General features: G+C 42.4%; 53 protein-coding genes and 1 pseudogene (1 of these 54 only partly in view). 24 read left to right on the forward strand and 30 right to left on the reverse strand.

Features of this window, described 5'->3' with window-relative positions; translation table 11 throughout:
- From atpB to mioC, 7 genes are all read right to left on the reverse strand, one after another.
- Positions 1-23: the 5' portion of a F0F1 ATP synthase subunit A gene (gene atpB / locus Q4533_RS08495; RefSeq protein WP_076541877.1), read on the reverse strand. The gene continues 799 nt to the left of window position 1, outside the view; 23 of the gene's 822 nt are visible here — the first part of the coding sequence; its start codon is at positions 21-23; its stop codon lies beyond the left edge, outside the window.
- A gap of 12 nt (positions 24-35) precedes the next feature.
- The gene (locus tag Q4533_RS08500) at positions 36-419 is read right to left on the reverse strand and encodes an ATP synthase subunit I (RefSeq protein ID WP_303413237.1); all 384 of its coding nucleotides are present in this window, start codon (positions 417-419) and stop codon (positions 36-38) included.
- A gap of 226 nt (positions 420-645) precedes the next feature.
- A complete protein-coding gene (locus tag Q4533_RS08505; protein ID WP_303502594.1) occupies positions 646-1,545 on the reverse strand; it encodes a ParB/RepB/Spo0J family partition protein in 900 nt (299 codons plus the stop codon).
- 22 nt (positions 1,546-1,567) lie between these two features.
- Entirely contained in the window at positions 1,568-2,350 is a 783-nt protein-coding gene (locus Q4533_RS08510; RefSeq protein WP_076541796.1) for a ParA family protein, read from the reverse strand.
- A gap of 56 nt (positions 2,351-2,406) precedes the next feature.
- Positions 2,407-3,030: a 16S rRNA (guanine(527)-N(7))-methyltransferase RsmG gene (gene rsmG, locus Q4533_RS08515; protein ID WP_102436392.1), complete on the reverse strand. Its 624-nt coding sequence runs from the start codon at positions 3,028-3,030 to the stop codon at positions 2,407-2,409.
- A 121-nt stretch (positions 3,031-3,151) separates the two neighbouring features.
- A complete protein-coding gene (gene mnmG, locus Q4533_RS08520) occupies positions 3,152-5,041 on the reverse strand; it encodes a tRNA uridine-5-carboxymethylaminomethyl(34) synthesis enzyme MnmG (RefSeq protein ID WP_102436394.1) in 1,890 nt (629 codons plus the stop codon).
- 490 nt (positions 5,042-5,531) lie between these two features.
- The gene (mioC, locus tag Q4533_RS08525) at positions 5,532-5,972 is read right to left on the reverse strand and encodes an FMN-binding protein MioC (RefSeq protein ID WP_303502595.1); all 441 of its coding nucleotides are present in this window, start codon (positions 5,970-5,972) and stop codon (positions 5,532-5,534) included.
- Between the two features lie 180 nt (positions 5,973-6,152).
- Between mioC and Q4533_RS08530 the strand changes: the two genes are divergently transcribed.
- Positions 6,153-7,460, forward strand: coding sequence for a sodium:alanine symporter family protein (locus Q4533_RS08530; RefSeq protein ID WP_303502596.1), 1,308 nt, complete (start codon positions 6,153-6,155; stop codon positions 7,458-7,460).
- 124 nt (positions 7,461-7,584) lie between these two features.
- On the opposite strand, the gene fghA is transcribed toward Q4533_RS08530, so the two are convergent.
- A complete protein-coding gene (gene fghA, locus Q4533_RS08535; RefSeq protein ID WP_303502597.1) occupies positions 7,585-8,427 on the reverse strand; it encodes an S-formylglutathione hydrolase in 843 nt (280 codons plus the stop codon).
- A 77-nt stretch (positions 8,428-8,504) separates the two neighbouring features.
- Entirely contained in the window at positions 8,505-9,635 is a 1,131-nt protein-coding gene (locus tag Q4533_RS08540) for an S-(hydroxymethyl)glutathione dehydrogenase/class III alcohol dehydrogenase (RefSeq protein WP_102520270.1), read from the reverse strand.
- Between the two features lie 142 nt (positions 9,636-9,777).
- On the opposite strand from Q4533_RS08540, the gene Q4533_RS08545 reads away from it, so the two are divergent.
- Positions 9,778-10,647 (forward strand): LysR substrate-binding domain-containing protein, encoded by an 870-nt coding sequence (locus Q4533_RS08545; RefSeq protein ID WP_102520271.1) that lies wholly within the window; start codon positions 9,778-9,780, stop codon positions 10,645-10,647.
- Between the two features lie 42 nt (positions 10,648-10,689).
- Here the strand turns inward: Q4533_RS08545 and Q4533_RS08550 are convergent, their stop codons facing one another.
- The 6 genes from Q4533_RS08550 to rpmH form a co-directional block, all read right to left on the reverse strand.
- Positions 10,690-11,301, reverse strand: coding sequence for a PolC-type DNA polymerase III (locus tag Q4533_RS08550; RefSeq protein ID WP_102436406.1), 612 nt, complete (start codon positions 11,299-11,301; stop codon positions 10,690-10,692).
- Positions 11,302-11,309: 8 nt separating this feature from the next.
- Positions 11,310-12,668: a tRNA uridine-5-carboxymethylaminomethyl(34) synthesis GTPase MnmE gene (gene mnmE / locus Q4533_RS08555; protein WP_303502598.1), complete on the reverse strand. Its 1,359-nt coding sequence runs from the start codon at positions 12,666-12,668 to the stop codon at positions 11,310-11,312.
- Positions 12,669-12,749: 81 nt separating this feature from the next.
- Positions 12,750-14,378: a membrane protein insertase YidC gene (gene yidC, locus Q4533_RS08560; RefSeq protein ID WP_102436410.1), complete on the reverse strand. Its 1,629-nt coding sequence runs from the start codon at positions 14,376-14,378 to the stop codon at positions 12,750-12,752.
- A gap of 3 nt (positions 14,379-14,381) precedes the next feature.
- Positions 14,382-14,636 carry a membrane protein insertion efficiency factor YidD gene (gene yidD / locus Q4533_RS08565; protein WP_076541774.1) on the reverse strand — a complete coding sequence of 85 codons (255 nt, stop codon included), beginning with the start codon at positions 14,634-14,636 and terminating at the stop codon, positions 14,382-14,384.
- Positions 14,603-14,959 carry a ribonuclease P protein component gene (gene rnpA, locus Q4533_RS08570; protein WP_076541772.1) on the reverse strand — a complete coding sequence of 119 codons (357 nt, stop codon included), beginning with the start codon at positions 14,957-14,959 and terminating at the stop codon, positions 14,603-14,605. Before rnpA ends, yidD begins: the two co-directional genes overlap by 34 nt.
- 16 nt (positions 14,960-14,975) lie before the next feature.
- Positions 14,976-15,113, reverse strand: coding sequence for a 50S ribosomal protein L34 (rpmH, locus tag Q4533_RS08575; RefSeq protein WP_011867659.1), 138 nt, complete (start codon positions 15,111-15,113; stop codon positions 14,976-14,978).
- Positions 15,114-15,561: 448 nt separating this feature from the next.
- Here rpmH and dnaA point away from each other — a divergent pair, with 448 nt between their 5' ends.
- From dnaA to Q4533_RS08600, 5 genes are all read left to right on the forward strand, one after another.
- Complete coding sequence (gene dnaA / locus Q4533_RS08580) at positions 15,562-16,950, forward strand: chromosomal replication initiator protein DnaA (protein ID WP_076541770.1); 1,389 nt, start codon at positions 15,562-15,564, stop codon at positions 16,948-16,950.
- Positions 16,951-16,969: 19 nt separating this feature from the next.
- The gene (gene dnaN, locus Q4533_RS08585; RefSeq protein ID WP_102436412.1) at positions 16,970-18,070 is read left to right on the forward strand and encodes a DNA polymerase III subunit beta; all 1,101 of its coding nucleotides are present in this window, start codon (positions 16,970-16,972) and stop codon (positions 18,068-18,070) included.
- Positions 18,071-18,192: 122 nt separating this feature from the next.
- Complete coding sequence (gene recF / locus Q4533_RS08590) at positions 18,193-19,275, forward strand: DNA replication/repair protein RecF (protein WP_102475866.1); 1,083 nt, start codon at positions 18,193-18,195, stop codon at positions 19,273-19,275.
- A gap of 15 nt (positions 19,276-19,290) precedes the next feature.
- Positions 19,291-21,708: a DNA topoisomerase (ATP-hydrolyzing) subunit B gene (gene gyrB, locus Q4533_RS08595; RefSeq protein WP_102436416.1), complete on the forward strand. Its 2,418-nt coding sequence runs from the start codon at positions 19,291-19,293 to the stop codon at positions 21,706-21,708.
- Positions 21,709-21,822: 114 nt separating this feature from the next.
- Positions 21,823-22,926, forward strand: coding sequence for an HDOD domain-containing protein (locus tag Q4533_RS08600; protein WP_102520273.1), 1,104 nt, complete (start codon positions 21,823-21,825; stop codon positions 22,924-22,926).
- A gap of 117 nt (positions 22,927-23,043) precedes the next feature.
- Here the strand turns inward: Q4533_RS08600 and glyS are convergent, their stop codons facing one another.
- Positions 23,044-25,113: a glycine--tRNA ligase subunit beta gene (gene glyS, locus Q4533_RS08605; RefSeq protein WP_303502599.1), complete on the reverse strand. Its 2,070-nt coding sequence runs from the start codon at positions 25,111-25,113 to the stop codon at positions 23,044-23,046.
- 11 nt (positions 25,114-25,124) lie between these two features.
- Positions 25,125-26,030 carry a glycine--tRNA ligase subunit alpha gene (gene glyQ / locus Q4533_RS08610; RefSeq protein ID WP_102436422.1) on the reverse strand — a complete coding sequence of 302 codons (906 nt, stop codon included), beginning with the start codon at positions 26,028-26,030 and terminating at the stop codon, positions 25,125-25,127.
- A 119-nt stretch (positions 26,031-26,149) separates the two neighbouring features.
- Here glyQ and Q4533_RS08615 point away from each other — a divergent pair, with 119 nt between their 5' ends.
- Entirely contained in the window at positions 26,150-26,719 is a 570-nt protein-coding gene (locus Q4533_RS08615) for a DNA-3-methyladenine glycosylase I (RefSeq protein WP_102436424.1), read from the forward strand.
- Positions 26,720-26,819: 100 nt separating this feature from the next.
- Here the strand turns inward: Q4533_RS08615 and Q4533_RS08620 are convergent, their stop codons facing one another.
- From Q4533_RS08620 to fadB, 5 genes are all read right to left on the reverse strand, one after another.
- Complete coding sequence (locus Q4533_RS08620) at positions 26,820-30,017, reverse strand: amidohydrolase family protein (RefSeq protein ID WP_303502600.1); 3,198 nt, start codon at positions 30,015-30,017, stop codon at positions 26,820-26,822.
- Positions 30,018-30,423: 406 nt separating this feature from the next.
- Positions 30,424-30,870, reverse strand: a complete 447-nt coding sequence (locus Q4533_RS08625) for an MOSC domain-containing protein (RefSeq protein WP_102436428.1) — start codon at positions 30,868-30,870, stop codon at positions 30,424-30,426.
- Positions 30,871-30,872: 2 nt separating this feature from the next.
- Positions 30,873-31,118, reverse strand: a complete 246-nt coding sequence (gene tusA / locus Q4533_RS08630; protein WP_102436430.1) for a sulfurtransferase TusA — start codon at positions 31,116-31,118, stop codon at positions 30,873-30,875.
- Between the two features lie 217 nt (positions 31,119-31,335).
- Positions 31,336-32,505, reverse strand: a complete 1,170-nt coding sequence (gene fadA, locus Q4533_RS08635; RefSeq protein WP_102475870.1) for an acetyl-CoA C-acyltransferase FadA — start codon at positions 32,503-32,505, stop codon at positions 31,336-31,338.
- 22 nt (positions 32,506-32,527) lie between these two features.
- Positions 32,528-34,678 carry a fatty acid oxidation complex subunit alpha FadB gene (gene fadB, locus Q4533_RS08640; protein ID WP_102520276.1) on the reverse strand — a complete coding sequence of 717 codons (2,151 nt, stop codon included), beginning with the start codon at positions 34,676-34,678 and terminating at the stop codon, positions 32,528-32,530.
- 247 nt (positions 34,679-34,925) lie between these two features.
- On the opposite strand from fadB, the gene pepQ reads away from it, so the two are divergent.
- The 4 genes from pepQ (at position 34,926) to hemG (Q4533_RS08660) (ending at position 39,099) form a co-directional block, all read left to right on the forward strand.
- Positions 34,926-36,248: a Xaa-Pro dipeptidase gene (gene pepQ / locus Q4533_RS08645; protein WP_102436436.1), complete on the forward strand. Its 1,323-nt coding sequence runs from the start codon at positions 34,926-34,928 to the stop codon at positions 36,246-36,248.
- Positions 36,241-36,855 (forward strand): YigZ family protein, encoded by a 615-nt coding sequence (locus tag Q4533_RS08650; protein WP_303502601.1) that lies wholly within the window; start codon positions 36,241-36,243, stop codon positions 36,853-36,855. Before pepQ ends, Q4533_RS08650 begins: the two co-directional genes overlap by 8 nt.
- Before the next feature lie 183 nt (positions 36,856-37,038).
- Positions 37,039-38,496 (forward strand): TrkH family potassium uptake protein, encoded by a 1,458-nt coding sequence (locus Q4533_RS08655; protein WP_102436440.1) that lies wholly within the window; start codon positions 37,039-37,041, stop codon positions 38,494-38,496.
- A gap of 72 nt (positions 38,497-38,568) precedes the next feature.
- On the forward strand, positions 38,569-39,099 hold the full coding sequence (hemG, locus tag Q4533_RS08660) for a menaquinone-dependent protoporphyrinogen IX dehydrogenase (RefSeq protein ID WP_303502602.1): 531 nt from the start codon (positions 38,569-38,571) through the stop codon (positions 39,097-39,099).
- Positions 39,100-39,110: 11 nt separating this feature from the next.
- Here hemG (Q4533_RS08660) and Q4533_RS08665 read toward each other — a convergent pair whose 3' ends face one another.
- Positions 39,111-39,419, reverse strand: a complete 309-nt coding sequence (locus Q4533_RS08665; protein ID WP_303502603.1) for a metalloregulator ArsR/SmtB family transcription factor — start codon at positions 39,417-39,419, stop codon at positions 39,111-39,113.
- Between the two features lie 172 nt (positions 39,420-39,591).
- Between Q4533_RS08665 and hemG (Q4533_RS08670) the strand changes: the two genes are divergently transcribed.
- Complete coding sequence (gene hemG / locus Q4533_RS08670) at positions 39,592-40,146, forward strand: menaquinone-dependent protoporphyrinogen IX dehydrogenase (protein ID WP_102436444.1); 555 nt, start codon at positions 39,592-39,594, stop codon at positions 40,144-40,146.
- Between the two features lie 48 nt (positions 40,147-40,194).
- Here the strand turns inward: hemG (Q4533_RS08670) and Q4533_RS08675 are convergent, their stop codons facing one another.
- The 5 genes from Q4533_RS08675 to def are packed head-to-tail and all read right to left on the reverse strand — an operon-like array spanning position 40,195 to position 45,889.
- Entirely contained in the window at positions 40,195-41,637 is a 1,443-nt protein-coding gene (locus Q4533_RS08675) for a TrkH family potassium uptake protein (protein ID WP_303502604.1), read from the reverse strand.
- Between the two features lie 19 nt (positions 41,638-41,656).
- A complete protein-coding gene (gene trkA / locus Q4533_RS08680) occupies positions 41,657-43,066 on the reverse strand; it encodes a Trk system potassium transporter TrkA (protein ID WP_303502605.1) in 1,410 nt (469 codons plus the stop codon).
- Between the two features lie 29 nt (positions 43,067-43,095).
- On the reverse strand, positions 43,096-44,379 hold the full coding sequence (gene rsmB, locus Q4533_RS08685) for a 16S rRNA (cytosine(967)-C(5))-methyltransferase RsmB (protein ID WP_303502606.1): 1,284 nt from the start codon (positions 44,377-44,379) through the stop codon (positions 43,096-43,098).
- Positions 44,379-45,368, reverse strand: coding sequence for a methionyl-tRNA formyltransferase (fmt, locus tag Q4533_RS08690; protein ID WP_102475875.1), 990 nt, complete (start codon positions 45,366-45,368; stop codon positions 44,379-44,381). The genes rsmB and fmt overlap by 1 nt, the downstream gene beginning before the upstream one ends.
- A gap of 8 nt (positions 45,369-45,376) precedes the next feature.
- Entirely contained in the window at positions 45,377-45,889 is a 513-nt protein-coding gene (gene def, locus Q4533_RS08695; protein WP_206747599.1) for a peptide deformylase, read from the reverse strand.
- A 135-nt stretch (positions 45,890-46,024) separates the two neighbouring features.
- Between def and Q4533_RS08700 the strand changes: the two genes are divergently transcribed.
- The 7 genes and pseudogenes from Q4533_RS08700 to Q4533_RS08730 form a co-directional block, all read left to right on the forward strand.
- A complete protein-coding gene (locus Q4533_RS08700) occupies positions 46,025-47,128 on the forward strand; it encodes a LysM peptidoglycan-binding domain-containing protein (protein ID WP_198589321.1) in 1,104 nt (367 codons plus the stop codon).
- An 83-nt stretch (positions 47,129-47,211) separates the two neighbouring features.
- Entirely contained in the window at positions 47,212-48,225 is a 1,014-nt protein-coding gene (dprA, locus tag Q4533_RS08705) for a DNA-processing protein DprA (protein ID WP_102436454.1), read from the forward strand.
- Between the two features lie 2 nt (positions 48,226-48,227).
- The gene (locus tag Q4533_RS08710) at positions 48,228-48,701 is read left to right on the forward strand and encodes a DUF494 family protein (RefSeq protein ID WP_076541718.1); all 474 of its coding nucleotides are present in this window, start codon (positions 48,228-48,230) and stop codon (positions 48,699-48,701) included.
- Positions 48,702-48,833: 132 nt separating this feature from the next.
- Positions 48,834-49,397, forward strand: coding sequence for a type I DNA topoisomerase (locus Q4533_RS08715; RefSeq protein ID WP_102436456.1), 564 nt, complete (start codon positions 48,834-48,836; stop codon positions 49,395-49,397).
- Between the two features lie 93 nt (positions 49,398-49,490).
- Positions 49,491-50,057: an L-threonylcarbamoyladenylate synthase gene (locus Q4533_RS08720; protein ID WP_102436458.1), complete on the forward strand. Its 567-nt coding sequence runs from the start codon at positions 49,491-49,493 to the stop codon at positions 50,055-50,057.
- Positions 50,058-50,096: 39 nt separating this feature from the next.
- On the forward strand, positions 50,097-51,017 hold the full coding sequence (hemF, locus tag Q4533_RS08725; RefSeq protein WP_102475877.1) for an oxygen-dependent coproporphyrinogen oxidase: 921 nt from the start codon (positions 50,097-50,099) through the stop codon (positions 51,015-51,017).
- 44 nt (positions 51,018-51,061) lie between these two features.
- Positions 51,062-51,195, forward strand: a pseudogene (locus Q4533_RS08730) (coproporphyrinogen III oxidase); the annotation flags it as partial.
- Here Q4533_RS08730 and Q4533_RS08735 read toward each other — a convergent pair.
- Positions 51,192-51,629 carry a group II truncated hemoglobin gene (locus Q4533_RS08735; protein ID WP_102436288.1) on the reverse strand — a complete coding sequence of 146 codons (438 nt, stop codon included), beginning with the start codon at positions 51,627-51,629 and terminating at the stop codon, positions 51,192-51,194. The pseudogene Q4533_RS08730 and the gene Q4533_RS08735 sit on opposite strands and share 4 nt — an antisense overlap.
- Positions 51,630-51,815: 186 nt before the next feature.
- On the opposite strand from Q4533_RS08735, the gene Q4533_RS08740 reads away from it, so the two are divergent.
- From Q4533_RS08740 to Q4533_RS08755, 4 genes are read left to right on the forward strand one after another with little or no spacing between them, the layout of a single operon-like run.
- Positions 51,816-53,198: an amidohydrolase gene (locus Q4533_RS08740; protein WP_102531182.1), complete on the forward strand. Its 1,383-nt coding sequence runs from the start codon at positions 51,816-51,818 to the stop codon at positions 53,196-53,198.
- 11 nt (positions 53,199-53,209) lie between these two features.
- Positions 53,210-54,478 (forward strand): amidohydrolase family protein, encoded by a 1,269-nt coding sequence (locus Q4533_RS08745; RefSeq protein ID WP_102436284.1) that lies wholly within the window; start codon positions 53,210-53,212, stop codon positions 54,476-54,478.
- A gap of 46 nt (positions 54,479-54,524) precedes the next feature.
- Positions 54,525-55,340, forward strand: a complete 816-nt coding sequence (gene aroE, locus Q4533_RS08750; protein ID WP_102475880.1) for a shikimate dehydrogenase — start codon at positions 54,525-54,527, stop codon at positions 55,338-55,340.
- Between the two features lie 25 nt (positions 55,341-55,365).
- Complete coding sequence (locus Q4533_RS08755) at positions 55,366-55,644, forward strand: DUF1488 domain-containing protein (RefSeq protein WP_102436280.1); 279 nt, start codon at positions 55,366-55,368, stop codon at positions 55,642-55,644.
- Between the two features lie 74 nt (positions 55,645-55,718).
- Here the strand turns inward: Q4533_RS08755 and Q4533_RS08760 are convergent, their stop codons facing one another.
- The gene (locus Q4533_RS08760; RefSeq protein ID WP_102436278.1) at positions 55,719-56,270 is read right to left on the reverse strand and encodes a gamma carbonic anhydrase family protein; all 552 of its coding nucleotides are present in this window, start codon (positions 56,268-56,270) and stop codon (positions 55,719-55,721) included.
- Between the last annotated feature and the right edge of the window lie 207 nt (positions 56,271-56,477).

The following is a 56,477-nucleotide window of genomic DNA, read 5'->3' on the forward strand; positions in this document are numbered from 1 at the left end:
AATGCTTCACCAGTTGTCGCCATGATTAATCTCACTTAATTTTGCTTGAAGTATAAAGGGGCCGTCCAAGGTATTAATAATGCCAACAGATAGCTGATGAATAACGGCATAAATGACGTTTTCAACAGACCAAATGCGATGGAAAACAATACAATGGTTAGCAGCAACTTTACCGCTTCCCCCAAGAAAAAAGACAAAACGACTTTTCTTGATGCTTTAGCTCCCGCATGAGAGAAAGCTAGGGTTGCGAATACAAAATTAGGGAGTACAGCAATGAGACCTCCTGCTAAAGCAGAAAATCCGTACTGAGCTCCCCACAGAGCGAAAAAGAAAATTGAAGTTCCCCCAGCTATCGCCGCCTGTAGCAACACTATCCGATAGGCTGACCAACGGCCACGACGCGCTAAAACCTTACTCAATTTTTTATCTCCGCATTAACGCTTAATTTCCAACTAATTTATTAACGTGTTTATTAATAAATCCGTTGTGAAAAAAAAGCATGCAAAGTATACCTTTTCACACCTTGTTTGCAACTTTGATAAGAGGTTAATCAGTGATATAAGGCGAGATTTAACGTTAAATATTCTAAAAGTTAAAATAACGCCTTGTTACTAAGTTACCTTTGAAATGATTTTGTTGAGGAATTTAGTGAATTTTACTGAGAATACCATCTAATTCAGCAAGATCTTGGTAGTTTATTACAATCTTACCTTTGCCTTTACTGCCATGATTAATGGCAACTTTTGCGCCTAATCGTTCAATTAACTGTTGCTCTAAGCGGCTTACATCATGGTCTTGAGTTACTTTTTCAGGCTCTTTAGCCGGATTTAGCGCTTTATTGACTAATCGTTCAGTTTCACGAACTGTCATTTCTTTAGATGCGACCAATCTAGCTAAGCTAGTTTGCTCCTCACCTTCAATGGCAAGCAAGGCTCTGGCATGACCCATATCAATATCGCCATATTCCAGTAAACGTTTTACAGGCTCATTTAAACTGTTTAAGCGTAATAAATTAGACACACTTGCTCTCGACTTTCCGACGGCATCAGCCGTTTGTTGATGAGTCAGTTCAAACTCTTCGAGTAAACGTTGTAATGCAATGGCTTCTTCCATGGCATTTAAGTCTTCACGTTGAATGTTCTCAATCAAAGCGATGGCAACGGCAGCTTCATCAGTAACCTGTTTAACGATACAAGGTACTTTGTTTAATTGAGCAATTTGAGCGGCTCTCCAGCGGCGTTCACCGGCAATAATCTCATACTTGGTATCATCAACCTTACGCACAACAATCGGTTGAATAACCCCTTGTGAGCGAATCGACTCAGCCAGTTCATCAAGTGCTTCAGGTGACATATCTTTACGAGGTTGATATTTACCTGATTGCAGTAAGTCGAGATCAAGCATCAGTAAACCATCTTCAGTAACCACTTGTGGCTCACTGATTTCAGCTTTGGGTTGTGTAAGTTCAGCTTTGCGACTCGCAGCACTACTGTTACTCAATAATGCATCTAAGCCTTTTCCTAAACCGCGTTTTTTTAACGTCATTTTATTCCCTTACACTTAATACTTACTTAGATTCTGTTTGTTGCTCAGCACGGCGAATGATTTCACCAGCCAGTGCTAAATAAGCTTTCGCCCCTGCACTGGATTTATCGTAATACATTGCTGGCGCCCCAAAACTTGGCGCTTCAGCTAAACGGATATTACGGGGGATCACGGTGCGATACACTTTTTCACCAAAATGTTGTTTTAATTGATCAGACACGTCATTGGATAAACGATTTCGCGGATCGTACATGGTGCGTAAAATCCCTTCGATGCTAAGGCTAGGATTAACCATAGCCCCCAGTTTAGTGATGGTATCAATTAAGGCGGTCAAGCCTTCCAATGCATAATACTCACATTGCATTGGTACCAGTACCGAGTCAGCAGCTGACATAGCATTGACGGTCAACATATTTAATGAAGGCGGGCAATCAATAAAAATGTAATCGTAATCATCTTTAACAGCTGCAATGGCATTTTTTAAACGAATTTCTCGGGCAAAAAACTCCATTAATTTAATTTCGGCAGCAGTAACATCACCATTGGCTGCGATCAGATCGTATTTACCTGAGGTATTTTTGATCACTATGTCATCGAAGGGCTTTTCTTCGACTAATAATTCATAAGCGGTGTTTTCAACGTCGTATTTATCGACGCCACTTCCCATAGTGGCATTACCTTGTGGATCAAGATCAATTAACAACACTTTGCGCTTTGTGGCTGCAAGTGATGCTGCTAAATTTACACAAGTTGTTGTTTTTCCTACGCCACCTTTTTGATTGGCAACGGCAATTACTTTACCCACAAGTTCACCCTAATGACTGATTTACGATGTCCGATAATATAAATTATTAGCTATGGTTATTTTTTATTAACCAGCTTTAATAGATGTCTTTGTTCATCTAACTTTGGCACATTAAGCACTATCGTTTCTGCTATTTCAAAACCCTGAGGAATTGTCGCTAACTCCGTATCACTAAGCTGACCTTTTAGGGCGTAAAAAATACCATCTGCAGCAGGAAGGTGATGGCACCAGCTGAGCATATCTTCGATTGATGCAAAAGCGCGACTGATGACACCATCAAATTTTTGCTCAGGCTCATACGCTTCTACACGACTTTCAATTGAAGTGATGTTATTTATTTTTAATTCAAATTGAACCTGTTTTTGAAAACGGATCCGTTTGCCTAAACTATCGAGTAATACAAACTCTTTATCCGGATTTAAAATGGCTAATGGGATCCCTGGTAAACCAGGTCCAGTTCCGACATCAATAAAGCGTTGCCCCTTAAGATAAGGAGAAACCACCAAACTGTCCATCACATGTCGGATTAACATCTGTTCAGGATCTCTAACCGAGGTCAAGTTATAGGCTTTATTCCACTTATTCAGCATGGCAACAAAATCAACCAGTTGTTTTTGCTGTGTATCTGTGGCTGAAATATTTGTTTCAGCTAAATAGGTTTTAAGTTGAGTTGCTAGCACGCTGGGTGACCTCGAAAAGCAATGGGAATAATAAAATCATCGGGTATTATGAATGGCGAAAATGACTAAGGGAAGCCTCAAAGCTTCCCTTATTGGTCAAAAGACAACTTTTTGCTGGGATTTATGCGCTTTTACGCAATAAACCACGCTTTTTAAGATGAACCAGCAAGATTGAGATCGCTGCCGGCGTCATTCCTGAAATTCTTGATGCTTGACCAATGGTTTCAGGTTTATGCTCATTCATCTTAGCGATCACTTCATTTGAAAGGCCTGGAACTTCTTGATAATCAAGATCAAGCGGCAAGATTGTGGTTTCATTACGAATCGCTTTATCAATTTCACCTTGCTGTCTTTGAATATAACCAGAGTACTTCACTTGAATTTGAACTTGCTCTGCAGCACGTGGATCTTCAATCCCCGGTCCAAAACCTTCTAAACTCATTAATTTCTTATAATCCATTTCTGGACGACGAAGTAGATCTTCAAATGATGCTTCACGAGAAATTGGGGTATTAAGCTCTGGGTTTAATACATCAAGCAAAGGTGAATTATTATGAACCCAATTACTGCGTAAACGTTGCAACTCAGTTTCAATCGATTCCATTTTTTCACTGAATAATGCCCAGCGATGATCATCAACTAAACCTAATTCACGACCTTTTTCTGTCAAGCGCAAATCAGCATTGTCTTCACGTAGTAGCAAACGATATTCAGCACGACTGGTGAACATACGGTATGGCTCTTTGGTACCTAAGGTTGATAAGTCATCAACTAACACCCCTAGGTAAGCTTGATCACGGCGTGGGCACCAAGCCTCTTTGCCTTGAACTTGCAATGACGCATTCATACCAGCTAGCAATCCTTGAGCACCGGCTTCTTCATAACCGGTAGTACCGTTAATTTGTCCAGCAAAGAACAAACCATTGATATTTTTAGTTTCAAGTGAATTTTTTAAATCTCTTGGATCAAAATAATCATATTCAATAGCGTAACCAGGACGAATGATTTCAGCATTTTCCATGCCTTGAATCGATCGCACCAAATTCAATTGCACATCAAATGGCAAACTGGTTGAGATCCCATTTGGATAGATCTCATTGGTGGTTAAGCCTTCAGGCTCAATAAAGATCTGATGCGATGATTTATCTGCAAAGCGATTTATTTTATCTTCGATCGATGGACAATAACGTGGTCCAATACCTTCGATCACCCCTGAATACATTGGGCTACGATCCATACCTCCACGAATAATATCGTGAGTTTTTTCATTGGTATGAGTGATATAACAAGATACTTGCTCAGGGTGTTGACTAACATCACCAATAAACGACATAACTGGCAAAGGTGAATCACCTTTTTGCTCAGCCATCTTGGAAAAATCAATGCTATTAGCGTCAATTCGTGGTGGGGTACCGGTTTTTAAGCGGCCAACACGAATTGGCAATTCTTTTAGTCGATTTGCTAAGGCAATCGCTGGCGGATCACCTGCTCGGCCACCACTGTAATTTTCTAAACCAATATGGATTTTACCACTAAGGAATGTGCCTGTAGTTAACACTACGCTTGGCGCTTCAAAAGCGAGTCCCATCTGAGTGACTACACCAATTACTGTATTATTTTCAACAACTAAGTCATCTACTGCTTGTTGGAAAATGCGTAAATTAGGCTGGTGTTGTAAAATCTGTTGGATTTTTTGACGGTAAAGCGCTCTGTCAGCTTGAGCTCGAGTCGCTCTGACTGCTGGGCCCTTACTGGAATTTAATGTTCGAAATTGGATACCTGCAAAATCTGTTGCAGTAGCCATTGCACCACCAAGAGCATCAATTTCTTTAACTAAATGACCTTTTCCAATACCACCGATGGCAGGGTTACAAGACATTTGACCTAAAGTATCAATGTTATGTGTTAACAATAATGTTTTTGACCCCATTCTTGCGGCTGCTAGGGCAGCTTCAGTTCCGGCATGACCACCACCAACAACAATTACATCAAACCGTTCATGAAAATGCATTTTGTGACCTTGGATAAAAGTAAATTCGATATTGCAAAATTTAACTAGATTTCAAATCTAGGGCTTGCTTGAGCCGAGTATTTTAGCACTTGGTTTGCTTTTCGGGAATGATCAATTTTCTAGTTTCGATCTAACGGGCTTCGCTTAATAGATCTTAAGATCTTTAAATAGATCTTTTTATTACTATTACTATTAGGATCGCACTTTTCTGTGGGTAACTCATTTATTTGTTTATTTTCATAGGTTAACGACAAAACGATCCTGTGATCAATGAAGGATCAAACTCAATATAACTTGGGGATAGATCGGCTAGTTATCCACAGGGGTGATCTTCGAGCAGATCACCTTAAGATCTGTACAGCGTTATGATCGGTAAAAATAATAGCTTATCCACAAAGTTATGATCGTATTTTGCTTTTTGTGGATAAGATAGGTTGTTATTGTGGGTATAAATAAAGATGTTAACCAAGCTCTCTGGCTTTTTGGGGATCTAAATGGAGGATTGCCACTCTGAAAGCCAAGCTAGTGCCGGATCTTCTGGGACAGGATCCTTTTGAACATCAATTTGGATCTTATTCACAAACGGTTTTGCACCGAGCTGATCGAGTCTTGAAATTAATTTTTCAGGCCCAAGACAAAAAGTGTCGTAACTTGAGTCGCCAATTGCGCACAAAGCAAATTTTAACTCGCTTAGATCGCTATTTGAGGTCAATAATTGCTGATAAAAGGGGGCTAAATTGTCTGGAAGATCGCCTGCGCCATGAGTTGAACTGACAATGATCCACAGTGATTTAGGGTCAAGATCATCCAAGTTTGCGGCTAAATGAATGCAGGTTTGGTGGCCTATTTCGTTAAGCTGAGCCGCCATATCGTCGGCCACATATTCGGTTCCGCCTTGAGTTGAGCCCACTAAAATATCTATTTTTGCCATGTTTTATCCTAGATGATTACTGTTAAACACTACTTATAGGGTTAGTTTACGCCTATTTAGCATTGCACAAAGTGGTTTTTATCCGTATTTTCAATAATTACAATTTACAAAAAATTAACTTTTATTATGTCTCTGGTTTCAATTACGGCTCAAATGGCTGATTTAGCATGGGGGCCTCACATGCTGGTTTTACTGGTAGGTGGTGGGCTTTTCTTCCTGATTTATTCACGTTTTATTCCTTTTCGCTACATTGGCCACGCTATAAATATTGTCCGTGGTAAATATCCTGATAAAGGCGCTGTGGGGCATATTAGCCACGCAGGGGCGTTATCCAGTGCCATGGCCGGCACCGTTGGTATGGGTAATATTGGTAGTGTTGCAGTGGCTATTATGGTGGGTGGACCGGGGGCCATCTTTTGGATGTGGATTAGCGCTAATGTGGGAATGGCGACTAAATTTTTCACCTGTACCTTAGCTATTATGTATCGCGGCAAGGATGAAAATGGTGATGTGCAGGGGGGGCCCATGTACATAATCACTCAAGGTTTAAGCAAAAAATGGCACTTTTTAGCGGTATTTTTTTGTGTTGTTGGCCTTGTTGGTAATTTTCCGTTGTTTAATGCCAATCAATTAGTACAGATTATTCGTGAGTGGTTGATTGTTAAACCTGGCTATTTTCCCAGTGATCAATCCACCTTTTGGGTGGATTTAAGCTTAGGGATTGTGGTTATGCTGATCGTTGCCAGCGTGATATTAGGCGGGATTAAACGCATTGCTTCGGTGGCCACTAAAGTCGTGCCGTTAATGATCGTCATTTATATGGGCTGCGCTTTTTATGTTATTGCTGCCAATATTGCTGATATACCGAGTTATTTTAAGCTTATTATCACTGAAGCATTTTCACTTAATTCGGTTGGTGGTGGCATATTGGGCACCATGTTGATCGGTATCCGCCGAGCGGCTTTTTCAAATGAAGCGGGTATTGGCACTGAAGTAATGGCGCATGGTAGTGCCAAAACCAACGAACCAGTAAAAGAAGGCTTAGTGGCCATGCTGGGTCCTGCTATTGATACCTTATTAGTGTGCACTGCCACGGCAATGATCATTTTAATTTCGGGGGTGTGGCAAGGAACTGAAGCTGAGGGGGTTAATTTATCGGCTCAAGCCTTTGAAGTTACTATGCCGGGCGTGGGTCCGTATTTGCTGATCCTTTGCGTGGTATTTTTCAGTATCAGCACCATTTTTACTCAAGCATTTTATGGTGGTCAGTGCTTTGCATTTTTATTTGGTCACAAAAGATTACGCCTTTATAAATTATTTTTCTTGCTGGCGATACTGTTTGCTGCAACAGCAACCATTCAAGAAATCGTTAATATTATTGATGCTGCCTATGCTTTAATGGCGATTCCAACCATGACCTCAGCTATTTTATTAGCCCCTAAAGTTCGAGATGCTTCTAAGAAGTACTTCGCTAAATTGGCGGCTTAAAATTAACTAACAAGTTGAATTAAAAAAATAGATAACAAAAATGGAGTGACTACTGAGAATATAGTCACTCCATTTTTATGTTCGGTCATAATACAAGGTGGCTTATGACCGAATTCAGGTTTTATTACTTTATTAAGTGCTTTGCGTGAAAACGTAAATGATCTTCAATAAAGCTACTGATAAAGAAATAACTGTGATCATAGCCTTCCTGCATGCGTAAGGTCAGCGGGTATTGCTGAGCTTTAGCGGCTTCAATTAAGCTTTCAGGTTTTAGTTGTTCAACTAGAAAGTTATCTTCAGTGCCTTGATCCACCAGCATAGGTACCTTAACCATCGAGTTTTTCATTAACTCGCTGCTGTCGTATTCAGCCCAGCTTGTTTGATCTGATCCTAAATAACCGTTAAAAGCCTTTTGCCCCCAAGGGCAATTTATCGGATTACAGATCGGACTAAAGGCTGAAATAGATTGATATTGCTGCGGATTTTTAAGTCCTATGGTAATGGCGCCATGACCGCCCATAGAGTGGCCACTGATACTGCGCATGCTTGTCACTGGAAAATGCTGCTCAATAAAGGCTGGCAATTCTTTTACCACATAGTCATACATTTGATAGTGGGTATTAAAGGGTGCTTGGGTAGCATTAAGATAAAATCCGGCGCCTAAACCAAAGTCATAAGCGCCATTGGCATCATCTGCGACATTTTCACCGCGCGGGCTGGTATCTGGAGCCACAATAGCAATGCCAAGCTCTGCTGCGACTCGTTGAACGCCTGATTTTTGCATCACGTTTTCGTCGGTGCAGGTGAGGCCTGACAACCAATATAGCACCGGCACTTTTTGTGATGCTGCTTGTGGCGGCAGATAAATGGCAAAGCGCATTTGGCAGTTTAACGTATCAGAGTGATGGCTATATTGTTTTAACCAGCCGCCGAACATTTTATTACTACTGATGTTTTCTAAAGTCATTTGATTGGTCACTTTTTATAAAAATGCCCTTAGCGTAAGGTTAAGGGCATGATATTTATCGAATACGGCAATAAGATTTACTTATCGAAGTGAATGACACTGCGGATACTTTCACCGCTGTGCATCAGATCAAAAGCATCATTAATCCCTTCAAGCCCCATAGTGTGAGTAATGAAATGGTCTAGTTTGAATTCGCCGTTGAGATATTGCTCAACAATACCGGGTAATTGACTGCGCCCTTTAACGCCACCAAATGCACTTCCTTTCCATACTCGACCAGTCACTAGTTGAAATGGTCGAGTAGATATTTCTTGGCCTGCGCCAGCAACACCAATAATCACCGATTCGCCCCAACCTTTATGACAACACTCTAACGCGCTGCGCATAACGTTGACGTTACCGATACATTCAAATGAGAAATCTACGCCGCCATCGGTCATTTCCACAATGACATCCTGAATCGGTTTGTCATAATTTTTTGGATTAATGCAATCAGTCGCACCCAGTTTGGTGGCGAGTTCAAATTTAGATTCATTTAAATCAATGCCGATAATGCGTGATGCTCCGGCCATGGTTGCGCCAATAATGGCTGATAAACCAATGCCGCCTAGACCGAAAATGGCCACAGTATCGCCTTTTTGGACTTTAGCTGTGTTCAATACCGCGCCCATACCGGTTGTTACACCACAACCGAGTAAACACACTTCTTCAAGTGGTGCGTCTTTATTGACTTTCGCTAATGAAATTTCTGGTAATACAGTATATTCAGAGAAGGTTGAACACCCCATGTAATGGAAAATAGGCTGGCCATCTTTATAAAAACGGGTAGTGCCATCAGGCATTAAGCCTTTGCCTTGGGTTTCACGAACTGCACTACAAAGGTTGGTTTTACCTGAAGTGCAGAATTTACATGTACCGCATTCTGCGGTGTATAACGGAATAACATGGTCGCCGACTTTGACACTGGTAACACCTTCACCAACCATCTCTACAATTCCGCCACCTTCATGACCTAAAATAGCCGGGAAAACACCTTCTGGATCATCGCCAGATAAGGTAAATGCATCGGTGTGGCAAACACCAGAAGCGATGATTTTCACCATGACTTCACCCGCTTTTGGATACATCACGTCGACTTCTTCAACCGATAATGGCTGTCCTGGTCCCCATGCAATAGCGGCCTTAGATTTCATAAATTGTGCTGACATTGTGTTTGTCCTTTTAACGTTAACCATAAAAGTGGATCTACTTAGTGTAGATGAGGCTCAGTAGATGATGGATCTATTGTATTTATTTTCTGTCAGTTGATAATGGGCTATAAATACAATTTACTTTTACGAGGTGGTAATAATGTTGCCATGGGAAGGGGTTTACGAATTTGTCGCGGTGGCTGAAACGGATAGCTTTACGGCAGCAGGTAAACGTTTAGCTATTTCGACCGCGCAAGTGAGCCGCCAAATTAGCCAAATTGAAAATAGGTTAAGCACAAAATTGTTTTATCGCACCACCCGTAAAGTGTCGTTAACTGAAGAAGGCCATATATTTTATCGCCATTGCCGCCAAGTTATCGATGGACTTGAAGAAGCTGAGCGGGCTATAAGTAGTTTGCAAAATAAACCCCAAGGGTTAATTAAGCTTACCGCACCAGTGACCTATGGTGAGTCATTTGTGATGCCGATTGTCACTGACTATATGCAGCAGCACCCTGATGTTGAAGTGATTTGTGAGTTAACTAACAGGCAGTTAGATTTAGTGGAAGGCGGCTATGATTTAGCGATTAGGTTAGGGCGTTTACCTGATTCGAGCATGATGGCAAAGCGCTTAACCAGCCGTGAGCAGTTTGTTTGCGCCGCCCCTGATTATATTAATCGTTTCGGCGCGCCTTATTCATTATCAGAATTAAGTCTGCATAATTGTTTAGTGGGCTCACAACCCCACTGGCATTTTAATGAAGGTGGCCAAGCAAGAAGTATTAAAGTGCAAGGGAATTTACAGTGCAGTAGTGGTATTAGCTTACTTAACGCCGCCATTAAAGGTTTGGGGATTGTGCAGCTACCGGGTTATTACGTGGCAGAGGCGATAGCTGCGGGCAAGCTTTCGGTTATTTTAGAATCTTATAAGCAGCAGCAAGAGGGGATTTGGGCTTTGTATCCTCACAATCGGCATTTGTCACCCAAAGTGAGGTTACTGGTGGATAAGCTCGCCGCTGAATTACCTTAACGAGCCGTATCATGGGTTATTTTAGTTGCTATAAGTTAGCCGTTATAAAGATTGTAAGTAACCATTAACTTGGGCTTTAGGGCGCTTTGAAATCTGGTTAATCAGCTCAAAAGTAATCGCTTTATGGGGCAGTTGCTGTTGCAGCAGCTGCAGTTGATGATTCCATAAATGTGCTGTCATGGTGGCATCGGCTAATGCGCGGTGAAACACGCCATCATTAGGCAGCTGATGATATTCAACTAAGGTGCCTAATTTATGGTTTGGCGCATCTTGGCTAATGCGGCGCGACAGTAATAATGAACAGGCAAATTGGCCAGAATATTGTTGCTGACAATGCTCAAACTCGGCATCTAAAAACTTCTTATCAAAGCTGGCGTTGTGGGCCACTAAGTTAAAGTCTTCAATAAAATCGGCAAAGCGAGTCATGACTGCTTCACAAGAATCTGCCTCTTTAAGCATGGCATTGGTGATGCCGGTGTAATTTTCAATAAAACTGTTTACCGATCTACCCGGATTCATTAATTCTTGAAAGCTATCGACGATCACGCCATCAATGAGTTTTACCGCACCAATTTCGATGGCGCGATCTGCATTATTAGGTGATAAGCCTGTGGTTTCGAAATCGAGCACGATAACCTTATTTGCCAATATCATGAGCGATCCTATTTACCAATACAGAATGAGCTAAAGATTTTACCCAGCAGATCATCTGAGGTGAACTTACCGGTAATTTCAGATAGCGCCATTTGGCACATACGTAATTCTTCTGCTAATAACTCGCCGGCTAAATACACTTCTAACTGCTCTTTACCCAGTTGTAAGTGACTGGCAGCTAAATCTAGGGCTTCTAAATGACGACGACGGGCAATAAAACCGCCTTCAAGGTTACTTTGATAACCCATTAATGATTTAAGGTGCTGTTTAAGCTCTTCAACCCCTAAGCCGGTTTTCGCTGAAATGCGATAAACGCTATAGCCGTGCTCATCAGTGGTCATTACTGGCTCACCGGTTAAGTCCGCTTTGTTACGAATAACTGTGACGCCGAGTTTTTTCGGTAAACGGTCAATAAAGTCAGGCCAAATATCGTGAGGATTTACATCGGTGGTAGTGGTGCCATCAACCATAAATAACACTCTATCGGCGGTTGCTATCTCATCCCACGCACGCTCAATACCAATTTTTTCAACGGTATCAGCGGTGTCACGTAAACCGGCGGTATCTATAATATGCAGTGGCATGCCATCAAGGTGAATATGCTCGCGCAGTACATCACGGGTAGTCCCTGCAATTTCAGTGACAATGGCAGACTCTTTACCTGCTAGGGCATTTAATAGGCTTGATTTACCGGCATTAGGACGACCAGCAATTACCACTTTCATGCCTTCACGAATAATTGAGCCTTGCTTGGCACTGGCTTGGACTAAGTCTAATTTGGCGATGATGTTATACAGTGAGTTAGCGATTTTACCGTCAGATAAAAAGTCGACTTCTTCATCAGGGAAATCAATGGCTGCTTCGACGTATAAGCGCAAATTAGTAACTTGCTCGACTAACTGATGTACTTCATCAGAAAACTCGCCCTGAAGTGAGTTTAACGCGCTCTTAGCCGCTTGTTCACTGGTGGCATCAATTAAATCGGCAATGGCTTCTGCTTGGGTTAAATCCAGCTTGTCGTTCATAAAGGCTTGCTCGCTAAATTCACCGGGCTTAGCGATACGAATGCCATCTACTTCCATCACGCGTTTGATCAGCATATCAAGCACAATTTGGCCGCCATGGCCTTGAAGCTCTAATACATCTTCACCGGTAAAGGAGTTTGGTCCTTTAAAAAACAGTGCGATTCCCTGATCAATGACCTCGCCTGACGCGTTTTTAAAATCACAGTAATCGGCATAACGGGTTTTAGGTAAATGGCCTAATACGCTATGTGCGACTTCCGTGGCTTTATCGCCTGAAATACGAATGATACCTACGCCGCCACGACCTGGTGCGGTTGCTTGTGCCACGATAGTGTTTGTCATTGAGGAAAACCTTGTTGAAATAGTAAAGGAAAAGGCGGCTTAATAGCCGCCTTTGTTGATTATATCAGTTTGAGCTATGACTTATTTTAAGCCTTTTTTCTCTAAACCTGCATAAATAATCTTTTGCTGGGTAATAGCGACTAAGTTACCTACTAACCAGTATAGAACTAGACCGGCTGGGAACCATAGGAAGAACACAGTAAAGATAACTGGCATCCACTGCATCATTTTCACTTGCATAGGATCCATAGTCGGTGCCATTGGTTGCATTTTTTGCATTAACCACATAGACACACCCATTAATAATGGTAATACATAGTAAGGATCTTGAACCGACAAATCGGTAATCCAAAGCATGAATGGCGCATGGCGTAATTCATAGCTTTCTAGTAATACCCAATACAAGGCGATGAAAATTGGCATTTGCAGCAAGATAGGAAGACAGCCACCCATAGGGTTAACTTTCTCTTTCTTATACAGCTCCATCATGGCTTGACCCATTTTCTGGCGGTCATCACCTAAGCGTTCTTTCATTTCTGTCAGTTTAGGCTGCAAGTTACGCATTTTAGCCATTGACGAGTATTGTGCTTTGGTTAGCGGGTATAAAAGACCACGCACGGTTAGGGTAATTAAAATAATCGCCACACCCCAGTTACCTACAAAGGATTGATAGAACATCAATAACCAGTGAATTGGGATAGCTAACCACCAAAGGAAACCATAATCTACAACAAGGTTTAATGTTTCAGAAATTTTAGATAAAGCTTCTTGGTTTTTAGGGCCAACATAGAATTGGGCACTAATGGTTTGCTGTGCACCTGGTGCAATATCATGTACCGCGCCGCGGAAACCAACATTGGCTTGGCCGCCAGCACTCATGCTGGTAAAAATAGTATTTGAATCAGCTGCAGGCGGCACCCAAGCTGATACAAAGTAGTGTTGTAGCATTGCTGCCCAACCACCTAGTGTCTGTTGGTTTAGGTTACTTTTTGCAATGTCATCAAAGTCATACTTTTCGTAACGAACATCGCTAGTCGAGTATGCTGCACCACGGTAAGTTGGCATCATCATGCTGCTTTCAGATGCTTGTACAGTTTGTTTTATTTGACCATACATTTGCATTTGCAGCGGTGCTGAAGTGGTGTTGTTTACATTGTAATCAACAGTCACATCAAATTGACCACGGGTGAAGGTAAATACTTTGGTATATGCTGCGCCATTAGCATCAACATAATTAAGCGGTACTGATAAAGAGTCTTGGCCATCGGCTAACACATAATTTTCAGATTCTGCTGAAAATTGAGCGCGACCATGGCGGCTGCTATCAATACCATCGCGGCCAATAAGACCACTTTGTGAGATGTAATTAAATGAACCATTTTGTTCAAGTATTACGAATGGGTCATCACTGTCTATTTCAACTTTATGATCAACTAATGCAGCATAAACAATATCACCGCCTACTGGGCTGATTTTAATGTCTAGTTGATCTGTTTTCACAGTAATTAAATTTTGTGTAGCAGGTAATTGAACAGGCATGCCTGCATCAGCCTCTGGTACATCGCTAACGTTTTGTGACGCAACATTAGTAGTCTGTGACGTTGTTTGGGCCGCTACTGGTTGCGGGGCTTTATCGTCTTGCCATGCTTGCCACATTAAAAAGCTGACAAAAAGCAGAGCGATAAGCATTAAATTACGTTGAGATTCCATAGCCTATTTGTTACACCTGTCGTTTTTAGGGGGGACGGGATCACTTCCGCCGGGATGTAAAGGATGACATTTTAGTATGCGTTTCGCCGCAAGCCAACAACCTTTCGCAGTTCCATGCGTTTTTATTGCATCAATTGCATAATAAGAGCATGTTGGATTGAATCTACAGCGGGGTCCCAGCATAGGGCTGATAAAGAGTTGGTAGCCACGAATAGCCTTTGTGGCTAACCATTGTAACGGCGACTGAGTTTGCGCCATAACTTCTCTATTAATTTATGTAGGTCTGCATTTTCCATATCAACCACGCCATTTCTTACCAAGACAACTATATCAAGGTCTGGAATATCATGCTGGTGTAAACGGAAATTAGTTCTTATCACTCGTTTAATGCGATTTCGGTCACTGGCATTTTTAACAAAACGTTTTGCGACAGTTAATCCAATACGAGGATGTTGCTCTGAATTTGGAATAGCAAGCAGAGTTATTTCAGCAGAAGATGCTTTGATGGGATTTGAAAATACAGATTTAAATTGCGCGGGAGTTAGCAAACGCAACTCCCGCGTAAAAGCATAGCTAGTCACTATGAATATCTACTGATTAAGCAGATAAACGAGCGCGACCTTTTGCACGACGACGTGCAATCACTTTACGGCCGCCTACAGTGGCCATACGTGCGCGGAAGCCGTGAGAACGCTTACGCTTCAGGTTGCTTGGTTGAAAAGTACGTTTACTCATTTTGGCAATCCGTATATTTAGTAGTTAATAAACCTTACATTCTTGAAATAAGACGCAAGGGCAAAAAAGAGGCCGAATTGTAATCACTTTAATCACTACCGTCAACTAGGAAAATGACTATATGAACAATTTTTACCAATTTAACTTTGATAAGTACCCTAAAAATCTACCACAGGATGTGGATAACTCTGTGTACCAACACAATATGTAGTGGATCTAAGATAGTTTTACTAGATCAAAGCCGCGCTATTATAGATCAATGTTGATCGGTTAATAAAGCAGGATCTATGAACAATTCATAATAAATAGATCGATTTTGATCTTCAAAGATCACAGATATCCACATACAATGATCAGCTTGGGGATAAAATTTTTTTTATCGATAGCGATCATTGAGATCTAACGATAGAATACCCCTCCTTCAACAAACGGTATTTAAGGATTTTTAGTGGCGGTTTCACTGTGGCAACAATGTATCGGCAGACTGCAAGACGAATTGTCTGCGCAGCAATTCAGTATGTGGATCCGTCCGCTGCAAGCTGAAATGGATGGTGATACCTTGGTACTTTATGCGCCGAATCGTTTTGTGCTCGATTGGGTTCGTGATAAGTATATCAATATCATTAATCAATTTTTCACTGAACAGTTAGGTGGCAATGCGCCTAAGCTGCGTTTTGATATTGGTAGTCGTCCGTCTGCAGCTAAACCTGCAGCACCAGTGATTGCTGAAATAAAGAAACCTCAGAATACCCATACTAAAGCGCGCGTTAGTACTTCGTTTAATACTCAAGCTGAACCGGTTGAGCATGCTAACCACCGCAGTAACATTAATCCGACTTACCAGTTTGATAATTTTGTTGAAGGTAAATCAAACCAACTGGGTAAAGCGGCTGCACTTCAAGTGGCTGAAAATCCAGGTGGCGCCTATAACCCACTATTTTTATATGGTGGTACTGGTTTAGGTAAAACCCATTTATTACACGCTGTTGGCAATGGGATCATCAAAAATAATCCCAATGCCAAAGTGGTTTACATGCATTCTGAGCGCTTTGTTCAGGACATGGTTAAAGCACTGCAAAATAACGCCATTGAAGATTTCAAACGTTACTACCGCAGTGTTGATGCATTATTTATTGATGACATTCAATTTTTTGCCAATAAAGATCGTTCTCAAGAAGAATTCTTCCATACCTTTAACGCATTACTTGAAGGTAACCATCAAGTCATTTTAACTTCGGATAAATATCCCAAGGAAATCGATGGTGTTGAAGATCGCTTAAAATCTCGCTTTGGTTGGGGCCTAACCGTTGCCATTGAACCGCCAGAACTTGAAACCCGTGTGGCGATCTTAATGCGTAAAGCACAAGAGAGCGGCATTAATCTGCCTGATGAAGTGGCATTTTTTATTGCTAAGCGTTTGCGCTCAAATGTGCGTGAATTAGAAGGCGCATTAAATCGCGTTATTGCTAATGCTAATTTTACCGGACGTCCAATTACCATTGATTTTGTCCGTGAAGCATTACGTGATTTACTGGCGTTACAAGAAAAGTTAGTCACCATTGATAATATTCAGAAAACCGTTGCTGAATATTACAAAATTAAAATGGCTGACATGTTATCTAAGCGCCGTTCGCGCAGTGTTGCCAGACCACGTCAAGTGGCAATGGCATTATCAAAAGAGTTAACTAACCAAAGCTTGCCTGAAATTGGTGACGCATTTGGTGGTCGTGATCATACTACTGTATTACATGCATGCAGAAAAATTGCTCAGTTACGTGAAGAAAGTCATGACATTAAAGAAGATTATGCTAACTTGATACGTACCTTATCTTCTTAATATCGGGAAATTGAGACGAATGAAATTTTCAATTGATAGGGATGCCCTATTAAAACCACTTCAGTTGGTTTGTGGCGCAGTAGAAAGACGCCATAACTTGCCAATTTTATCTAATCTACTTGTTGAAGTTAGTGAGGGCTCACTTAAGCTTACAGGTACGGACTTAGAGGTTGAGCTTGTCGGTCAAGCTCCCATCCAAGGTGAAGTTGAAGTGGGACGCACCACAGTTCCGGCTAAAAAATTATTAGATATTGTTAAATCTCTTCCTGAGCAAGTTGAAATTAAAATTGAGCAGCAAGAGAACAAATGGTTATTACGCTCAGGCCGTAGTCGTTTTTCACTGGCGACCTTGCCAGCATCAGATTATCCCAATGTTGAAGCGTTTGAAGCTGAAATTGAATTTAGCTTAAAGCAGGGCACTTTGAAGTCGATTATTGACTCGACACAATTTTCAATGGCAAACCAAGATGTGCGTTATTATCTAAATGGCTTGTTATTTGAAACCGCAGGTAACACCTTAAAGGCCATTGCCACAGACGGTCATCGCTTAGCATTAAGTCATCGTCAAATAGAAACCAGCTTACCTGAGAAGCAAGTGATTGTGCCGCGTAAAGGCGTGGTTGAAATGGCGCGTTTACTTGAAAGTGAAGACAGTGATATTACCATTGCGATTGGTGATAGTGCGATTCGTGCGATTACTGCCAATGCGGTATTCACCAGTAAATTAGTCGATGGTCGTTTCCCTGATTATCGCCGCGTATTACCTAAAGGCGGCACCAAAATTGTGGTGGCTAGCCGTAATCAATTAAAACAAGCGTTAACCCGTGCTTCTATTTTGTCGAATGAGAAGTTCAGAGGTGTGCGTATTCAGCTTGAGCCGGGATTATTGCGCATTACCGCCAATAACCCGGAGCAAGAAGAAGCAGAAGAGATTATCGATGTTGAATACAACTCAGATAACCTAGAAATTGGCTTTAACGTCAGCTATCTATTGGACGTATTAAATAATTTAGCCAGTGATGATGTTAGAATTACCTTAATAGACGGTAACTCAAGCGCACTAATTGAAAACCACGCAGAAGAAGACTCTATGTACGTGGTTATGCCAATGCGCTTATAAGTAAATAGTCGCTTAAACTTGATTAAGCGCCGTTTAACTATAACGTTTTACCCCAAGAAGGTGCTACATTAAGGCACCTTCTTTCGTTTCACTCTTTTTAAATTAGGGTCTGTTTATTTTCCATGAGTTTAACCCGCCTCAATATCGAACATTTCCGAAATATTTTGTCAGCGACATTAGCGCCAAGTGATGGGCTTAATTTAATTTATGGTGAAAATGGCAGTGGTAAAACCAGCATTTTAGAAGCCATTTATTTTCTCGGTATGGGGCGTTCGTTTCGTAGCCATCTGTCCCAGCGGGTTATCAATATTGAGCAAGATCAACTGACCTTGTTTGCCAAGCTCGAAATGCCTAATGGCGAAGCTAAATTAGGCCTTAGACGGTTCCGCAATGGCGACATTGATGTTAAATTTAATGGCGATAACGTGAAGCGATTATCGGTATTAGCTGAGACGTTACCTATTCAAGTTATCACCCCTGAAAGTTTTTCTTTACTATTTGAAGGCCCAAAAGCACGCCGGCAGTTTATCGACTGGGGAGCTTTTCATGCTGACAGTCATTTTTATACGGCATGGGTGAATACCAGAAGAATTTTAAAGCAAAGAAATCAGCTTCTTAGAGATGGAGCCTCTTACACCAATATACAATTTTGGGATAAGGAATTGGTGCGTTATGCTGAGCAGGTTACTTCGATACGAAATCAATATGTGGACTCGTTAAATGAGCTACTTAAGGGTATAATCGAAGAGTTTTTACCACGGGTTGATATTAAGGTTTCCTTTACCCGTGGCTGGGATAGCAAAACGGAATTTGCCGAGTTACTTAAAACTCAATATCACCGAGATTTAGCATCGGGAAATACCGGCAGTGGACCACATAAAGCGGATTTACGATTACGCGTTGGCAGCTTACCGGTACAGGATGCGTTATCCCGAGGACAGTTAAAATTATTAGTCTGTGCACTGCGCCTTGCACAGGGTAAATTGCTTCAAAAACAGCAAAACAAGCATAGTATTTACCTAGTGGATGATCTTCCATCTGAGTTAGATGCTCAGCATAGGCAACTATTACTAAAACAGTTAACCGAAACCGGTGCACAAATTTTTGTCACAGCGATTGATCCTGTTGCAATAGTCGATTCGCTGGCTAGCCCACCAAGTAAGATGTTTCATGTGGAACATGGGCAAGTCACGGTAGTTGAATAAAAACGAGAGAGAAATATGTCAGAGAATAGTTATGATTCTTCGAGTATTAAGGTTTTAAAAGGCCTTGATGCTGTTCGTAAGAGACCAGGGATGTACATCGGCGATACTGACGATGGTACAGGTCTTCATCACATGGTATTCGAAGTGGTCGATAACTCTATCGATGAAGCCTTAGCAGGCCACTGTAGTGACATTACTATCACCATTCATTCAGATGGCTCGGTATCAGTACAAGATGATGGCCGTGGTATTCCTGTAGAGGTTCATGAAGAAGAAGGTGTGTCCGCTGCCGAAGTTATTATGACGGTACTTCATGCCGGTGGTAAGTTTGATGATAACTCTTATAAAGTATCAGGTGGCTTACACGGTGTTGGTGTTTCGGTTGTAAACGCATTATCTGAAAAACTGCAAATGACCATTCGTCGTAACGGTAAAGTTTACGAGCAGTTTTATTCAATGGGTGTACCTGATACGCCAATCACCCCAGTGGGTGAATCAGAAAAAACCGGTACTTCAATCCGTTTCTGGCCAAGCAGTGAAACATTCTCAGATGTGCTATTCCACTTTGACATCTTGGCTAAACGTGTTCGTGAATTATCATTCTTGAACTCAGGTGTGGGTATCCGTTTAGTTGATGAACGTGATGGCCGTGATGAATTCTTTAAATACGAAGGCGGCATCAGTGCTTTCGTTGATTACCTTAACCTCAATAAAACGCCGGTGAATAAAGAGGTTTTCCACTTTACTCAAGAGCGTGAAGACGGCATTACCGTTGAAGTGGCAATGCAGTGGAATGACGGTTATCAAGAAAAGATATTCTGTTTTACCAATAACATCCCACAACGTGATGGCGGTACTCACTTAGCGGGTTTCCGGGGTGCATTAACCCGTAACTTAAATAACTATATGGAGCGTGAAGGTTTCAATAAAAAAGGTAAAACCAATGCAACGGGTGATGATGCTCGTGAAGGGTTAACCGCGGTTATTTCAGTAAAAGTGCCAGATCCTAAATTCAGTTCACAAACTAAAGACAAGTTAGTGTCGAGTGAAGTGAAAGGTGCGGTTGAACAAACAATGGGTGAGCAATTAAATGATTACCTATTAGAAAACCCAACGTATGCAAAATTAATTGTTGGTAAAATCGTTGATGCGGCACGTGCTCGTGAAGCGGCGCGTAAAGCCCGTGAAATGACCCGTCGTAAAGGCGCATTAGATTTAGGTGGTTTGCCAGGTAAGCTTGCTGATTGCCAAGAGAAAGACCCTGGGCTTTCTGAAATATACATAGTGGAAGGGGACTCTGCTGGCGGATCAGCCAAGCAGGGACGTAACCGTAAAAACCAAGCTATTCTTCCGCTAAAAGGTAAAATTCTTAACGTTGAAAAAGCACGTTTCGATAAAATGTTATCTTCTCAAGAGGTCGCGACGCTGATCACTGCATTAGGTTGTGGTATTGGCCGTGATGATTATGATCCTGAGAAAACCCGTTATCACAACATCATCATCATGACCGATGCTGACGTCGATGGCTCGCACATTCGTACGCTGCTGTTGACTTTCTTCTTCCGTCAAATGCCAGAGTTGATTGAACGTGGTTACATCTATATTGCTCAACCACCTTTATTTAAAGTTAAAAAAGGTAAGCAAGAGCAGTACCTAAAAGATGAGCCAGCACTAACGGAATACTTAACCACTCAAGCGTTAGATGGTACTCATATTTACCCTTCTGCGGGTGCACCAGGTATGACAGGTGAGCCACTAGAGCGTTTAGTGAGCCAGTATCGTGAGGTTGAAGCGGTTATTGAGCGTTTAACTAAGCGTTACCCAACGGTTATTTGTAACCGTATGCTTTACCACCCAGCACTGAACAATGAAATGCTGGCTGACGAAGCACAAATGAAGCAGTGGTGTGATGCCTTTGTCGCTGACCTTATTGAGATTGAAACTGACGGCGTTATTTATAACATTGAACCACAATTAGATCCTGAGCGTCAGGTATACCTACCAAGCCTAACAATCCGTAAGCATGGTATTGATACTAACTACGTATTTAGTTACGACTTCTTCCAATCAAATGATTACCAACGTATTGCTAAGTTAGGCTCAGCATTAGACGGTATGATTGAAGAAGGCGGCTATGTTAAACGTGGCGAGCGTATGAAAGAAGTTGATAGCTTCTTAGAGGCGCTTGATTGGACTATGTCTGAAGCTAAACGTGGTTTGTACATCCAACGTTATAAAGGATTGGGTGAAATGAACCCTGAGCAATTGTGGGAAACTACAATGGATCCTGAAACTCGTCGTATGCTACAAGTCACCATTGAAGATGCCGTAGGCGCTGATCAATTGTTTACTTGTTTGATGGGCGATCAAGTTGAACCGCGTCGTGACTTCATTGAAACTAACGCGCTAAACGTTGCTAACTTAGACGTGTAGTCGAGTTTAAAATACATTAAATGGGTGCCTTAAGGCGCCCATTTTTTTATCGGTAATCTCTACAAACTCATCTTGTCACTGTTGTATATTTACCTGAAGTGTAGGTAATTTATTGTGTTTAAAAAGCTATTCAATAAGATTTTTAATTTAAGACCGGCCGTTGAGGTCAAACAAGCCAAAGCATTAAATGAGCAGCATTCATTGCTATCGGCTAACACCCAAGAGTCAAGCGCTACAGACTCGAAACTGTGCTCTAGTAACTCATATGTAAGGCAAACTAAATCATACTTAAGCAACTCAAGTGAAACACCAGAAGAGGCGCAACAAATAGATTTGTCGGCGCTGTTTTATAGTCTACTTTTTCCTATGAGTAGCCATAAAACTGGTGGCATGGCTAATAATCTTGAACGTAGCATATTAGCCGAAATCGACATCGCTTTTAGTGCACCTCAAGATATTGCTGCCAAGGTGTTAAAACTGCCAAGGCGCATAACCGAGCTTGACCATAAACTATCCCAAGATGAGATTGAAACCAAACAAGTACTGCAGTTAATTGAGCAAGATCCGGTACTGAGCGTCGAAGTATTAAAGTTATGCAACTCAAGTGCTTTTAAGCGTTCAGGCAAAGATATTACTAATCTACACCAAGCTATTGTGCAGTTAGGGCGAGCGCAATTACGTCAGTTTGTTCGCAGTTGTTTAGTGAAAGAAATGATTGATATTAAGCCGATTTACTTTAGGCGTTTTGGCGCTGAAATTTGGCGTCATTCAATGCAAGTGGCTTTTATTGCCAGTGACTTAGCTGAAGAAGATGCTGATACGGTGTTTTTACTGGGATTACTTCATGATGTTGGCAAAATCGCCATTTTCAAAATGCTGCTGGATGCCTTTGAAAAAGCCGAGCCGGGTGAACAGCCAAGTTCGGCATTGTTTAAGCAAGTGATGACCACTAAGTCGTTAGGGCTAAGTGCGTTACTGGCGAAGCATTGGCAGCTGCCAGCACAGTTTGAGTTTCAGCTAGCACAATTAGCTAATTCTGATTATCGTCCAACAGACATGATGGCATTGGCTGTATGGCGGGCAAATATCATCAGTGAGTGTTCTATGTTGCGGCAAAAAGATAAACTTGAACAAGATGATTTACAGCAGCTATTGCAGCAAGTCGGTTTGAATCAATCTGAGTTTGATGTTTTCCATCAAAAACTGATTAGCTTTTAATATTTGATTCGAAGTCTTCATTTAAAATTAATCATGAGGCTTTAAAAATCAGCCAATAAAAAACGCGCTTAACTGATGTTAAAGCGCGTTTTTTTTACAACTTAATAGGGTTAACTATTATTGTAGTAGTGAGATATCTGCAGCATGTAAGAATTGCTCACGCAGGCTATTTAGTAATGCTAAGCGGTTATTCTTAAGGGCTTCATCATCAGCCATTACCATGACACCTTCAAAGAAGGCATCAACGCTTTCACGCAGGTTCGCCAGTAATGCTAACGCTTCTTGGTAGTTTGCCGCAGCAAATAATGGCGCAAGCTGTGGTTGCAGTTCAGCTAACTTTTCAGCTAATGCTTTCTCAGCAGGTTCAACCAATAAACTGGCATCAATGCTAGTGGCAGTCTCGCCTTCAACTTTGGCTAGAATGTTAGAAACACGCTTGTTAGCTGCAGCTAAAGCAGCGGCTTGCTCTAACGTTCTGAAGTGCGCCACAGCTTTAATACGGCTTTCAAAGTCAGCCGGTGCAGTAGGCTTACGTGCCAGCACTGCAAGAATAACGTCAACGCTGACGCCTTGATCTTGATACCAAGAGCGGAAACGACCCATGAAGAATTCAAGCACTTGCTCAGACACATTGTCGTTAGTGAGGTTTTCACCGTGTAATTGTTTTGCTTTATCAATTAAATCAACTAAGTCTAATGGCAAGTTGTTTTCTAAACAAATACGTAAAATACCAATCGCTGCACGACGCAGTGCGAATGGATCTGCAGCACCCTTAGGGGCTTGGCCAATACCGAAAATACCCACTAAGGTATCAAGCTTTTCAGCTAGCGCGACACAGATTGAAATAGGTGCAGTAGGCACGGTATCGCCAGAGAACTTTGGCTTGTATTGTTCAGCTAAAGCAACTGCGACAGCTTCAGTTTCACCATTTAAGCGTGCATAGTGCATGCCCATAGTGCCTTGAAGATCAGTAAACTCCATCACCATATTGGTCATTAAGTCTGACTTAGACAGTAAACCTGCACGGCTCGCTTCTTCGCTGTTGGCATCAATGCTGGTGGCAATAAAACCGGCTATTGCAGAGATACGTTCAACACGTTGTTTAATCGTGCCTAATTGCTTTTGGAATACAACCGTTTCTAAGCTAGCAAGGCGCGCTTCTAATGACTCTTTCTTATCTGTTTCAAAGAAGAACTCAGCATCAGCTAAACGAGGACGAACTACTTTTTCGTTACCTGAAATAATCTGCTGTGGATCTTTAGATTCGATATTAGTCACGAAGATAAAGTTTGGTAGCAACTGGCCGGCTTTATCAAATACAGGGAAGTATTTCTGATCGCCTTTCATGGTGTAAACCAAGGCTTCAGCCGGTACGTCTAAAAACTTTTCTTCAAAGTTAGCGGTGAGTACCACAGGCCACTCAACCAAAGAGGTGACTTCTTCAAGTAAGTCATCTTCAAGTTCTGCAACACCGCCAATGTCTTTGGCTGCAGCTTCAGCGTTAGTCTTGATAATATCTTTACGACGTTGGTAATCAGCTAAAACCTTACCTTGCTGCTCAAGAGCGGCTAAGTAGTTGTCAGCATGATCTAACTCGAAGGTATCAACGCCCATAAAGCGGTGACCACGAATAGTACGTGCTGATTTGATACCTAACAATTCACCATCAACTAACTCATCACCTAATAGCATAGTAACGGTATGAACCGGACGGATAAATTGTGTGGTGTTACTTCCCCAGCGCATTGGCTTAGGAATTGGTAACTTATCTAATGCTTTTTGCGCCATGGCTGCGATCAGTGATTTAGTTTCTACGCCAACCACTTTAGCTTGGTGTAATAACCATTCGCCTTTATCTGTTTTCAAGCGCTCAGCTTGTTCCACAGTGATGCCGTTACCACGAGCCCAGCCCATAGCTGCTTTCGTTGGGTTGCCATCAGCATCAAATGCTTGGGCAACAGCAGGGCCACGTTTTTCAACGACTTTGTCAGCTTGAGCTACAGCAAGTTGTTCAATGCTAATAGCTAAACGGCGCGGCGCAGCGTACCAAGTGGCTTTTTCAAAGGCCAACTCAGCTTTGGTTAGCTCTTCGCTGAAGTTAGCTAAAAATGATTCAGCTAATTTACGTAATGCTTTTGGCGGTAATTCTTCAGTACCCACTTCAATGAGTAAGTTTTCAACATTCATTCTATTTACCTCTACTTACACATTGGGAAACCAAGCGCTTCACGGGCTTGGTAGTAAGACTCTGCAACACCTTTGGCCATAGTACGTACACGTAAAATATAACGTTGACGTTCAGTAACCGAAATCGCGTGGCGAGCATCAAGTAAGTTAAAGGCATGAGATGCTTTCATTACTTGTTCGTATGCAGGAAGAGGCAATGGCTTTTCAAGGTCAAGTAAATGCTGACAAGCGACTTCACAATCATCAAACTGCTTGAATAGTACTTCTACATTGGCGTGTTCAAAGTTATAGGTTGATTGCTCAACTTCGTTCTGATGGAAAATATCACCATACATCACTTTACCCATTGGACCGTCTGTCCATACTAGGTCATATACGCTATCAACTTCTTGGATATACATCGCAAGACGTTCAAGGCCGTAAGTGATTTCACCAGTTACAGGCTTACACTCTAAACCGCCCACTTGTTGGAAGTAGGTAAATTGCGATACTTCCATACCGTTTAACCAAACTTCCCAACCTAGACCCCAAGCACCTAATGTAGGTGATTCCCAGTTGTCTTCTACGAAGCGAACATCATGGACGCCCATATCTACGCCTAGTGCTTCTAAAGAGCCAAGGTATAGCTCTTGAATATTGCTAGGAGAAGGCTTAAGCACTACTTGAAATTGATAGTAGTGTTGTAGACGGTTAGGGTTTTCACCGTAACGGCCATCGGTAGGGCGACGACATGGCTGAACATAAGCACTACTCATAGGCTCTGGGCCTAATGAGCGCAAGAATGTCATTGGGTGGAATGTACCAGCGCCAACTTCCATGTCTAATGGTTGAACTATTGCGCAACCTTGCTGCGCCCAGAATTCCTGCAGGGTCATAATAAAGCCCTGGAATGTTTTTACGTCGTGTTTCGTCGTCATGTCCGCTTATCTACTGGTTAGGCTATAAATAGAAAATGGTTTTGATTATACCTTGTAGATAAAGGCTTATGTAGGTTATTTTTTAACGTAGAGATTAAAAATAGTAAAGGACTCAATAAATGGTTCAACAACGTTGTGGTTGGGTCAGTGATGACCCTATTTATCAAGACTATCATGATAATGTTTGGGGGCGGCCTGTTTATGATCCCATCGAGTTATTTGAAAAGCTTTGCTTGGATGGTCAGCAAGCAGGATTATCTTGGATCACCATTTTAAAGAAGCAACACAATTACCAAGCTTTGTTTGCCAATTTTGATCCAAAAGTGATTGCCACATTCGATGATGCCAAAGTCGAAGAATTACTATTAAACCCTGGAATTATCAGGAACCGTCTAAAGGTTAATTCTATTATTCGAAATGCCAAAGCCTATTTAGCCTTTGTTGAGCAGGGTAATGATTTTTCTGAATTTCTTTGGCAGTTTGTTGGCGGTAAGCCTGTCGTAAATCATTATTTAACTTCGGCGGATTTACCTGCTCAAACAGCAGAATCTGAGGCCATGTCTAAAGCACTTAAAAAGCTTGGGTTTAACTTTGTAGGGCCAACTATTTGTTATGCTTTTATGCAAGCGGTAGGTATGGTTAATGACCATACAACAGATTGTTTTTGTTATGGAAGCGATTTTGTTTAACGCAGTTTTTTAGCAAATAAAAAAAGGATGTTCCACGTGGAACATCCTTTTCTTTTTTTGCTAAATCATTTTCGATTAGCCTAAGCTTGTTGCCTCAGTATTAATCTTTTTTCTCAAAGAAAAATGGTTTACGGCTAACTTCTTCGCCATTCAATTGATTCATGGTTTCTGAATCAAATAACTTACCATTGACCATGGTGTAAGACACTTTATCAGTCACACGAATATCAGTTAATGGGTCGCCGTCAATCACAATAATATCAGCTAGTTTACCGGCTTTAATTGAGCCTATTTGATGATCCATACCGAAGGTGGTTGCAGGGTTTATGGTTGCTGTTTTCAGCACATCCATATTGCTCATACCACCTTGAGCAAACATCCACATTTCCCAGTGCGCCGCTAAACCTTCACGTTGACCATGAGCACCAATATTGGGTTTGATGCCAATATCATTTAGCTCATTGGCAACCCGTGCCACATTGAAGTGATTGTAATGTTCATCCGGTGCAGTTGTTCTTCTCATTGAGCGGGCATTAAGAATATCAGACGGAACATACATGCTTAAGCGAGGGTGTGCCCAAACATCAGTTTTATCGTACCAGTAATGCTCGCCAGAAATACCGCCATATGCGACAACCAGTGTTGGGGTATAACCGACTTTGGTTTGACTCCAGAACTGTTTAATATCGCTATAGATAGAACCAACGGGTAATGAGTGTTCGACAGTGGTATGGCCATCAGCAATCATCGACAAGTTATGCTGCAGCAAACTACCACCTTCAGGAACCACCATCATTTCTAATTCACGGGCAGCCTGAATCACTTGTTGGCGTTGGTTACGACGTGGTTGGTTGTAACTTTTCACGCTGAAAGCGCCTACCTTTTTAAGACGCTCTAAATGGAATTTTGCATCATCCAGTGAATCTACATGGGATGTGTAACCTGGTGCATTAGCGCCGTATAAAATAGTTCCGGTTGAGAATATGCGCGGACCCACAATATTACCGGCTTTTTGTTGCTCTGATGCTGCAAAAATCTCAGTGGTGTCATTTGACGGATCATGTATTGCAGTCACGCCCAATGACAGTGCTGAGTATAATTGCCAGTTTTGCTGTGGCGTGATTTCATCATCTGCTTGGCTACCATGAGCATGGGCATCAAATAAACCTGGCATTAAAGTTTTACTTTTAATGTCGATGACTTGTGCATCAGTTGGAATGGTTAAGTTAGCATCGCCAACATTGACAATTTTATTATCTTTAACGATGACAACACCATTATCAATAACTTGGTCATTTTCCATGGTAATGATTTTGCCACCAACAAATGCGATTGTTCCACGTGGAACATCTGCTTTTTTAGTGAAACCAATAGCAGTAACTTCAGGCTTAGCTTCCTCATCGCTGTTGTAGTCAGTATCCACTTTGGCTTGATAAAGGTCTGGGCCTAAAGTCCAATAAATTTCTTCATTGTTACTGTTCCAGCTAATGCTTTCACCTGCGCGGGCACTTAATTGCATTACTGGTAAGTTTTTCGCTTTCGGGCTGATTTTGATGGTTTCGCCATGCTTGGCAAAAGGGGTGACATAAACTCTAAAGCGTTCAGCAAAGGCAAGGTGCTCACCATTTGGCGATACTCTAAATTCGGTAGCATGTTCGCTAGTGTAGTGAGTGCGTTTTTCAAAGCCGTCTAAACTGATTGATGCCAGTTCTGGGGTTTTACCGTGATCCATAAAAAAGACACGATTATTATCAGCGCCAAATTGTGGCTGATAACCGCTAGCTGAAACTTTGATATTTTGCTTATTCTTTAGATCAACTTTATATAAACCCGGTTCTTGGGACCAAGTTCTAGGAGTGACATATCCGCCTTTCGCTTTACGGTAGACAACGGTTTTACCATCTGGTGAAAAGGTTGGTTCGACATATTTACCTGGCAGTGATGTCAGTTGTTTACTGCGACCACCTTTGCTACTCACAATACTGACGGTGCCTTGGTCTTGATCATTCCAAGTGGTAAAGACGATATTCTTGCCGTCCCGTGACCATTGCGGGAATAGTTCATTAACGTCATCATCAAGTCTAGTTAAACGCTTTTGTTTACCATCTTCAATATCACGGATCCAAAGTTTGCCTAATGCTTCAAAAACCACTTTTTCACCGTTAGGTGAGACTTGTGCCATACGCAGCATTTTTACGTCGAAATTATCCTTATCTAGATTTTGAGTGAAGCGTACTGATGGTTGCACCTCTAATTCAGTTTTAACGCTGAAAGGAATATTCTCAACAGACTTGTCTTCAAGGGTTAATTTATTAATTTTACCTTTGGCCCAAAAAACAATTTGTTCATTGTCTTGGGTCCAAGACATGGTCGGATACACACCATGAATTGCCCATGTTTCTTGCATATCACGATCTAAATCACCATAAAGCTTAGTTTGCGCCCCTGATTTTAAATCGAGTAAATACAGCGAAGATTGGAAGCCATCACGTTTGATATAAGCTAACTTGGTGCCATCAGGGCTAGGTGTTGGGCGAATGGCGCCGCCAGTGCCTTCAAGTAATACTTCTATATCACCAGACTGAGTATCGTAGCGCTTAATTTTATAAATACCTTTTACTGAATCTTTTGAGTAGTGAAAGGTTTTGCCTGGGGTAGCATCTTGGCTGAAATAAATATATCTGCCATCAGGTGAATAGGCAGGCTCGCCTAAATCTTTTTGTTCGTTCGGACGCTCAGTTAATTTTACCCCTTCGCCGCCAGCGACGTGATACATCCACACTTCACCAGCACCTAAACTGCGACTACCGGTAAAATGTTTGCGGGCCACTAAGTATTGTGAGTCAGGGCTCCAAGCTGGGCTATTGAGCAAGCGGAAGGTTTCACTGGTTACAGGATGTGGGTTCGAACCGTCAGCATTCATTACCCAAATATTATCACCGCCATCTTCATCTGAGGTGAAGGCAATATATTTGCCATCTGGGCTATATACCGGCTGCATTTGCCAAGCGATGCCAGAAGCGAGTTTTTTTGCCTCGCCACCTTTTATTGGCATTTGATAAATATCACCGAGTAAGTCAAACACTATGGTCTTACCGTCAGGGGAAATGCTGACATTCATCCATGTGCCTTCGGTGACATCAATAGAGAGTTTTTCTAGCGGCGCGTTCGCAGGCGCATTAACTTGCCATTTTTCTGTTTCTTTAGAAGCATCATCAGAGGCATTAGCAGCAAGAGAAACACTTGCTAAGCTTAACGCTATCGCAGTGTAGAGAGGTTTTATTTTTGAAGTTAGCATGCACAGTCCATTTGTTGTCATTATTGTTATAGGTCGCGTTAACACTTTTATGTTTCTTAGTGTTATTGGCGAGTTACAAATCTGATGACATTTATCGCATATATTAGCCAATAACTAAATAGATATTCTGTTTCAAATAATGACAGCTATCGGGTGACTGCTAGGCTGTAGAATAATTCTTTGCAGCTCAGCGATATGAAGCTGGGTGTTTAGCTATTTCAATCTGATAAATTGCTGTATGTTGGTTAAATTGTGGGGGGCTTTGAGCTGAGTTTTAATTAAGTCGTATAAAAATACGTGAGTATGTATCTAATTTTGCAAGTTTGTTTAGTGTAATAAAGCACTGAATAGTTATTCATTTTTGCTCAGTGCAACTGTCATTAAAGATAAAACTCAATAGGCACACTTATATGGTTATTATTGAAACCTGATCATCAATTTGGATCAGGCCTTCAGTTATCACTTTACAGGTTACGCCACCACGCCAATCTGGGGTGAGGGCTTTTTCAAGACCTTGCTGTGACTGCTCCATTTTTTTACATGGGTCGGTTTCACCGGTAATCAGTAAGCTAACATCATTACCAAGTTTAATGACTTTACCAACATCTGCGGCGCTAAACTTATAGCCATCAATTAATATATTGGCTCTTCGGGTTAACCAGTCTAAATCGGCATTAATTTCATTACAGGCTAATTGCCACTGTTGCTGCGACATGACGGTCACTTGCCGTTTTCCGGGTTTTCCAAAAATATCGTTTTCAACGCCTTTTAATAAACTTACCTTGGCACAAAATACTGGCTTCATCGGCCCTTTTTTAGCAGTTTTGTAAGCAATAGCGTGTAACGAAATCATGATTAGAGGCCTTTTTTAATCAGGTATTTATATGGTGTTTGGTTAGTATCACTTGCTAGAAGAGTATGATCCATAAACTCACAAAAGCTTGGAATATCACGGGTGGTTGCTGGATCATCAGCAGTAATTAATAGGCTTTCACCTTCTGCCATTTTACGCACAGTTTTACGGATCATCATTACAGGTTCTGGGCAACGTAAACCAAGCGCATCTAAGTGGTGGTCTGCGGCAGTAAAATCTTTAGTCATATCAATTCTTCTTACTCAACAATTGCGCTAATTTTACTCTGGTTAAAGTTTGATGCAACACTGATGCTAGCTTTATTAGTAAAGCGTGATGTTATGCTCACCGAAATATGATGTTCCACGTGAAACATTGCTTTAAAAGCAGGGATAAAAAAACCGAGCTAGATAGCTCGGTTTTTAATTTTGATGCTACTAATGTAGCTGTAATAGTAAATTAGATTTAGCTATCAACGCGCTCAAAGATAGTTGCAATGCCTTGGCCTAAACCAATACACATAGTGGCTAAACCATATTTAGCATCTTTTGCTTCCATCAAGTTAATCAGTGTTGTTGAGATACGCGTACCTGAACAACCTAATGGATGACCTAATGCAATCGCGCCACCATTTAAGTTAACTTTTTCGTCAACAACATCAGTTAAACCAAGATCTTTAACACATGGTAATGATTGCGCAGCGAATGCTTCATTCAATTCAATCACGTCCATATCATCTATGTTTAATCCAGCGCGAGCTAAGGCTTTGTTAGTTGCAGGAACTGGGCCGTAACCCATAATTGCTGCATCACAACCAGCAACCGCCATAGAGCGGATACGAGCACGAATCGGTAAACCTAATTCGCGAGCCTTTTCTTCTTCCATCACTAACATAGCTGAAGCGCCGTCAGAAAGTGCAGAAGAGGTACCCGCTGTTACTGTGCCGTTAGCTGGGTCAAACGCTGGGCGTAGACCTGATAAAGACTCTAATGACGTCTCTGGACGAATAACTTCATCGTGAGTCACTTTAATTAACGCGCCGTTTGCATCGTGTCCTTCGATAGGAACGATTTCATTATCAAAACGACCTTCAACAGTAGCAGCATGAGCGCGTTGATGAGAACGTACAGCAAAAGCGTCTTGTTGTTCACGAGTAATACCGTGCATTTTGCCTAGCATTTCAGCGGTTAAGCCCATCATGCCAGATGCTTTTGCCACGTTAGCAGCAAGACCTGGGTGGAAGTCTACACCATGGTTCATTGGTACATGACCCATGTGCTCAACACCACCAACGATAAAGGTATCGCCTTGGCCAGTCATAATTGCGCGGGCTGCTTGATGCAAGGCATCCATTGATGAACCACATAAGCGGTTAACCGTTACGGCGCCAGCTGATTTTGGAATGCCAGCTAAAAGCGCCGCGTTACGAGCAATGTTGAAACCTTGCTCAAGAGTTTGTTGCACACAACCCCAGATAACATCTTCGATATCTGTTGGATTAAGTTTTGGATTACGTGCTAATAATGATTTCATTAGCTCTGCAGATAAAGTTTCTGCACGTACATTTCTAAATACTCCAGCCTTAGAGCGGCCCATCGGAGTACGAATGCAGTCGACGATTACAGCGTTTTTCATGATGTTATTCCTTTACTGCTAATTAGGCTGGGTAGTAAGTACCGTTATTGGCTGCAAGCTCACGCATTGCATCTGTCACTTGATATAAACCACCTAAGTGAGCAAACTTGTCAGCAAGTGCAACAAAGTTAGCAACACCCATGGTATCTAGGTAACGGAATACACCGCCTCTAAATGGTGGAAAACCAATACCGTAAACCAGACCCATATCGCCTTCAGCAGGAGAAGCAATAATGCCTTCTTCTAAACAACGAACCGTTTCGATAATCATTGGGATCATACAACGAGCGATAACTTCATCTGCTTCGAATTCTTTTAGCTCACCAAATTCTTTACCTAACAATTCATAGCTTGTTGGATCTAAATCTTTCTTTGGCTTACCGCGACGGTCAACAGAGTAAGAGTAGAACCCTTTAGTATTCTTCTGACCAAAGCGCTCACTTTCAAACATGATGTCGATAGCATCTTTGCCATTTTTACCCATGCGGTCAGGGAAACCTTCAGCCATAACTGCTTGTGCATGATGACCTGTATCTAGACCAACAACGTCAAGTAAGTATGCTGGGCCCATTGGCCAACCGAATTGCTTTTCCATTACTTTATCGATTTTGGCAAAATCAGCACCGTCAGCCAGTAAACCACTGAAGCCGGCAAAGTAAGGGAACAATACGCGGTTAACAAAGAAACCTGGGCAATCGTTAACAACGATAGGAGTTTTACCCATTTTGCTGGCGTATGCCACAACAGAAGCAATCGTTTCTTCTGAGCTGTTTTCGCCACGAATGACTTCAACTAATGGCATTTTATGTACTGGGTTAAAGAAGTGCATGCCGCAGAAGCGCTCTGGCTTCTTCATGCTCTTCGCTAATAAGTTGATTGAGATAGTAGAGGTGTTTGATGCAATGATGGCATCATCTGCAACATAACCTTCAACTTCAGCTAATACAGACGCTTTAACTTTAGGATGCTCAACTACAGCTTCAACGATAACGTCAGCATCTTTAATGGGGGCATAATCTAACGCTGGAGTGATGTTGTTTAAAACTGCTGCCATTTTAGCTGGGGTAGAACGGCCACGCTTAACTTGCGCTGTCAGTAATTTAGCCGCTTCGCCTAAACCTAAATCTAATGCAGGTTGGGCGATGTCTTTCATGACAATCGGTGTACCTTTACTTGCACTTTGGTAAGCGATACCGCCACCCATGATGCCAGCGCCTAATACTGCAGCGCTGTTTACTTTCTTAGCCAGTTTACCGGCTTTCTTAGCTTTACCTTTAACGAACTGGTCGTTTAAGAAAATGCCAATTAATGCCGTGGCAACTTCAGTTTTCGCTAATTTGATGAAAGCTTTATTTTCTACTTTTAGCGCTTCTGCGCGATCAAGTGTTGCAGCTTGTTCAATAACGTTAACTGCCATCATAGGTGCAGGGTAATGTTTACCTGCAACTTTAAAGACCATGCCTTTAGCCGTTGCAAACGACATCATGGCTTCAAGCTTTGGCAATGTAAGTGGTTTAAGTTTACGTGCGCGGCGAGACTGCCAATCTAACTTTTCGTTGATGGCATCTTTTAGCATTTGTAGAGCAGCAGCTTCTAAATTTTCAGGTGCAACAACCGCATCAATAGCGCCAACTTTTAAAGCAGCCTCTGGGCGTTGATCTTTACCTGTGGTGATCCATTCTAGTGCGTTGTCAGCACCAATCACACGAGGTAAGCGCACTGTACCACCAAAACCTGGGATTAAACCAAGCTTGGTTTCTGGCAAGCCTATACGGGCGTTGGTGTCAGCGATGCGTAAGTCAGTCGCAAGGATAGCTTCACAACCGCCACCTAATGCAAAACCATTTACAGCAGAAGCTGTTGGGAATGGTAAGTCTTCAAGTTTATCAAATACTGCGCTGGCTTGTTCGACCCAAGATAATAAGGTGGCATCATCTTGCTCAAATAAACCTAAAAATTCTGTGATATCAGCGCCAACGATAAAGGTACTTTTACCAGAGGTAACCAGTAGGCCTTGTATGTTGGTGTTTTGCTTGATGCTTTCTAATGCAGCATCTAATGAAGAAAGAGTTTCTTTATCGAATTTATTTACCGAACCTGGTGCGTTAAAGCACAGCTTGGCAATATTATCCTCTAATAACTCAACTTGAATCGTAGGACTTTGGTAGATCATTGCTTGCTTCCTTTTTGCTAAAAGCGACTTCTACATCACAATCACTGTGTTGTTATCTAGCTTTGTTTTCACAGCAGCGACGGCCATCATTTGACCAGTTGCCAAACAGTGTGCGACGAAATGAAATAAAATACAACACCCAATTTAAACGTCCGTTTAAATAATTGGCAGCTAGAGTCAATTTTGCCCTTTGTGATACACTTCACAAGTTCTTTCATAACAAAAAATCATTACAGGGACTGAAATAATGGATCAGCTTGCTCATTTTTATCATGCACACATTGCAGAACTAAATCGCCGTGTTGCCGAAATAACACAAAGTGAACAGCTTGATGGGTTAGTTATTCATTCAGGCCAGGCTCATCGCCAGTTTCTTGATGATTTAAGTTACCCATTTAAAGTTAATCCACAGTTTAAAGCCTGGTTACCTGTGCTTGATAACCCCAATTGTTGGGTTGTCGCTAACGGAGTTGATAAACCGCAGCTGATATTTTATCGCCCGGTGGATTTTTGGCATAAAGTCAGTGATGAGCCCAATGATTTTTGGGCTGAACATTTTGAGATTAAATTGCTGACTAAAGCAGACCAAGTGGCGCAATTATTACCGGCTGATTTATCGCACTGGGCATATATTGGTGAGCATATTGATGTGGCTGAAGTGCTCGGCATCAGTTGCTGTAATCCTGATGCGGTAATGAATTACCTGCATTATCACCGCGCCGATAAAACCCAGTACGAACTGGAATGTTTGCGCCGCGCTAACCAAACTGCAATAAAAGGCCACTTAGCGGCTAAGAATGCTTTTTATAATGGTGGCAGCGAGTTTGAAATTCAGCAGCAGTATTTATCCGCCATTGGCCAAACTGAAAACGAAGTACCCTATGGCAATATTGTTGCCCTTAACCAAAATGCGGCGATATTGCATTACACCGTATTAGAGCATCAAATCCCGTCACCACGGTTATCATTCTTAATCGATGCGGGCGCTAACTATAATGGTTATGCATCTGACATTACCCGTACTTACTCTTTTGAGAAAAATAGTTTCTACGAGTTGATTGTGGAGATGAACAAGTTGCAGTTGTCACTAGTCGATATGATGAAGCCTGGGGTTAAATACCCTGATTTACACTTACGTTTTCATGCAAAACTGGCTAATTTGATGTTGGACTTTAATTTGGCAACAGGTGATGCTCAAGGCTTGGTCGAGCAGGGGATTACCAGTGTTTTCTGCCCCCATGGTTTAGGCCACATGCTGGGGTTACAAGTACACGATATGGGCGGCTTTTTAGGTGATGAAGCAGGCACCCATATTCCGACACCAGCTGGGCATCCATTTTTACGTTGCACCCGTGAAATCGCCGCTAACCAAGTTTTTACTATTGAACCGGGGATATATATTATCGACTCATTACTGGCAGGACTAAAAGCCGATCGGCGACAATCGCAAATAAATTGGGATAAGGTCGATGAATTAAGACCTTTTGGCGGCATTCGAATTGAAGATAATGTTATTGTGCACCAAGATAGAAATGAAAATATGACCCGAGAACTAGGCCTCATTGACTGAACAATATCAAATACCCAATCAAACACTCACGATTGAAGAAGAAATTAAGCATAGTCGTTTTACGACTGTGCTTTTTCATTGTGCTAGTGAGTTAGAGCTTAAGTGTGCACTTACTAACATAAAGGTCGAATACCCAGGCGCTAACCATTATTGTTATGCTTTTGTGGCGTCCGATCCTCAAAATAGCATTGCCATTGGTAGCAGTGATGATGGTGAACCAGCTGGCAGTGCTGGTCGGCCGATGTTAGCAACGTTACAAGGTTCAAATATTGGTGAGATTGGCGCTATTGTAGTGCGCTACTTTGGCGGCACTAAGTTAGGCGTGGGTGGCTTAGTGCGGGCTTACTCATCGGGGATCAAGTCTGGTTTAACCGAACTTGAGACCAAAACTAAATATATTCGCTATAGTACCAAGCTGAGTTGCAGTTACCCGCAACTTAATCAAATTGAATATTTGGTTAATCAATTTGATGGTGTTATCAGCAATAAAGTCTTTACTGATGTTATCGAAATTGAATTTGAAATTGCCAAAGCATTTCATGATGACTTTAATCGTGAGCTGGCCACCCAAACCCAAGGTCAGCTTAAGGCAAAGTTTAACGTTTGATGAGTGTAAAAAGTATGCCAAAATACAAAGTCATAACGATAATAAGCTCAATTGTTAATCGCTGATCTTTAAAGATGTGATTAGCTGAGGTGTTATGGCTTATTAGCGCGCCCGAGTCTTGGGCGGCATTAACAACGATGCTCTCAAATTAGTGCAAAATAAAACCTATGCGATATAAACACAGTGCAATATAAAACAATTATTAGAATCACTGGCCTGCTGATGGGATTATTTTCTATCACTATGCTGCCACCTGCATTAGTCGCCATTTTTTATAAAGATGGCGGCGGTACTGCATTTATACAGGCGTTTTGCGTCAGTTTATTTTTAGGTTTTTTACTTTGGTATCCAAACCGGGCTCAAAAAGGCGATTTGCGCACCCGCGAAGGCTTTTTGATTGTGGTGATGTTTTGGACGGTACTGGGCTCCATCGGGGCACTACCATTTATCTTTTCTACCGAGCCCGACTTAAGTTGGACAGACAGCTTCTTTGAATCCTTTTCAGCGTTGACTACCACAGGGGCCACCGTGATTGTCGGCCTCGATGATTTACCCAAAGCGATATTGTTTTATCGACATCTGCTGCAGTGGATGGGTGGCATGGGGATCATTGTGCTCGCGGTAGCCATTTTGCCGCTGTTAGGTATTGGTGGTATGCAGCTCTATAAAGCTGAAATACCCGGGCCGGTAAAAGACAGTAAGATGAAACCGCGAATTGCCGAGACCGCCAAGGCGCTTTGGTATATCTACTTATTATTAACTGTGGCTTGTGCGACAGCATTTTATTTTGCTGGCATGAGCGCCTTTGATGCTATTTGTCATTCATTCTCGACCATTGCTATTGGTGGTTTCTCAACTCATGATGCCAGTATTGGCTATTTTAATAGCCCGCTGATCAATGTTATTTGTGCGGTGTTTTTACTGATTGCGGCTGTTAACTTTAGCCTGCATTTCGCCGCGTTCAGTTGGCGGGGGATTAATTTTAAAGTCTATTTTCGTGATGCTGAATTTAAAGCCTTAATTGGTATTCAATTGGTATTAACCGCTATTTGTTTCGCGACTTTATATAATGCTGGCATATATGATTCGCCAGAGCAGACCTTAGATTATGCTTTTTTCCAGGTGGTGTCGATATCCACTACGGCTGGTTTTGGCACCGAAAGTTTTAACTCTTGGCCATTGTTTTTGCCTATATTATTAATCTTTTCTAGTTTTATTGGTGGTTGTGCTGGCTCTACCGGGGGCGGCATGAAAGTGATCCGCTTTGTGCTCTTGTTGCTACAAGGCTCTCGTGAAATGAAGCGTTTAATACACCCTAAGGCCATGTATTCGATTCGAATTGGTAAGTCTGCTTTGCCTGATCGTGTCATTGATGCGGTATGGGGATTTTTCTCTGCGTATGCCTTAGTGTTTGTCATTTGTATGGTGCTATTAATGGCAATGGAAATGGACGCCATTACCGCCTTTAGTGCAACAGCTGCCAGTATTAATAATCTAGGCCCAGGCTTAGGAGAGGTGGCCAGTAACTATGCCAGCGTGACTGATGGGGCTAAATGGGTGTTGGTACTGGCCATGCTATTTGGCCGTTTAGAGGTGTTTACCTTGTTAGTGTTATTTACGCCGACTTTTTGGAAAAACTAATGAGCTAGCTATTTTCAATGGGTATTTAGCGCTTATTACTGTTGAGGAAATCGTCGATTAAAAGGAAGAGATATGCTTAAAAGCATCATGATATATTCGACAGTCGATGGACAAACTTTGTCTATTTGTAACAAGCTTAAGTTGATGCTAGAAGAGGCTGGCGAACAGGTGACTTTGGTTTCTCTTGTTGAAGCAAAGTCGTTACCACTCACGGACTTTGACAAGGTACTCATAGGCGCCAGCATTCGTTATGGCAAACATCGACCTGAGCTTTATGAGTTCATACAGGCAAACCTGAGCAGCTTGTCCTCAATGAAAAGCGCATTTTTTACGGTAAATGTTGTTGCTCGAAAGCCCCTTAAAAATACCCCTGAAACCAATCCTTATATGCAAAAGTTTTTGCAGCTTTCTCAGTGGCACCCTAAACTGCTGGGCGTGTTTGCGGGCAAAATTGATTACCCTAAATATAGCACCATGGATAGAGTGATGATCCGCTTTATCATGTGGATGACCAAAGGGCCAACAGATATCACAGGTACTTATGAGTTTACCGACTGGCATAAAGTCGATGAGTTTGCCAACGAATTTAGTCAGCTTAAGTGAGCCTAGGGAATCTAGTTAGCACAATATAAACGATGCAATATCGAGATGACTTCAGTCACTTCTGCATTTTTTAGGGTGTAATACACGTTCTGCGAACTTTTACGGGTATTCACTAAATCTTGGGCGCGGATCACCGCCAGATGCTGAGATAATGCAGATTGGCTTAACGGGATCGTTTCATTTAACTCAGTGACACTGCGTTCTTTTTCCAGCAGTAAACACAAAATCATCAATCGATAAGGGTTAGCAATCGCTTTTAGCCATTTGGCAGCCATCTCGGCATTGCCTAGCATCGATTCAACATCAATATTTTCCGACATCTATTTACCTATTACTGATTAAAGACTCTTTCTCATCATACTGCTGGCTTACTAAGATCTCAATTTTATCATCTAATTATATGAGTCATTTCTAATTTGTGATCAAAGAGCGCGATTATAATAGCCTTTTTTGTAACAATGGCTGCTTATTCAAGCAACAATCGGTGTTGAAATGGCAAAAACTTTAGTTATTTATTATTCAAGAGGTGGGCATACTGCACAAATTAGTCGTGCAATTGCAGAGCAGATTGTCCATAACGGTCATCAGTGTGATGTGGTCAATATTCTTGATAATAACCATGCTGACATTGATTGGGCAAGCTATGATGTTATTGCGTTAGGGGCTTGTGTTTTATATGGTTCTTATCATAAGTCGGTATTTGAATTTGTTAATCGTTACCAACAACAGCTGAGCAGCAAGCCCAATAGCTTTTTCTGTGTCAACGTTGTGGCACGTAAGCCTGAAAAACGCATTCCAGAAAATAATAAATACCTACAAAAGTTTATTGAGCTTTCACCTTGGCAGCCACAAGATGTCAAAATCATTGCAGGTAAAGTGAATTACCCATCGTGGACTTGGTATGACAGCTTGGCGATTCGCTTAATTATGAAAATGACTGACGGCCCGACTGATCCTAAGAGCGTGATTGATTACACTGATTGGGAAGATGTGAAAGTGTATGCCGATCATGTAGTCAGCCTTGGGGTTACAGCGGTCGCGAGCTAGCTCTTTGAGTTAGCTTGTTACGTTAGTACTTCAAGCTAGTGCGTCTAATTAGTACTTCCAAAATTTGGGGGCGAACAGTACCGCCACGGTAATGATTTCTAATCGCCCCAATAACATTCCAAAAGCCAGCGCCCATTTAGCGGTATCCGGTAAGCTGGCAAAATTACCCGCAGGCCCAATAACAGGCCCAAGACCTGGGCCGACATTAGTTACCGCAGTAATGGCGCCTGAAATACTGGTTACAGGATCTAAGCCTGTGAGCACCAAGGTCACCGCAAGTAATATAATCACAATCAAAAACAGCATGATAAAGGCCATAATTGAGCGAATAATATCATTATCAATGACGCGATGATTATAGCGCTTACTGACTACAGCTTGAGGATGGACTTGTTGAGTTAATTGCTGGAGCATGACTTTAAGTGAAATCTGAAAGCGAAATATTTTAATCCCACCAGAGGTCGAGCCGGAGCAGCTACCAGCAAACATCAGAAATAAAAAACTGATACTGGCAAAAGCGCCCCATGCCTGATAATCGGTTAAGCCATAGCCAGTCGTTGTAACCACTGAGATGACGTTAAACCCAGATAGGCGCATGGCGTCGAGCAGTGCCATATCTGATTTGAACCAAAGCCAAAAGCCAAGGGTTACCGACACCAAGATGATAAATTTTATAAAGCCTTTAACTTGTTCGTCATTCCATATCTTTAAGGTTTTTTGCTGAATGCTTTGTACAAACATCAGCAGCGGCAAGCCTCCTGCAGCCATAAACACAATTGCGACCCAATGGGCTGCTGGAGTAAAAGCTGACATTGAGCTATCAGACGTTGAATAGCCGCCAGTAGACAGTGTGGTCATGGCATGATTAATGGCTTCAAACCAATGCATCCCCGACAAGTGGTAGGCCAAGGCACATAACACGGTAAGCACAACATAGACCTCAAAAAGGTATTTGGCCATGTGTTGGGTCCGTGGAGTGGTTTTGTCGCTCCAGTCTGACGACTCGGTGCGAAACAGGCGCATACCACCGACATTGAGAAAAGGCAGAATGGCTACCGCCATGACAATAAAACCGATCCCACCAAGCCATTGTAATAGGGATCGCCAAATTAAAATGCTGTGGTCCATGTCGTCTAAGCCTGACAGCACAGTTGAGCCTGTGGTGGTGATGCCGGACATGGTTTCGAAAAAGGCGTCGGTATAATTGATACCGTGGTAAAGGGTGAAAGGTAAGGCGGCAAATACACTGACCACTAACCAGGTAATGCTGGTGAGAAAGAACATATCGCGAATATTGAGGTTAACGTCGGTGTTGCGGCCTGCTTGAATACATAAAATCGCAACGAGGCCGCTAAACAACCCGGACATCATAAATGCGCCGATAGTTTCTTCATGATAAAACAGCGCAAAAGCCATTGGCACCAGCATGAAGCCAGTGAGAATAGATAAAAAAGCGCCAATGACAAACAGTAGCGGCTTTAAATTCAGCATAGTGCCATTAATGGTGACGCTAGAAGAAAAACGCGCTCGGTTGGAACAGCTTCTCTACATCGCCAATGAACTTTTTATTTACTAAAAATAGAATCACATGATCTCCTTCTTCGATGACGGTTTTATCATGACCCATAATCACTTCATCATTTCTAACGATAGCGCCAATGGTCGTTCCTGGGGGTAATTTTATTTCGCTGATTTGCTTGCCAACCACTTTTGAGGTGGAAGAGCTACCATGGGCTATGGCTTCGATAGCTTCGGCTGCGCCGCGACGTAATGAATAAACGTTACAAATATCGCCTTGGCGGATATGGGTCAATAAAGCTGAAATGGTGGTTTGCTGTGGTGAAATAGCAATATCAATATTCGCCTCTTGAACAATATCGACATAGGCTTCACGCTGAATCAGCACCATCACTTTCTTGGCGCCCATTCTTTTTGCAAGCAATGCCGACATAATGTTCGCTTCGTCATCATTGGTGACAGCAATAAACACATCTGTTTGGTCAATGTGTTCTTCTAGCAGTAATTCTTGATCCGATGCATCACCATTAAAGACTGTGCAGTTTTCTAGCTTTTCAGACAGGCTTTCAGCCCGCTCTAAGCTGTGTTCAATTAATTTTACCGAGTGCTTTTTTTGTAATCTTTTTGCTAAGCCATAACCAATATTACCGCCACCGGCGATCATGATATTACGGTAAGAATTATCCAGCTTTTGCATTTCACTCATCACCGCTCGCACATGGCGGGTATCGGCAACGAAAAACACTTCATCATCGGCTTCGATAATGGTGGTACCGCGGGGCATAATCGCTTTGCCTTTACGGAAAATAGCCGCAACCCGGGTATCAATATTCGGCATATGTTCACGCAGCGTTGCCAGCGCGTTACCCACTAATGGCCCACCATAATAAGCCTTAATGGCCACTAGGCTTAATTTGCCTTTAGCAAACTCGAGTACTTGCAGTGCGCCAGGGTATTGCACTAAACGTTCAATATAGGCGGTAACAAGTTGCTCTGGGGCAATCAATTCATCAATAACAAAGCCACCACGTAATTTGGTGTCACTGTTTTTAACTTCGGTATTGATGAACAATTTGTCGCGCTGCTCAAGGTAAGCTTCTGAGCGGATCCGGGCTATTTTGGTTGGGGTGCCAAATAAGCTGTATGCAATATGGCATGCAGCCATATTGCATTCATCACTATTGGTGACTGCAATTAGCATATCGGCATCTTCTGCGCCGGCCCTTTTTAAGGTGCTCGGGTGAGCACCATGGCCGATGACGGTTTGCAAATCGAATTTATCTTGTAAGTATTTAACTCTGGCGCGGTTATTATCCACTAAGGTGATGTCGTTATTTTCACCGACGAGGTTTTCAGCCAGTGTGCCGCCAACTTGGCCTGCGCCCAAAATAATAATTTTCATTGCTGTGCGGGTATCCCTACTAAACGAGCTTAAAGCGCTTTAACTAAACGTGCGTAGTAAAAGCCATCACAATTGTTTTGGCCTGGTAGCAATTGCCAACCAATATCATCAGCAGATGATTGTTGGGCGATTGGTACTAATGTCGCATCGCTTGTTCTTTGTAAAAATTGCTCTATTTGCTGGCTGTTTTCTTCTGGCAAAATTGAGCAAGTGGCATAAAGGATGGTGCCGCCGGGTTTCAGCCATTTCCAGCAATGATCAATGATTTGTTGTTGCAGTAAAGCCAGTTCATCAATATCACTGTTTTTACGTAGCCACTTAATGTCAGGGTGGCGACGAATGACACCGGTTGCAGAGCAAGGGGCATCTAATAAGATCCTGTCAAACTTTTCACCTTGCCACCAAGTATCAATATTGGCTGCATCACCATGAATAACTTGCGCTTTTAATTGTAATCTGTCCAGATTTTGTTGCACACGCTCTAAGCGTTTTTCATCAAAATCTACCGCGACTAGACTAATGTTTGGCGCAGTTTCTATTAGATGGCAGGTTTTTCCGCCGGGTGCAGCACAGGCATCAAGAACCAGTTCATTAGTTTCTGGTGCTAATAGCGTTGCTGCCCACTGCGCGGCCCCATCTTGTACTGAGGCTGAGCCTTCAGCAAAACCGGGTAATCGCATTACATCTGTTGGACTAGCAAGTAAAATCGCATCATCACTCGCACCGGCACTGGCTTCTACTTCTTGTTCAGCAAGTAGCGCTAAGTATTGCTCACGGGTTTGTGATAGCTGATTGTTGCGCAGCCACATTGGTGGGCGTTGATGGCTTTGCTCAATAACTTGTTGCCATTGATCTGGGTAGGCCGATTTTAGGCGTTTAATAAACCAAGCAGGAGTATTGTATTTCAGGGTGTCGTTGTCAGTATTTAGTGGTGCTTCTTTACGTTGAATATTACGAAGAACACCATTAACCACTTTAACTAAACCATCAAATTTCATTTGGCGGCAGGCTTCAGCGGTTTCTGAAATGGCCGCATGAGCAGGAATTCGAGTGAAGTAAAGCTGATAACAACCCACCAATAATAATTGGTGCAATATACGCTGCTTACCTTTAAAGGGTTTGCTTAAGCAGTCACTGACACATTTATCCAGTTGTGGCAGTTGACGCATTACGCCATAACAAAGTTCTGCTAATAGGGCTTTGTCTTTACTATTTTCGAGATGTTGTTGTTGATCTGGCAAGGCCACCGATAGTGAAATGCCTTTCTCAAGTACATTGAAAATGGCTTTGGCTGCGAGCGCTCTAACATTCATTATGGCTGTGCCTCATTGTCTTCTTTCGCGACTGGGTTAAAGTTTACCCCTGGGGCAAACCAGTCTGCGCGTGAGTTAAGAATATCTGCGACAGGCATTTGCTTTTTACCCGGTAATTGCATGACTTGTAGCTGCAAAGAGCCTTCGCCTGTAGCGACGGTGACACCTTGCTTATTGCTGTCTAGTACGGTACCAGGTGTGGCATTAGTGCCATTACTATCAACAGCATTATTGTAACTCGCTTGCCATACCTTGATGGTATTGCCTTGGTGGCTAAAATGACTAGCTGGCCAAGGGTTAAAGGCGCGAATTTCTTGCCATAATTGTTTCGCAGGCTTAGTCCAATCTATTTGAGCTTCTTCTTTAGATAACTTTTCAGCATAGTTAGCTAAAGATTCATCTTGTTGTTCAGCAACGAGGGTGCCTTTGCTTAAACCTTCAAGCGCTTCTATTAACGCTGGCGGTCCTTGTTCGGCTAATTTGCTATACAAGGTTGCAGAAGTGTCGGTGTCTTCAATTTTAAGCGACGTTTTAAGTAACATGTCACCAGTATCTAAACCGATATCCATTTGCATAATCGTGACGCCAGTTTCGCTGTCACCAGCCCAAAGCGCGCGCTGGATTGGCGCGGCGCCACGCCAGCGAGGCAATATAGAACCGTGTACATTAATACAACCCAGTTTTGGCGTATCTAATACTATCTTTGGCAGGATTAATCCGTATGCAACGACGACCATAATGTCAGCGTTTAAGGCAGCAAGCTCTGCTTGGGCATCCTCTTTGCGTAATGATGGCGGCTGATATACAGGGATATCGTTGGCAACAGCAAGCTGCTTTACCGGGCTTGCTTGCAGTTTTTTGCCACGGCCCGCAGGTCTATCTGGCTGCGAATACACCGCAATCACATTGTGGTCGGAATTAATAAGTGCCTGCAAATGTAAAGCGGCAAAGTCTGGCGTGCCAGCAAAGATAATATTTAACGGTTTCAAATGGAGTCCTATGCTTCTTTTGCTTCTAAACGGGCTTCTTTCTCAAGTTTAGTCTTGATACGGTCACGTTTCATTTTTGACAAGTAATCGACGAACAACTTGCCTTTTAAATGATCCATTTCGTGCTGTAGACAGATGGCAAATAGCTCATCCGCTTCAACCGTAAACTCTTTACCGTGACGATCTTGGGCTTTTAAGGTAACAAATTCAGCACGATCAACTTTAGCGTAAATGCCCGGAACCGAAAGACAGCCTTCTTCATTAGTGAACTCGCCGCTTTTGCTGACAATCTCAGGATTAATGAAAATGGTCGGACGCTCAACTTCATCCTGCAGGTCCATCACAATTAATTGTTGATGGAAATCTACCTGAGTAGCCGCAAGTCCAATGCCTTTTTCCTCGTACATTGTTTCAAGCATGTTATCTATTTGGGTTTGCAAAACCTCACCAAAATCGGTGACAGGCTTAGCAACTGTGCGTAATCTTTCATCTGGAAAACGTAAAACTTTTAATAATGGCATATATAAACTCTTAACAAGTCTGTCAAATTTCAGCCAGTTAGCTATACTGGCTTGGTTAATGGGTTAATTTTAATCCTTACTGACTATCAATAACAGCAAAAGCTCTAATAAAGAGCTAAACACATGGAATGAACCATGAAACGGATATTTTTACTCGCGTTTTTGACACTAAGTACCATAGCCTCAACCTTGGTTTTGGCTGATAAATTAACATTAAAGTCTGGTCACCCCGATTCATATATCGTTAAAAAAGGCGATACGCTGTGGGATATATCAGCCTTTTTCTTAGACGATCCTTGGCGTTGGCCTAAATTATGGGGCGCAAATCCACAGATTGCGAACCCGCATTTAATTTATCCTGGCGATCGACTCACCTTAGTGTTTATCGATGGACAACCACGGTTAGTATTAAAGCAGCATATCAAAAAAGGCCCTGAAGGGCGCATTAGCGACAAAGGTGGTCCAATCCCTGCTATTGATTTATCACTGATCCAGCCTTATTTGGTGCAAAACCGAATCGTAGACCCAGAATGGCTTGATGGCTTGCCAATGATCCTTGCTGGTGAAAGTCCATCTCGTCATCATACAGTAGGAGATGTGGTTTATATTAATGCCAATTTACCTGTTGGTGAAAAGCTGGCGGTATACCAAGAAGGTAGAGAGTTTTTTGATAAAGAAAATAGCGAGTTACTAGGGCAAGAAATTATTTTGACTGCCAGTGGTCGAGTGATTGAATCTGGCGACATTTCAAAAGTGCAATTACTGAGTAACTTACGCGAATCGAAAGCCGGTTTTAAAGTTGCACCGGTAGAAGATGAAGCGCTGATGTCAGCTTACTTTATTCCTAAAGCGGCGCCAGAGTCTGTGCCTGCTAACGTGTTAGCCATTGAGAAAGATATTCGTGAAGTTGGCAAGCTAGATATCGTTTATCTTGATAAAGGGGCTGTTGATGGTATCGACACCGGTCATGTGTTTGGTATTTATCGCAATGGTGAAACCATTGTCATCAATAGTGACGGCATGCCGGTATCAACCATTGATCGTAGTGCTTACGACAACTTAAAAGCCAAAATATCTGACGATAATGCTATTACCATGCCTGATATTTTCCATGGCAAGTTAATGGTGTTTAAAGTTTTCGAAAAGACCAGTATGGCGATTATTATTGCCAATGAACGTCCTGTGCGAGTTGACGATAAGTTAGTCACCCCTAAGACGACTGAGTTAAAAGGCGAGTAATCGATAATAAACTGGTCGACTGGCTAGTTGTTTGTGCAGTATCCGGGCTAGGACCCGCCCGGATTCAACAATTATTAACTCAAATGGATGTTGAGGAATTACGGCAACGTTTAGAGTTTGAAAAGCAGTCTTTGCCATTATCGGCAAAGCTGCTGTCTCAATGCCAAATTGATTTTGATAAAGTTGATTTGGCCATTGAGTGGCTTAATCTATCCCCGCAACATCACATTGTTACTTTGTCAGACCCTGACTATCCCGCATTACTGCAACAAATATCAGATCCTCCCGGAGTGTTATTTATTAAAGGCCAACTCGAAGCCTTGCTACGACCTTCAATTGGCATGGTGGGGAGTCGCAATGCATCCGTTGGTGGTTTGAATATGGCAAAGGCGTTAGCCACAGAGATGGTTCAGATGGGCTTTTCAATAACCAGCGGTATGGCGGCTGGGATTGATGGTGCAGCCCATAAAGGAGCAGTAGACAGTAATGGCGTAACCCTTGCGGTATTAGGTACTGGTGTTGAATGTATTTACCCTAAACGCCATAGCAATTTGTATCACCAAATCCAGCATCAAGGTTGTGTACTGAGTGAGTTTTGGCCGCAGGTTGGCCCCTATGCAGGTAACTTTCCTCGGCGAAATCGCATTATTAGTGGTTTATCACTGGGCACGATTGTTGTGGAGGCAACGCGCAAAAGTGGCTCGTTGATCAGTGCGCGCTTGGCGATGGAGCAAAATCGAGAAGTGTTTGCAGTGCCCGGCTCGGTGCTCGGTGGCTATAACCAAGGTTGCCATGACTTGTTAAAAAATGGCGCTAAATTGGTAGAATGTGCAACAGATGTTGTTGAAGAATTGTCCGCATTGACGCAGTTTCACCTTGAAAATGTCGCTAATCGTCACCATATAGCAGATAATACAACAAATTTGCCATTTTCTGCGCTGTTAGCTAGTGTAGGTTATGAGGCTACTAGTTTAGATGCAGTAGTCGAGCATAGTGGAAAGTCGATAGATCTGGTGTTAGTTGAAATGCTTGAACTTGAATTACAGGGCCAGGTGGCACAAGTGCCTGGTGGTTACGTCAGATTAGAGAGGAGATAACCATGTTTGATATCCTCATGTACCTTTTTGAAAACTATGTTCATAGCGAAGTAGAGCTATTAGTTGACGAAGATGAGCTTACCAAAGAGTTAACCCGAGCAGGTTTTCATCAAGCAGATATTTTGAAAGCCCTGTCTTGGCTAGAAAGATTGGCTGATTTACAAGAAGGTGATAAACCTTACTTGTGCAATCATGCCCAGCAGTCATTCCGTATTTATACCAAAGATGAAATGGATAAATTGGATGTTGAGTGCCGTGGGTTTTTATTGTTTCTTGAACAAATCCAAGTGCTCAGTGTTGAAACCCGTGAAATGGTCATCGAACGGGTGATGGCGCTAGATGAAACCACCCTAATCTTGGAAGATTTAAAGTGGGTGGTGTTGATGGTGTTATTTAATGTACCAGGCAACGAGTCTGCTTATGAGCAAATGGAAGATCTTATTTTTGAACAGCCTGATGGGCGGTTACATTCTTAAGTCTTTAAACCTATTGTCATGAGTTAACTAAATAAGGAGGCTAGGCCTCCTTTTTTGATCGTCAGCTTGGCTATTTTGTCATCCCTGTGTAACCTGAATAGGGTGACACCTTTATGTAATATTGAGAGTAAAATGTCTAAAATCGATCAGCAATTGTTTACTGTGCACGAGCATGCTTTGGAGAAAGAGTTTGAACTCTGCCCAAAGTGTGGCTGTGAGTTGTCAGTTAAAAATAGTAAACATGGTGGATTCATAGGCTGTAATAATTATCCTACTTGTGACTTTACGCGGCCTCTAGTTCAACATGAGTCCATTGAAACTCAAGTGATAGAAGGCTCTGAATGCCCAGAGTGTGGCAATGAGCTGGCAGTTAAGTCTGGCCGTTTTGGTATTTTTATTGGCTGTACTCACTATCCTGAATGTACTCACATTGAAAAACACGATCACGATGAAAATGCAGAGGTTATCAACTGCCCCCATTGTAAAAAAGGCCATTTAGAATCTCGTACCAGTCGCTTTGGTAAAACCTTTTTTGCCTGTAATACTTACCCTAAATGTAAGTACTTAGTGAATTTTCCGCCCCATAATGAATCTTGCCCTGAATGTAATTTTGGTATTTTAGTTGAGCGTAAGGGCGCAGCTGGAAGCCGTTTAGAATGCCCGCAGAAATCATGTAAATATAAGCGTCCAATATAACTTTTTTGACTCTATTCGCCTTATATCAGTATTTGTTCATATCCTTATTGTCTGTATAATTTATCGATAATTTATAAGATTAAAGGGTATTTCATGCAATTGTTGCATCCAACAGATGTTACTGAAGTGTTTGAGCAAGGAGAGGTGTTTGCTTATCCCACTGAAGCCGTTTATGGCCTTGGCTGCGATCCTGATAACCTATCAGCTATTCAAAAGTTACTTGAAATCAAACAACGTCCTTGGCAAAAGGGCGTTATCCTAGTTGCCAGCGACTATAAACAACTGCAGCCCTATATTGATGAATCACAACTCACAGAGGCACAACTTGCCTTTGCCTTTAGTAAGTGGCCTGGGCCTTTTACCTTTGTGATGCCAATTAAGTCAGAGGTTAGCCAATTATTATGTGGCGAGTTTGATTCCATTGCGGTGCGAGTTTCGGCTCATCCAGTGGTAAAAGCATTATGTGACGCCACTAATAAAGCCATTGTTTCAACTAGTGCTAATTTAGCCGGTCATGCGCCCGCACTGACCATAGCAGAAATTCAAGATACTTTTTCCACTACTGTTGCGGCTGTGATAACTGGTGATCTTGGTGCTCAGCGCCAGCCTTCAACCATTATCGATGCTCGTAGCGGCAAAATATTACGTAACGGACAGTAATTTAATAAAAATAATCGAATAAACAATAAGGAATTTGATATGGCAATGCCTGATGCCGCAGTCGTAAAGCAGTACCTGTTATCCCTACAAGCCAATATCTGTGCTGGTTTAGAAGCATTAGATGGAAAGGCCAGCTTTCAAGCGGAATCGTGGGAGCGCGCCGAAGGTGGTGGTGGCACCAGCAAGGTGATGACCGCAGGCCATGTATTTGAACAAGCTGGTGTTAACTTCTCCCATGTGATGGGCGCAGCAATGCCGGCATCAGCCACCGCGCATCGTCCAGAGCTAGCTGGACGTAGCTTTGAAGCTATGGGCGTGTCATTGGTTATCCATCCTAAAAATCCTTTTATTCCTACAACTCATGCGAATGTGCGCTTTTTTATTGCCCATAAAGATGGCGCTGATCCCGTATGGTGGTTTGGTGGCGGGTTTGATTTAACTCCTTACTATCCATTTGAAGAAGATGTGGTTTCATGGCATCAAACCTCGGCCGATATTTGCGCCCCATTTGGTGATGAGGTTTATCCCAAATATAAAAAGTGGTGTGATGAATACTTCTTTTTGCCTCATCGTAATGAAACCCGTGGGGTCGGTGGATTATTCTTTGATGATCTCAATGAGCCTGGTTTTGATAAGAGTTTTGAGTTTATGCAAGCCGTGGGTAATGGTTTCTTAACGGCTTATTCGCCGATTGTTGAGCGTAATAAAGATCTTGAATATAACGATGATGAGCGCCAGTTCCAACTGTACCGTCGAGGCCGTTATGTTGAGTTTAATTTGGTTTATGACCGTGGCACTTTATTTGGCTTACAAACCGGTGGTCGCACTGAGTCTATTTTGATGTCTATGCCGCCCTTGGTTCGCTGGGAGTATGGCTTTACCCCAGAAGAAGGCTCCCAAGAGGCGGAGCTATACGAGCGCTACCTTAAACCACAAGATTGGTTGAAGCTGGAAAGCTAGCTTTAAATGAGTCGGTATAATTTAGTCGACAGATTGGTGGGGCGGAATCGATTCTAATGTCTATGCTTCATCATTAGTTCGCTGGGAATATGGCTTTACCCCAGAAGAAGGCTCCCAAGAGGCGGAGCTATACGAGCGCTACCTTAAACCACAAGATTGGTTGAAGCTCGAAAGCTAATCTTTATTACGCATATTATTGGCAAGCTGCGAAATGGCCTGAAATATCACTTGTTGATGTTCAGGCTTTTTTATTGCCTCAGCAATGGCTTGCTCCATACAGGTTAACCATTGATCAACCATCGTTTGGTCAATATCAAACGGCATATGCCGTGCCCGTAATGCCGGGTGGCCATACTTTTGCTGATAAAGCTGTGGGCCACCTAACCAGCCACTTAAAAACTCAAATAACTTTTGTTGTGAATCTTTAATTGGAGCGCGATGAATAGCTAGTAGCGGCTGTGTGTCTTCACGGCTTTGCATCTGCTGGTAAAAGTTTTGGGCAATTAAGCGAATGGTCTTCTCGCCACCAATTAAATCATAGGCATTGGACTGATTTGGATCTCGGTCATCAGGTTGCGCCTTATTGCTAAAAAGTTTTTTTAACCAATTCATGGTATCGACACTGAGTACAAGTAATGAAAGTGGCTTGATTATAACGATTAATCCCGTTTATATCTCTCGCTTTACTAAGCCATAAACATATTTTGTTAATGTTTTGCTAAATTTATCTGTTGTGATGTCAGATGCTTATCGGATAACTTAGGCGTTCTAATAACAATAATAACGAGGACCGAGATCATGGCCAAGATGGCACCAAGATTAATTGTAATTGCGATTTCAACAGCCCTGCTTGGCTGTAACTCAGCCCAGCAAGACCCTAAAGTTAGTATTAATAAAAATCCCTACCCAAGTACTTACCAAGTGATGCCAAGAACATCGACCTTGCTGATTAACGCTACTGTGCTAACAGGTACAGGTGAAAGAATCGACGGCGCTGATGTCCTAATGATGGATGGCAAAATTAATGCGGTTGGCAGGCAATTAAGTCAAGACAATGTCACTGTGATTGATGCTAGCGGTAAATGGATAACCCCAGGTATTGTAGATGTTCACTCCCACCTTGGCGTGTATCCAAGCCCTAGCGCAGATGCCCATGGCGATGGCAACGAAGTGACCTCTCCCAATACCGCTGAAGTGTGGGCAGAGCATAGCGTATGGCCGCAAGATCCGGGGTTTAATCGTGCCCGTGAAGGTGGTATCACCACTTTACAAATCTTACCTGGCTCTGCCAATTTAATTGGTGGTCGCGGGGTGACCTTAAAAAACATCCCAGCAACCACCATGCAAGGCATGAAGTTCCCCCAAGCCCCTTATGGATTGAAAATGGCCTGTGGTGAAAACCCTAAAGGTGCCTATGGCAGAAAGCGTAAAGAAGCGCCCATGACCCGAATGGGTAATATGGCGGGTTATCGTCAAGCTTTCATTGAGGCCACTGAGTACAAGCGAGCTTGGGATAAATATGATGCGGATTATGCTGCTGGTTTAAACCCATCAGCGCCAGAGCGAGATCTTACCAAAGACACTTTACGCGGCGTGTTAGAGGGTGACATTTTAATTCATAACCATTGTTATAAAGCGGAAGAAATGGCGATGATGGTGGATTTAGGCAAAGAGTTTAACTATCACTCCGGTACATTCCACCATGCAATTGAAGGTTATAAAATAGCTGAGTTGTTAGCTGAAAATGGTAACTGCGCCGCAATGTGGCCTGATTGGTGGGGCTTTAAAATGGAAGCCTATGACATGGTGGTTGAAAATGCAGCCATCGTAGATGCGGTTAACAACTCCTGCGCTGTGGTGCATTCCGACTCTAGCGTGACCATTCAGCGCCTTAACCAAGAAACCGCCAAAATTATGCATAGTGCTAATCAAAACGGTTTTGATCTAAAAGAAGAACACGTTATTGGTTGGATCACCTCGAATGCGGCCAAGTCATTAGGTATTGCAGATAAAACCGGTTCCCTTGAAGTGGGTAAAAACGCCGATGTGGTAATTTGGAATAGCAATCCATTTAGTGTGTATGCCAAAGCTGAGCAAGTGTTTATCGATGGCGCCAAAGTGTTTGATCATCAAGACGATGCTTACCGCGCTAAAAGTGATTTCATGCTAGGTCAACAATAAGGAGCAATACAATGAAAAAGTTTAACCAATCACTGGTCGTTGGCGCTATGCTCGCGAGTTTGACCCCAATCATCGCGTCTGCTGCAACCACGGCAATTACTAATGTTAAGGTATATACCTCAACTGAACAGGGCGTACTTGATAGTGCTACGGTTGTCATTGAAGATGGCCACATCATCGCTGTAAATGCCAAGCAATCAAATGACTCAGCAGTTATTGCGGATAATATTATTGATGCAAAAGGCAGTGTATTAACCCCAGGCTTTATTGGCTCAATGAACTACTTAGGTTTGGTGGAAATCGGTCAAGAAAAAATAACCCGTGATGTTAATGCTAAAGACGCTGATATCAGCTTCGACCCAAGCTTAGCCTTTAACCCTAAAAGTAGCGCAATTGCCTTTGCCCGCAAAGGCGGCATTAGCCGCAATATCGTGGTACCAGGTGGTGGAGAATCAATTTTTTCAGGCCAAGCTATTGAAGTCGAGCTAACAGGACACTGGGATAGTGTGGTCGCAACTGAAAAAGCCGTATTGGTGCAGTTAGGCGCAGTGCATGAAGGCTCACGTATTATCGGTATGCAACAACTGATTAATAAACTTGAAGCAAGACAAACAGCTTTAGCTGCGGATAAACAAGCTGATGCTAAAAAAGCCGATGCGACAAAACCGCCAAGCAAAGAAGAGTTACTACTGAATGCTGTACTTGCAGGTGATATCACTATGGTGGTTGATGTCGACAGAGCCAGTGACATCTTGCAACTAATTAACTTAAAAGCTCGCTTTAACCTCGATTTGGTATTACTTAAAGCTGCCGATGCTATTGTGGTTGCAGAGCAATTGGCCGCCGCAAACATACCTGTGGTGATGGACGCGATGCGCAATTTACCTGAAAGTTTTGACTCTTTACATAATTCACTGGATAACGCCGGAAAATTAAGTAAAGCTGGGGTCAAAGTGATACTGGCGACACCGGGTGATGCCCATGGCATTTATGGTTTACGTTACGCAGCAGGTAATGCGGTTGCCAATGGCATGGATTATAATCAAGCCATGGCGTCAATAACCGCTAATGTTGCTGATATCTTCCATCTAGATGCTGGTCGCATTGCCACAGGAAAACCTGCAGATATGGTGCTTTGGAGCGGTGATCCATTTGAGTACAGTAGTGCGATTCAAACAATGTGGATTAACGGTGAAGTGCAAAACATGCAAAGTCGCCAAGATGAACTACGCGACCGCTATATTCAGAAGTCGACTATGCCACAAGCTTATACTCAATAAGCCATGCTCATAAGTTGAATTAATAATTAGGGAATAGAGAAAGTTAATGACCGATAAGTATGCAGTATTTGGCAATCCAATTGCACAAAGTAAATCGCCATTCATTCATACTGAGTTTGCGCGTCAAACTGGACAGGACATTAGCTATCAAGCAATTCTTGCACCTGTGGATCAGTTTTCTCAGTCCCTAATGGCTTTTTTCAATGACGGTGGCAAAGGCGCCAATGTAACCGCGCCTTTTAAAGAGCAAGCTTATGCCATATGTGATGAGTTAAGTGATCTTGCAAAACTGGCAGGAGCCGTGAATACCCTTATCTATTTAACTGATGGACGCATTCGTGGTGACAATACCGATGGTATTGGCTTAGTAAACGATGTCATGCAGCACTTTGGTGCTTTAAAGGGTAAACGCGTATTGTTAATCGGAGCGGGTGGCGCAGCACGGGGTTGCCTTAAACCATTACTAGAATCACAGGCTCAAGTAACCATATGTAATCGCACCTATGCTAAAGCGCAAACCTTGCAAGCTATTTTCGCTGAGTATGGACGTGTGCAGGCAACTCCCATCGATGAGCTCAATAACAGCTTTGATATTGTGATTAATTCGACTTCAGCCGGATTAGCTGGTGAGTTGATTAAATTACCTGAACAGATCATAGCAAGTCACACCAACTGCTATGACATGTCATATGGTGCTGAGACTACCTTATTTAACCAATGGGCATTAGCAAACGGCGCGCAATCCGTTGCCGATGGTTTGGGAATGCTGGTGGGACAAGCTGCACAAAGCTTTTATATTTGGCGCGGTGTTAAACCGGCTACTCAGGCTATTCATCAAACGCTAAGAGCACAACTTAAATAAACCAATAAAACACCGAGTACTCAAGATGAACCAAAGTGTAATATTTACCGATCTCGTTGAATGGAATACTCAACAACAAACAATGCTGTTTAGTGCTCAAGTGCAAGGCATGAATATCAATTGCATTGTTAGCAAGGAAAAGTTGTTACAGCTAATAAGCAGTGAACAAACTGCAGCTGAACAACCTATGCAAGCAGAACAGGCATTAGCAATATTCGAACGAGTACGTTTTGATCTAGAAGATATAGCCGAAGAGATGATAGAAGCAGAAGAATTTGATCCGCAGGGAAACATTACTATATAAGAGTCTTATCGCTTTACACAATCAATTATAGCCCTACTAGCTATTTCTATCATAACAGTAGGGCACAATTATAATTATCTTGTAGTCTGCAGATCTACTAAGTATTCATTTTTCAATCTGACATAGTTATCAGCTGATTGTGGTAAGAAAGCTATTTCATTATCAGTTAAGGGGCGAACCTGTTTACAAGGGCTTCCTACATAAAGAAAACCACTTTGCAGTACTTTCCCTGGTGGCACTAAAGAACCTGCGCCGATAATCACATCATCCTCAACAATTGCGCCATCCAATAAAATGGCTCCCATGCCAACCAAGACCCGATTACCAACCGTGCAACCGTGCAGCATAGCTTTATGACCAATAGTGACATCATCACCAATGATCAGCGGATTACCCTCAGGCTTTGATGGAGACTTGCGGGTCACATGAAGAACTGAACCATCCTGCACATTACTGCGCTTGCCAATACGAATAATGTTCACGTCACCACGGGCAGCGACCATAGGCCAAATACTCGCATCATGGTCTAGGGCGATATCACCCACTAAAACAGCTGTACTATCTACATAGACATTATCTGCCAATTGAGGATGAATACCTTGATAACAACGAATAGAGCTAAACATATAAAATCCCTGATTTGTTTAATTGCACCCAGTATAAAGCCAAAAAGTCGCTGTTGGGGGCTAAAAATGCATAAAAACTAGCTGATTAGTTTAAAATCCCAGCAAGCAAACAGGTAAAGGCATTTTTATGCATAAAAGCCCTTGCGCTAAATCTTAACTTGCCTATAATGCGCATCCACTGACACGGCGACAGGCCAATAGCCTCAA

It is taken from the genome of Shewanella sp. 6_MG-2023 (assembly GCF_030547195.1).
Classification (GTDB): domain Bacteria; phylum Pseudomonadota; class Gammaproteobacteria; order Enterobacterales; family Shewanellaceae; genus Shewanella.

Coding starts and splice junctions, on each gene's coding strand:
- Q4533_RS08505 (WP_303502594.1), bottom strand. CDS start 1,545: ATGACGTTAAAAAAACGCGGTTTAGGAAAAGGCTTAGATGCATTATTG.
- mnmG (WP_102436394.1), bottom strand. CDS start 5,041: ATGCATTTTCATGAACGGTTTGATGTAATTGTTGTTGGTGGTGGTCAT.
- mioC (WP_303502595.1), bottom strand. CDS start 5,972: ATGGCAAAAATAGATATTTTAGTGGGCTCAACTCAAGGCGGAACCGAA.
- Q4533_RS08530 (WP_303502596.1), top strand. CDS start 6,153: ATGCTGGTTTTACTGGTAGGTGGTGGGCTTTTCTTCCTGATTTATTCA.
- fghA (WP_303502597.1), bottom strand. CDS start 8,427: ATGACTTTAGAAAACATCAGTAGTAATAAAATGTTCGGCGGCTGGTTA.
- Q4533_RS08540 (WP_102520270.1), bottom strand. CDS start 9,635: ATGTCAGCACAATTTATGAAATCTAAGGCCGCTATTGCATGGGGACCA.
- Q4533_RS08545 (WP_102520271.1), top strand. CDS start 9,778: ATGTTGCCATGGGAAGGGGTTTACGAATTTGTCGCGGTGGCTGAAACG.
- Q4533_RS08550 (WP_102436406.1), bottom strand. CDS start 11,301: ATGATATTGGCAAATAAGGTTATCGTGCTCGATTTCGAAACCACAGGC.
- mnmE (WP_303502598.1), bottom strand. CDS start 12,668: ATGACAAACACTATCGTGGCACAAGCAACCGCACCAGGTCGTGGCGGC.
- yidC (WP_102436410.1), bottom strand. CDS start 14,378: ATGGAATCTCAACGTAATTTAATGCTTATCGCTCTGCTTTTTGTCAGC.
- yidD (WP_076541774.1), bottom strand. CDS start 14,636: ATGGCGCAAACTCAGTCGCCGTTACAATGGTTAGCCACAAAGGCTATT.
- rpmH (WP_011867659.1), bottom strand. CDS start 15,113: ATGAGTAAACGTACTTTTCAACCAAGCAACCTGAAGCGTAAGCGTTCT.
- dnaN (WP_102436412.1), top strand. CDS start 16,970: ATGAAATTTTCAATTGATAGGGATGCCCTATTAAAACCACTTCAGTTG.
- recF (WP_102475866.1), top strand. CDS start 18,193: ATGAGTTTAACCCGCCTCAATATCGAACATTTCCGAAATATTTTGTCA.
- gyrB (WP_102436416.1), top strand. CDS start 19,291: ATGTCAGAGAATAGTTATGATTCTTCGAGTATTAAGGTTTTAAAAGGC.
- glyS (WP_303502599.1), bottom strand. CDS start 25,113: ATGAATGTTGAAAACTTACTCATTGAAGTGGGTACTGAAGAATTACCG.
- glyQ (WP_102436422.1), bottom strand. CDS start 26,030: ATGACGACGAAACACGACGTAAAAACATTCCAGGGCTTTATTATGACC.
- Q4533_RS08615 (WP_102436424.1), top strand. CDS start 26,150: ATGGTTCAACAACGTTGTGGTTGGGTCAGTGATGACCCTATTTATCAA.
- Q4533_RS08620 (WP_303502600.1), bottom strand. CDS start 30,017: ATGCTAACTTCAAAAATAAAACCTCTCTACACTGCGATAGCGTTAAGC.
- Q4533_RS08625 (WP_102436428.1), bottom strand. CDS start 30,870: ATGATTTCGTTACACGCTATTGCTTACAAAACTGCTAAAAAAGGGCCG.
- tusA (WP_102436430.1), bottom strand. CDS start 31,118: ATGACTAAAGATTTTACTGCCGCAGACCACCACTTAGATGCGCTTGGT.
- fadA (WP_102475870.1), bottom strand. CDS start 32,505: ATGAAAAACGCTGTAATCGTCGACTGCATTCGTACTCCGATGGGCCGC.
- fadB (WP_102520276.1), bottom strand. CDS start 34,678: ATGATCTACCAAAGTCCTACGATTCAAGTTGAGTTATTAGAGGATAAT.
- pepQ (WP_102436436.1), top strand. CDS start 34,926: ATGGATCAGCTTGCTCATTTTTATCATGCACACATTGCAGAACTAAAT.
- hemG (WP_303502602.1), top strand. CDS start 38,569: ATGCTTAAAAGCATCATGATATATTCGACAGTCGATGGACAAACTTTG.
- Q4533_RS08665 (WP_303502603.1), bottom strand. CDS start 39,419: ATGTCGGAAAATATTGATGTTGAATCGATGCTAGGCAATGCCGAGATG.
- hemG (WP_102436444.1), top strand. CDS start 39,592: ATGGCAAAAACTTTAGTTATTTATTATTCAAGAGGTGGGCATACTGCA.
- Q4533_RS08675 (WP_303502604.1), bottom strand. CDS start 41,637: ATGCTGAATTTAAAGCCGCTACTGTTTGTCATTGGCGCTTTTTTATCT.
- trkA (WP_303502605.1), bottom strand. CDS start 43,066: ATGAAAATTATTATTTTGGGCGCAGGCCAAGTTGGCGGCACACTGGCT.
- rsmB (WP_303502606.1), bottom strand. CDS start 44,379: ATGAATGTTAGAGCGCTCGCAGCCAAAGCCATTTTCAATGTACTTGAG.
- def (WP_206747599.1), bottom strand. CDS start 45,889: ATGCCATTATTAAAAGTTTTACGTTTTCCAGATGAAAGATTACGCACA.
- Q4533_RS08700 (WP_198589321.1), top strand. CDS start 46,025: ATGAAACGGATATTTTTACTCGCGTTTTTGACACTAAGTACCATAGCC.
- dprA (WP_102436454.1), top strand. CDS start 47,212: ATGGATGTTGAGGAATTACGGCAACGTTTAGAGTTTGAAAAGCAGTCT.
- Q4533_RS08710 (WP_076541718.1), top strand. CDS start 48,228: ATGTTTGATATCCTCATGTACCTTTTTGAAAACTATGTTCATAGCGAA.
- Q4533_RS08715 (WP_102436456.1), top strand. CDS start 48,834: ATGTCTAAAATCGATCAGCAATTGTTTACTGTGCACGAGCATGCTTTG.
- Q4533_RS08720 (WP_102436458.1), top strand. CDS start 49,491: ATGCAATTGTTGCATCCAACAGATGTTACTGAAGTGTTTGAGCAAGGA.
- hemF (WP_102475877.1), top strand. CDS start 50,097: ATGGCAATGCCTGATGCCGCAGTCGTAAAGCAGTACCTGTTATCCCTA.
- Q4533_RS08735 (WP_102436288.1), bottom strand. CDS start 51,629: ATGAATTGGTTAAAAAAACTTTTTAGCAATAAGGCGCAACCTGATGAC.
- Q4533_RS08740 (WP_102531182.1), top strand. CDS start 51,816: ATGGCCAAGATGGCACCAAGATTAATTGTAATTGCGATTTCAACAGCC.
- Q4533_RS08745 (WP_102436284.1), top strand. CDS start 53,210: ATGAAAAAGTTTAACCAATCACTGGTCGTTGGCGCTATGCTCGCGAGT.
- aroE (WP_102475880.1), top strand. CDS start 54,525: ATGACCGATAAGTATGCAGTATTTGGCAATCCAATTGCACAAAGTAAA.
- Q4533_RS08755 (WP_102436280.1), top strand. CDS start 55,366: ATGAACCAAAGTGTAATATTTACCGATCTCGTTGAATGGAATACTCAA.
- Q4533_RS08760 (WP_102436278.1), bottom strand. CDS start 56,270: ATGTTTAGCTCTATTCGTTGTTATCAAGGTATTCATCCTCAATTGGCA.